This is a genomic window from Serratia sp. (in: enterobacteria), from assembly GCF_046715635.1.
Classification (GTDB): Bacteria; Pseudomonadota; Gammaproteobacteria; order Enterobacterales; family Enterobacteriaceae; genus Chania.
This window is the reverse complement of sequence record NZ_JBKJYW010000317.1, coordinates 1-56,444: the sequence shown is the minus strand read 5'-3', so window position 1 is coordinate 56,444 and position 56,444 is coordinate 1. Positions and strand designations below refer to the sequence as shown.

The following is a 56,444-nucleotide window of genomic DNA, read 5'->3' as shown; positions in this document are numbered from 1 at the left end:
CCCGGACAGTCTGTTGATCAGCACGCCGAACAGCACCACTTTTGATGACAATGGGCTTTGCGAAAATGTCTCCAGTACGCCCGGATTGTGTATTGAATTAGTCATGTTGCCCCTTCACATGCAGTGTGATTTTTGCTCTAACGTTTTTTTCCAATTGATCCAGTTCTGCCACGTTGCGCGCATCGATAAAAAACACCACCGCACGATCTTCTGACGAGCGTAGAGGTTCCAGGCGCTCGCCGCGCTGTTTATGCACAAACACGGCCCGCAACGTTGGCGCATCATCGCGGTTACCGGCGGAGAGGGTCGGCCAGGGATCGTTATCATTAAGCCAAGCGATTTCCGCTCCGGGCCAGTCCAACTGCACGTCCACCAGGATCCCAGGGGAATGTTCCAGATACACCTGCCGTGCGACGCGACCAGGGGCTGGCAGGCTCACCTGCTCACCCAGCATAATGCGTAAAATGGCCGGTTCGAGAGGTTGCCCGTAGGCCAGATTGTAGAGCGGCAAAATACCATCACCTGGCGTGCGCGAAGCGATCTCCATCAGCCAGGGGCGGCCATTGTGATCCACGCGCCATTCGGTATGTGCGATCCCGTCTTTGAAGCTCAAAGTGTTCAGAACTTGCTGGGTTGCTTCCAGCAGCAGCGCACTGTTTTGATCCTGATTGGGTACCGTATGCGCCAGTTCCACGAAGGTGTTGGCGTGGCTGTCCGTCGTGACTTTGTGGGTGGCGGAGGCAAATATAACTTCACCCTGCTGCGACAGGGTTTCTACGGAATATTCCTGCCCGACAATTTTTTGTTCCAGCAGCAGAGTTTCGTGCGCGGGATAATCCGCCAAAGCGCGGTGAGCTTGCTGTGGTGTTTCAATGCTGAGCACGCCGGAAGAAGAATGCCGAGTTGCCGGTTTCATGATCAGAGGATAAGCCAGCGCTGTTAGATCGATACGGCTGCGTTGCTCTGGCGGCACCATCACGGAATCCGGGCTGAATGCGTTAAGGTAAAAGCGCTGAAGATATTTGCTGCGGCACACGCGAGTTGCCCGTAGGCCGGGCGAACGAATGCCCAAGGCATCGGCGATAAGGCCCGTTGGCTCTACCAGCGTTTCCCCTACGGCGAATGTACCGATGATCTGATATAACGTGCGCCAGTTTTGCAGGGCGGCGATGACACTGGGGTTAAACGACGCTTCTTTATCCAACGATCCTTCGACATAGGCCACGCCGGCAATATGCGATATGGGGCTGAGCTTATTGCGGCGCGCTTCTTCTACTTGCTGGCGGTAGCTTCCCGGCGTTAGAACCAGAATTGTCAGGCCGCGCTCGGCGAGCTGTGTCAGGTAAAGCGAATTACGGCAAATGACCCAAAAAGCGCCTGTTAAAACGAAGGCGGCGGGCAATGGTGTTTTCGTGTTCATCCGGTGGCCTCAGTTAGTCTTGGAAAGCAAGAATTCAGGAATGCGGGCATTGCCCGAAGGCAGATAACGGCGCTGACGTAAATGGTGCTGCCAATCCGGCATGCATGCGTCCAGCGCCACGAGCATGCCGTGGGTAATGGCTTGAGCGATGTCGGTGCCAGGGCAACGATGGCGGCCACCGCTAAAGGAATAACAGGCCGCATGGTTCCGCGCAGGTTGGAAAGCATGAGGCTGTGGGAAGCGGACAGGATCGCGATTCGCCGCCGCCAGCAGCAGCAACACCGTGTCGCCTGGTGCAATCTGGTGCCCGCAAAGCGTTACGCTCTGGGTTGCGAAACGACGGGTGTTCTGTATCGGCGAGGCATAACGCACGGCTTCTTTGATGAACCTGTCAGCAGGCTCGCGTTGCCACTGATCGGGATAGCGCTGCGCCAGCAGCAATGCATTGCCGATGAGCCCGGCGGTTGCGTCATAGGTTTGCGACAAGAAACCAACGGCATTGGCAATCAAGGGGGCTTGTTGCGACCAGCCGCGCTCATTCGCGCAATGCAGCAGCTCTGCCAGCAGAGCACCTTTAGGCGCTTGAGCGATCTCCTTGGAAAACAGAGCTAGTAGTTTCCCGGCGGCGAGGCTGGCGCGCTGCTGGTGTTCCGGTGTGGCGCTGGCGGGAATGCACAATACGAATTCGGCGATCAGCGCGACAATATCCGGCACATTCTGCGGCATGAATCCGCACAAACTGGCGACGACAGCCGCAGGCACCGAGAACATCCAGCTATTGATTTCCTCACCATCTTCTAGCGCACGCCGCGCCTGCTGTTCGGCCAGTTGCCGCACATAGGCCAAGTCGGCGGTAGACAGAGCCTGGATGATGATGCTCTTCAACTGTTGCTGATATTCTCCTTCGCGCATGCGAACCAGTTGGCTAAAGACCTCGCCAGCGGGGGTGCCGACAATGCCCGGCGGTACAGGCTGAGAAGCGGGGCGTACCTGCAAGGTCGGATCGTTGAGTACCGCATCTGTCGATGCTGCATCGCTGACGACCCAGAGCTGAAGGGCGCTGTCAAAATACACCGGTTTTTCACGCGTTAATTGTGCATAATATTCCCATGGTGACTCATGCTCGATAGCGCTGAGTGGGTTAAGTGAGCTGCTCACGATAAATCCTCCCGGTTAATGGCCCGTTGTGTATCCAGGGATGAGGCGATATTCATCAGCAGCGCTTCGGAAGCACCTTCGTAAATGCGTAGTGGCCGGATTTGCCGATATAGGCATTCTAGTTGACTGCCAGCCACCATGCCCGCCGCCCCGAGAAGTTGCAGCGCGCTATCGACGATTTGGCAGGCTTGCTCGCTGGCGAAATATTTAGCGGCGGCTGAATCCCGTGCGAACGGTTTGCCCGCATCGAGTTGCCAGGCGGCCTTGGCGGTCAGCAGAGTTGCTGCGGAAAGTGAAATGTCCATCTTGGCCAGCGTAGCCTGGGTTAGCTGCAGATCCAGCAGGCGGCCCCGGTAGATTTTACGTTGCGCGGCATGGCGCAATGCGATATCTGCCGCACGACGAGCGAATCCCACCGCCGCGCTAGCTACCGTCATGCGGAAGCGGTCGAGAATGTCCAGAGCAATAATAAATCCTTGCCCCGGTTGGCCTAACAGGTTTTCCTGCGGCACCCAAACCTCGTTGAAACGCAGATGTGACCATGAACGCGGTGCGATAGCATCGACAGGTTGAGCGCTGACGCCACGCGCAGAAGCATCGACGATGAAGGCGCTCAGCCCCAGCGGGCCTGGCCCTTCACCGGTACGGGCAATAACGATGATATCGCTGGCAATATCCCCTTGGGCAATCCACGCCTTTTCTCCGTTTAATCGCCAGCCGCCTTCGCTGCGTTGTGCGTTCAGCGTCAACGCGGCGATATCGGTTCCGGCCTGTGGTTCGGATAACGCGAATGCCGCAATGCGCTCTCCGCGCGCTAACCCTGGCAGGTAGTGCTGGCGCTGCGCATCATTGCCGTAGCGCTGGATCACGCTGGCACTGAGAGATTGAATCGACCAGGCGAAGTCGAGCAGATCGTCGAAGTAGGCCAGCGTTTGGCGGGATAAACAGAGCGTGCGCGCATCGTTTAACGCCGCATTGTCATGATCCTCCAGGTGGTCAAGCCATCCGGCTTGCCCCAGCAGATGCAGCATCTGTCGGCCCTGTTCCGCTACCGGCAGGCGGCGCAACGACTGCAGAATTTCACTCTGTTGCTGGCACCACAGATCCAGTTTCTGCACATAATGCTGGTGCTCGGCGGTGAAGAACGGCATCGACAGTTGCGTCGGATCATGGCTAATACATTGATTCACTGTGCTTCCTTACATAAACGTTAAAAAGGTAATCAAATCAATACTTCGCTATATGTCTCAGTGGCAGACGCCCCATTTTTCAGGTCTGTCTCAAGGAACCATGAGAAAGAAGCATAACCTCGCCATATCCGCCGCCAGCGTTGCTGACGTTCATCCGGCGTCATATTTGGCGGCAGGTCTTCCATATAGGCGATAATCAAATCAACGGATTGCCGGGCGTGTCCGGCAGAAAAGTTGTCGATGGTCAGGTGGGCTTCCTCGTAAACGGTATCGAAACCGTAACGACGTAGCTTCTGGATCTCGTGCGTACGCATTTCACCTAGCCCCAGCATTTCAATCCCCAAGTTGTAGCCCAGTAGCTCTTCATAGAATGAATCCGGGAACAGGGACATGCCCAACTGGTGCAGGGAGAAGTCGTAGATATCCGGCAATTCCTGCTGGTGGCAGAATTCAGGGTCGCGGATATGTGGGAGCGTAATCCCCATGCTGTGCAACACACGCAGGATCAGGGTGATATGATTTTTTTCCACGTCGCCGCGCCCCATCTCATCCGCATAAATGGCCAGCATCATGCCGTCGCTGCGGCTCTGACTGCGCAACACGCTGCCGAAGCGATGAGCCCAGGCACCGTCAATCATGCTGCCCAGCGCCATCAGTTTCTGGTTGAAGATCACGCTTTCACGATCGGGTAGGGTCGCCAGCCGCTCCAGGGGATTAACCAGTTTTTGCCAGTAAATCTCATCCATCCGCGCCCGCAGTGCCTCTGGGCTGTAATCGAACTCACTGGCATCGGTGTAACGTCCCCGCTGACCGCAGGCAAACAGCGCCTGGGCTTGTTGCAGCGTGTCCATAGTCCGTTGTTTGAGCGCATTAAGATGGTTGGCATAATGCTCAATGTTCACGAGGCGGTAAAACAGCGTGCGGGCTTCCGGTAACAGTGGCACCGTTTCAAGGATGAGCAGCGACTCAATGCGGGCGCAACGGAAGTGCTCACACCAGACGGCCGCCTGCGCATCACCCGGCTCCTGGAACTGGCTCAATGTAATTTCGCGCTCATGCTGTTGGGCGTCGGCAATCCAACCAGCTATGATTTCAGCTTCACGCTGGTTGAAAATGCCAAACATGGCACCGCCAAAACGGATAGCATGCATGAAACGGCAACCCTTCGACTTTTCGTTGGTTTGCCGTAAGTACGGTGAGCGTTTAAAGGCGGTCAAGAACGCCGTCATCTCGGCCACGTCATCGACGCTCCATTGGCTCAGCGCTTTTTTCTCCAACATGATCAGTTGGTGCTGTTTCCCTGCGAAAGGAAAATGACGCACCATGACCTCGGCCATGCGATCGTCAAGCGTTCGGGCAGCAAGCTGCTCTTGTTGCGTCAGCAGCATGCTGGCATGGCTCAGTTCAAGCTCCGTCGCCAGGCTGGCCGCACGATAAAACCGTTGCAGATCCTCCTGGCCGTTCACCGAGTTATGGCAGGCGCTTATCCAGCCCTCCAGCAGCGTTACGCACTCACCGCAAGTTAACGACGGCGGCATTTCCAGTAGTGCGTCATCGAAACCGAGCGAGTAATAAGCAAAATGAATACCGGCGATTTCTGGCAGGTAGCTTGCGGGCAAGCGGGAAAAGGCCAGCCAAAATAGGGCCTGCCAGAGCGTCAGCTCAGTGCTTTGCAGCTGTACTGGCACACTAGGAACGCCACAAAAAGGAATGGTGATGCCTAACGCGGCAAAGCGGCGCTGGCGCTGCTGTTGCTGGCCGTGATCAAGTTCTCCGAAGCCCTTCACCATAAAGTTATGAGCATTTAGCAGGTTCACCACGGCGGCGGGTTCGGTGGCAGGTTGAGAAACCCGGTCAAGCCAGCATCCGGCCAGCATTGAAAGCAGTGCCCGCTGCTTCAGCAGTATGTTTTTGTCTTGTTCATCAGACCGGAGTAGCCTAGCTGCGGATTGCGCCAGTGTGGCTTTCGCCCCGTTGATATACGCCTCAAAAGCGGCACGTTCCCAGTGCGACGACAACGGTTGCGCGGCCAGGAATGTCTGGATCAACTGCAAGGCCAGAAGTTGTTGTGTTTCGCTTTCAAGGTCGCCGACCAGGTTGTTATAAAGCTCATTTACGTCCGTGCTGTTACGTAGCGCGATCAGCGCGGCATGGGCAGCGGGCGAAAAATGAAATTTTTCATCGGGCAACGAGGTGGTGTAATCGGTGAATGAGAAAGACATCAGGCGATTCCTTTTCGCAGTAACAATGAGGCTCTGGCTCCGGGGATGCTTACCGCCAACTGGCATAACGCAGTGTCACTTACGATCCCGTCATTGCAGGCATCAATAAAATTGATCAGCGGATCGGCGGCAAAGCAATGGCCGAAACGCGGAATATTGTCGGTATAAAGCTGCGTCTGTTGATAACCAGCCTGCATTTCATTCAATTGACACAGTGGGAGATAAACGTTGCTGTGAAACAGACGGGTGATATCACTGAGCGTGATGCCCGCAGACGAAAACAAGTCCTGATTTACTGCTTTTACCAACCCGGCGGACAGCCCCTGATGCAGTTGGCTATGGTTTTGCCGCCCGCCGCTGGCAATCAGCATGTTCCCCTGCAAAGGCGCGTCGTCGGCATGGCAAATCAGGCAACTGGCGGCACCATCGGAGAACAGTGCGAAGTTCTCCATCCGCAGTTGTTCATCGCTGATGGCGTCGCAGGTGATGATTAATATCCGTCTGGCTTGAGTGCTCTGGATCAGGCTGTGGGCCAGATGGATCCCTTTCAGCAAATTCGTGCAACGCCCGAGGGATACGCCGATGATCTCTGACTGTTCCAATTGCAGCATAGTGGCGAACTCGGCCAAAAAGCGTTGATGCGCCTCCGTACCGCTTTGTAACGAGGAACTGCAAACGATCGTCGTATCGATGTCCTGCCCTGTGTAACCCGCCTCGGCAAGCGTCATCCGGGCCGTTTTTATCGCCATCTCCGTGATGGAGCTGGTCGTTTGGTATATATTCCCCCAGCCCCATAAATCCGCCTGCAGCGGCATCGCAAACTGTTTTGCCCTGACCTGATGATCCGCCAGCTCATGCCAGGCAAGCTTTTGCTCACCCAGCACATAATGCGCAGCCAGTAACTTGCTCTGTGGGGTTACGTCAACGTTCAGCACGGGAGATCTCCGCTTTCAAGAAGCTTGGCTACGTCAAAATAGCCGACGGCGCGATCGAGGAACTGGCAGGTGCCATGCTGCTGTAATTCCTGAAGTGCCGTGACGAATCCGCCCAGAGCGGCGCGCGACAAAGCAGAACCCAGGCTGACGCGGGTCACCCCTAAGGCGAACAACTCCGTCACGGATAGACGATTACCCGCACCCAGCAGTACGTTCACCGGGGCGTCTATGGCCAGGCACACCGCCCTGATCGATTCGGCGTCCGGTAAGGCCGGGGCGTAAAGCACATCGGCACCGGCGTCACGGTATGCCTTGAGGCGCGCGATCGTGTCCTTAAGATCGTGGACGCCATAGAGGAAATTCTCCGCCCGCGCGGTCACGGTGAAGGGAAAAGGTAAGCGCTTTGCCGCTTCCACCGCCGCTTCTACGCGGGCCACCGATATCGCAAAATCCCGGATCGGGTGCGCCAAATCGCTACTGTAATCTTCAATCGATCCGCCGACGGCACCGCTATTCGCGGCGGCACGGATAGTCTGCATGATGGCGTCAGCGCTTTCGCCGAAGCCATCCTCCAGATCGATGGATACGGGAAGCTGCGTCGCTTCAACCAGATCACGAGCATTTTCCAGCGTTTCTTCAAGCGTTACGGACTGTGCCCGATCCAGTTTGCCGAGAGAAAATGCCAGCCCGGCACTGGTTGTCCCGATTGCCTTAAACCCGGCGTTCTGCATCAAAATCGCGGTTCCACGATCCCAAGGGTTCGGCATCACGAAGGACGAACCCGCGGTATGCAATTTTTTGAATCGTTCCGCCTTTTGATATTGGCCAGAATTATCGGGTGACGCATTCGCCGTAAACATAAATAACCTCAGCAAACGTATATCTATATAAAGATGGAATTATCATCGATTTTTTTTCGACTTTGTCGAATCATCTCATCGATGGCATTAATAATGATTTCTGGATAATCGTTAAAATAAAAATGATTGCCGGATACCTGCTTTGCGCCAAGGAAATACTGAGTGTGCGCTTGCCATTTCAATAGGCTCTCGAGCGGGACATGGGCATCATTTTCACCAACGATAGCCATGATTGGGGTACCGATCGGCGCAGAGTATTGATGGCGGTATCCACTGATCAGCTTGAAATCGCGCTTTAATTTTTCAGAGACAATGTCATTAATCAATGAATTATGCGCGAGATTCGCATCAATGCCGTTGAAATAGGCAACTTCCTGAATAAACGTATGGTTGTCCATTTCAGCCATTTTAACGATGCGAGGTGAGGGGATTTCCGTTGGGCTGAGGCTGGCGGAAATAAGTAATCCATTGGCTGAGGTGCGCAGTTTTTTTGCGACCTCCCAAGCGAGTATTGCCCCCATGCTGTGACCGAAGAGATAAAACGTCTTATCAGCTTCCTGCGCAATCGCAGCAGCAATAGTATCTGTCAGCGTATTGATATCCGCCGGATAATCCTCAGCGTAGCGGCGACCGGTTCCAGGCAATATAACCGCCTTCATAAGCAGATCGTTCGATAATCCAGACTGCCAGTGCAGGTAATCCTCTGCGTTGCCTCCTGCATGAGCCAGGCAATAGAGCACCGAATCATCTGGCCGTGCTTCTCTGGCCGTTGTAAACCAATGATTCTGTCCAAACCCGTGGTTCATTCTTGAAGCAACTCCTGTTGCAGGCATCCCGATTATCTCCATTGAAGCTAAATACGGAACAGGTTAATTAATGAATTTAACATTTAATTTACATTCGATATCCTAACGTTTTTCCTTAACTGATGTACATCAGTATTTAACTGATGCTGTCACCCCAAAAAAACCAACCAATAAAATAAATTATTTAATATCAATTGGTTATTGTGATTTTGTTTGAGGCGAGATGGCGCGGATGCAACGGGCGCATGAAAATGGGTTTCGCAATGGAGCGGTGGAGGAGCAACGTTATGAATATCTTAGCTCATTTATTCATCGCCGTATCATTTCTGAGCACCGGCATGGCTGAGGGTTTTTGACGCATCGTTATCTATCGCCATGCCGAATGTTTCATAATTGTTAAATGTAGTTATGGCGTTTGGGATAGACATCATTTAAATAGAACTGGCCGATGGCATTGACCTTCCAGCGTACCGGATCGTGCAGCGTATGCGTGCGGGCATTGCGCCAGTGGCGGTGTAAATTGAGTGATTCTCTGGTCGAGCCAGCGCCTGCAAACTCGAAAAGCTTATTACTGGCCAATATGGCAATTTCACTTGCCAGCACCTTGGCAATCCCCACGCGCACGGAAAGTTGGGCAAGCTCGCCATCGGTGTTGATGTCCGTTTCGTCCAGCTCTCCAGCCACCTGATCCAACATCGCGCAAGCGGCGGCATAGTGGATTTCGAGATCGCCGATCCCCGAAATAAGATAGGGGTCATCACTCGCCTGCGCGGTACCGCTGTCAATCCACGGGCGGGCTGTTTGCTTGATATATTTTATCGCCTCGTCGATGGATTCCCGCGCTATTCCGACATCAATGGATGCATGGATCAGCTGAGAGGCTGCACCTATCGGATAGTTGCCAAGAAACGCTTCGGTAAATGGAATAATATGTTCCTCGTTAACCACGACGTTATCCAGCAATACGGTGCCGCTCGCCGTCACTTTTTGGCCAAAGCCCGACCAGTCGGTTTTTATCTCCATTCCCGGTGCATCTTTTGGGACAAATGCATGCATGAATATGCCGAAATCACCTTTGGCGACAATCCCTATCCAATCTGCGTGTATGCAGCCCGTCGCGTAAAATTTTTTGCCATTCAGCCGCCAGCTCCCGCTTTCCTCAGTCAGCGTTGTCTGAATATTGGCTGCATTTTTACCACCGATTTCCGAAGCTGCCTGGGCAAACTTCTTGCCTGCCAGGATTTCACCAAAGAAAAACTTTTTCTGAGAAGGGGTGGCAACGGCATTGAGGAGATCAACTATATGAAAATGACTACGGGGAATTTGTGCAATCGAGGGATCGGCAGCTGCAATGAGACGCGTGATTTGGCTGAGGGCCTTATAGCCTAAGTCTAAACCACCATGCTCTCTGGGAACTGTCACCGCCCAAAGTCCGGAAGCTGCGTAGGCATCCACCTGTTCTGTGCTGAGATGACGGGTTTGATCCCTTTCAGATGCGCTGTTGCGTAACCATTGTGCAATATCATTAGCATCAGACAATGATTTGGAGAACTGTGGGCTGATCGTTGATTTCATAACACATGACTCCGAAGTTATCGCTTTTGGAGTAGGTATATTAGTCGTTAAAAAATGTTTTCACTAAATTATTTTCGCCGATCTCATCAGAAAACCCTTGGTTGAGCTATTTAAATTGAGTTACGCAGTCTCACGTATATCCCAAGAGATATTAAATCAGTTTTTTATTGATACACCCTCAGTTAAATACTCATGTACAGGATTTGCCGCTCTACTTAATATCCTTGTTGTCAGAGATGTAAATAATGATGCCATATAAGTAGAGGGTTAAAGTGATTGCGATTATATCCGTATTCCTACTGGCTGGGATTGTAAAAGGCGTTATAGGTCTGGGATTGCCGACGATATCAATGGGATTATTGACAGTCGTCATGCCACCTGTCAGCGCGGCTGGTTTGTTAATCATTCCTTCATTAGTGACAAACATATGGCAATTATTCATCGGCCCAGCATTTCTTATCCTGATAAAAAGGCTATGGGGATTTATTGCGGGCATCTTTATTGGCACGTTATTTAGTATCTTACCTGGATTAACGTCTACATCGTCATGGACAGAAGCAGCGCTGGGTATTGTTCTTATCATATATGGTTTTTGGGGGCTTGTTGCTAAAAAACTCCCGTCTCCGGGTAAGTCCGAAAAGTGGCTCTCACCGCTAGTGGGTTATATTACCGGTGCAATTACCGCAGCAACGGGTGTTTTTGTTATCCCGGCAGTACCTTACCTGCAATCACTCCAATTAAATAAAAATGACCTAGTTCAGGCTCTCGGTTTGGCCTTTACGGCATCGACTGTTGCATTGGCAATACATCTGTCACTGGATAATAAACTGGAACAGGTTGATTATTATTTGTCCTCCATTGCGTTAATTCCTGCAGTTATAGGGATGTATATTGGCCAATACTTGCGTAAGGTGTTCAGTGAAGTCACTTTCCGACGCTGTTTTTTTATCGGACTGATCGCGCTGGGAGCCTATATGGCGCTTAAATAATCAGCCGGATATTGCACAAGGAAATCAACAAACTCTTTTACATAGCCAGGTAGATCGGAAAAGTCCCGTGCGCAGATGATCAGCTTACGGTCAGCCCAACTTTCAGACAACCGGATAATTTTACTGCGATGGTTCGCTTCATAACGCATGGCGGCATGCCTTGGGATAATCGCGATACCGACACCACTATTGACCACTTGCATAACGGCATCAAACGTCACCATGCGAACTCGGTAGTTAAGGCGATGCCCCAGGTTTTTGGCATGTTCTTCGAGATGCTCCTGAAGTGCGCTACCTTCGGATAATCCGATAAATTCAGCCGTGATAATTTCTGCAAAACTCGTGCTTTCGATATCTCGCCAACGGTTATTGCAAGGTGCAAATACCACTAGTTCATCATCACGAAATGGTAACGAGACTAACCCGTTTAACTGTGCTGAATCAGCAACGATACCCAAATTGGCCGTTTGATTTTTAATGGCCGCGACAATGTCATAACTGAGCATCTCTTTAACGGAGACGGAAATATTTGGCTTGCTGAGCAAATAAGGGCCAATCAGCCTAGGCAGAAATTCGCTCTGTGCCGATGAATTGCACAGCAGATTGATGTGTCCACGTAGCCCTTTGCCATACTGATGCAATTCACTGCGCATGTGATCCACTTGTTGCAACACAATATTGGCGTGGCTAACCAGCACGTATCCCGCATCTGAAAGCACCACTCCTCTTCTTGAGCGGCTAAACAGTGGGACGCCGAGCTCACTTTCCATGCCACGAATACGTCCGCTGGCCGACTGTAAGGTAATATTTGACAACTCAGCACCGCCAGTAATGCTCCCTGCTTTATGAACATTCAGAAACAAACGTAAATCGATAATATCAAACCGCATAAGAAAACATACTCCGCTAGATTTGTAGCCTGTTATCTGGCCTTTCGTTGATGGTTAACTGAAATCTACAGCTTTTCCGTATATACGCGGTTAACTTGAAGTAGCTAAAGTGGTTACGGTACAGCCACTTGTTCATGCCGGGTACGGTGTAACGGATACCCCACCACTCATCAATCCTCCCAATCTCCCAATGATAGTCTGCGTAGGTAAGAAGATTATCCGTCAGATAGGAGATAAGTTCTGCTGTCTGTTCCTTGCTGAGATGGCTGTCAGAACCGCCATTTTCGGGCTTAAGTTTTTCTTCGTTAAGCCAGTCATTCACATGACTGCGAACCGTTGTTTCATCAATCAACTGTGATTTGGCGATTGTGGTTGTAGTCCAGCTATCAGCGGCAAGGTGAACGCATCGAATTCGGTCACGTACACGCGGGTCTCTGCTTCTCTTGTGCGGCATTTTCAGGGCGATCCGTTGTTCAGCCGTCAGTTCTATTTTCATGGCTCTGAGCATGATCCTCATCGGCTGGGAAATCAAGCACCTTCATTGATCACAGGCATAAAAGCATGTTAGCCAACTGATGAGACTAGCAGTTAAATCATTGAAAAAAAGTGATCTACACAGTTTCTCCTGAAGTTTGGCTGGTGGGGGCGACTCAATCTCGCACGATTCCTTCCATAAAAAACCGTCAAACGCTGGCTTCTTCGGAACGAGATCGTCAGTATCTAGATATTGCCACCGAATCAGTTATCAGTGTTCTCGCTGGAGCACTGAGTTGTTAGCAATAAAAATCAATGAGATAACAGGTTGTAGTTTGCACGCATCGACGGTTCGCCGGTGGCTTCCCTCGGCTGGATTGGTCTGGCGAAGAGCTACACCCACACTGCGTATTAGGGACCCACATAAAGAAGAGAAAATGGCAGTTATCGCTGAGACTCTTGCCCTGTGCAGCGCTGAGCATCCAGTATTTTACGAGGATGAAGTGGATATCCACCTCAATCCCAAAATTGGCGCTGATTCACAACTTCGTTGCCAACAAATACAAGTTGTTACGCCGGGGCGGAACGAAAAATACTATCTGGTCGGTGCATTACACAGTGGCACGGGAAAAATCAGTTACGTCGGTGGCAACAGCAAATACTCGGGGTTATTTATCAGCTTGTTGAATACCTTAAGAGCACGTACCCCGCAAGCTGACTTCGGTGGTGTAGATATGATCTTTGCAATATGGGCAGGTTTTTAATCCCACATAGTTCAGTTGACACTGCAGGCAGGAATAATACTCAAGAGAGGGCTTGCCAAGTTGAGCAATGACAGGTGGTCTTTGCGTTGTCGGTCGACAGGACGACAGCCAAGTGCACGATGTTAGGCGATAACAGCAATTTTGAGGAAGATCACTACGTGAATAGTGCAAGTTTCGCGCAGTTTTTTAAATTGCATAGTGTGCCTCCGTGTAGAGAGATGGACGTCACAGTGATCAATCAGTCAGAACTTCGATACTGTGCTCACTGGTATGGCAAATCAGGCAATAGCGCTCTCCGTGATACTCAGTGTTACAACCCGCGCAGCACCAGTTAGCTTTTTGGACGATAGGCCTTGCATCAGGTACATAGCGACGTAGTAGCTTGATACGCTTTATTTCTGAACGCTCAGGTTTGACGTAGGGGCAGTATTGGCCTCGGGCGGTTAACGCGTTCTGCCGATGTTCAAACCAGGGGCGTTCCGTGTGATATTCCGGATGGAACGTCATCGCGCTGTCGCAAACATGGCAACGGTAGCAGTCGTAAGGTGCAGACTGTGCGGTTCTGGCCCCGGTCATATGATCATTGCCGTCCAATGCCATAAAGGATTTTGCGTACATCATGTTGGTTCTCCGCACGAGCTTACGCGCCCCAAGGGTGGGCAGAAAGTCGTGCTATCGAAGGGGAATGAATGAAATCAGGTCAACGAGCGGGGTGACGCAGTTGGTTAATAATCGGTGGTTTATCGGGTAGTGCGTACAACGGAAGATAACTGCATCGCTTTGTTGCTAAGCGCAGCATACTGGGATGGGTAGGTATCGGGTTCACCACGGGCAACCTGGATGTAAATGGTTTCCGGCAGCAAAGTTTGTACCCACTCGTTAGACGGATCGGTAGCTGATGACCAGGCTTTGCTGATGAGTACATTCATGGTATCGATTTGCGTCTGTAACGAAGGGTCATGGCGGACGCTGTAGAACGTATCCTGGTTCAACAACAACAGTATCGGGATAACGCTATCGCTATCGCCCTCAACACCCCACAATAGGCTGATTTGTGTCGGCGGTGCTGTTTTACCTGCTGATTGGCGGCTGTCGATAAATACGTTGATCAACTGGAGTAAAGCAGCGTGAAACCGGGTTATCAGCGTGTTGAGGGGCTGAGTTGAAGGATCGGGTAAGCGTAGTGTGACCCGTAATGCGATCAGCCTCGGATAATGATCAATGGCAGCTTGAAGCGTGTGTTTGATGCCGTGTTTGTCGAGTTGAGTGGGGGGAAGAAGAGCTCTCATCAACATTGCCATCTGTTATCAGGCCTACTCTGGGAGCCAACGGGTACGCTGAATAGGGCGCTGTGGCAAAAAGAGCAGGGTTTGGCACCTGTGTATTGTCGATGGCATTGAGTACATATCCAGCGGGTGGCAGCGCTAACTGGATTGATGGCGTTGATCTTTTGCATGTGAGTTTCCTTGTCTGAGCAATGTGAAGCGCGGGCCCTACGACATGTTCAGAGAACATCGCATGAAGCAGGGATCGCGAGGCGGAATTGAGTAAGGCTTGGGGTCGTCGAATGTGAGTTTTTTCAGTTGGCTCTGTGTGGTACGGCCATTACGCGAAAGGGTGTTAGTGGTAGTTGTTGTTGCTCATATCATTGTGTCAATTTTTGTTATCTGTAGGCTGTAATCGGGGAATACGAACCTTCATGCTGAGCGTGGTTTCTCGATGTTGGGGCAAATCTCGATGGCTGCCTCAGTCAATTGCTCGAGATCGTGGATGAAATGCGCAGGCTGATCGCCCTGACCAAGTATCAGTTCCACCGGGCAACTGCAATGAAAACAGTAGAATGACCATAAGTAAGGGAACCTGATCTCATCGGTCGCATTTATCAGGTAACCATATTCGTTAATAGCCATTTTCGCGGGTATTTGTTTCATAAAGAGCCCTGTTGTTGAACTGAGAGAAGGTATGCCGTAGCAGACGCAATGGAACTTCTGCTCAAAGCATTGGCTTGCACTGTCATAAATTACTTTTGGCTGTACCCGATTGACCGATCCGATGCGCTGTAAACCTTGCTACGATCTTTGGCAAGATAACTGGCTCGGAATACGAATGCCTTGTAGTGATCATCGAAATCAGGCTTGCTACGATCCAGCACGTAAGTCGGATTGTCAGGGAAATGCACCAATGCACGGTATTCATCGTAACCATGTAACCCTAATGCGCTTAGCCATGCCTGCTGGATCATGGCGCTCAAATCCTGGCTTGCCGGATCAAAACGCCCCAATTGCCAGAAGAGATCTTTGTTGAAGAACAGGAGGGTGTGGTAATGCGGGTAATCTAACGTTTCAATTTCCCTTACCCAGTAATAACGTAACGTACAGGGATAAGTCCGTTTGCCCTGTTTTGTTAATCGCTGACGATAGCTTTCGATCTTAGCCATCAGCGATCGTATGAAACGGGTCATCAGGTCAGGAGATAGGTTAGGATTACAGGGGGGCATATCGTTGTTAAACCAAGTAGGGGAGAGCCGTAGATCAGCACGAACAGCGAATGTTCGAGGATGATCAGCCAGGGCATTGTTAATGATAAACTCTAATTTCTCCAGATAGTTATCGTTCAGAGGACCATGGCGATGATCGAGAAAGCTAGGGCTAAACATGATTAAGTTCCTTTCGGGGTGAATGAAGACTACAGCTCATCCTCAGAACAAGATCTGCTGTGTCATGATGGATGCGTGTTGTTTGGTTTTAATCGCTAGGAAGTGGGTATGCTGTAAGTCAATCGAGGTATCAGATGAACTAAGTGGAAGAGTATCTAACTACACGTAGGTCAAACTAACCAACTGATTGTATATATTACTATTACCGACATTACTTTTGTGTTTTTACACCGAAATCACACCTTGTAGATGATGATTCAATCAATATTTGAATGAAATATTACTCTCAAGTTAGCTCTCATAAGATAATAAAAAATCCCCTCGATTTATCTTCCCCCTTGAACTCTCAATACGCTCCAGCATCCAGGCTTCCACTTCGCTTTTAAGCCAGCGCGAACTTCGCCCGAGCTTAATCGGCTTGGGGAATGCTCCGTCCTTGATGAGCTTGTAGAACCATTTGTCACTTAACCCGGTAAATTCCGTGATGAAGGTCATATCGACCATTTTATCGCTCAACAAAGGAATGGCGTTTTTTTCATCGGTATCAGTCTCATTGGTTGGTGCTGAGTCAGTCTTGTGAGTCATGGTATTGCTCCCGTAAGTTTGGTGTTGGCTTGTTGCCTCGGGAGATCGATGTTGGTTGCCATTGGTTGGGGAACCGTTATCTACCTCATACCATGTCACTGAATGTAAAAAGATACTTATTATTTGAGAAGTTCCAGCTAAACGGGCACATATAAACTCTGGAATTGACTTATGGCTAGGCTACTTAGTTTCAGTCTGGCGCGGCCATCATTGCTCCATTGTGGCCAAAATACTCTTGCTATGAGGAGTAGGCACTCGACAGTGGTTAGGGGGCCAAACGGTTACTGAGTTTTGGTTCGGTGGGTGACACTGGCCCCAAACTAACGCGTGGGTTGTCGCTTTAACTCCCCCAAATCAAAGGTATCTATGCCTGGTACATGTCGCGGACACCAATCGTCGAGAGTGGGCTAATCAATCTTTGTTCGTCACTGTTGGCATGGCTGGACATTATGGTATCCAAGTGCAATCAACAAAACATTAAGTGTTAACGTACTTTTTTCATAAAAATAACGCTGCACAAGGTATGTTAAATACTAATTCACATGCCCTGTTTACGTAAAGTAAGTTATTTTACTATCTTCTGTTTTTAATCTTTTTAGATGCTTTTTTTCGTCTGTTTTTAATCTTGTTTAAATATTTGTTGACAATGCTTTGTTTTGTGTTAACTCTGTATTTGTCGTCTTTTGATATCCGTTGCTTCCGGTACCTATGGTGATACTATGAAAGATAATGATAATCATTTTTATGAGAAGGGTGTTCAAAGTACTTCATCTACCGATGGCTCTCTGAACCCCCAGCAAGGTGTGGGTACTGAGGGCGAGAATTCTGTACCATCACCTGATTTATCTGATGACAATGAGTTTGTTCGAAAACTCAACCGGGTCGCTGAATCTTCAACGTTTGAATACATCAACGAAAAAATGAAGAAAGACAGGCTGGTGCCTGCAGATTTCAAATGGCTAAAGGGAAATGCAAATGAACGCGCTATTTTTTGGGTTTGGTTACTCTTAAAAACCCTGCCTAAAAAAAACAATCTGACATTTATTTATATATCTCAGAGGAACTCATCGGAATGGGGGAGGGAATTATCAGATGGCGATATTCTCTACGAATATTTTCGACTTCCTAACGAGGCCTGTAGCACAGTAGAGAGAAGTCGTATTATTATAGATTTCTTTAATGCTCTGGAAAAACAAAGTGATTCTATAACTGCTCGTAATCTTCTTACAGCCACTCGCTCTATCTGGGCGAATGTTATATATCCGGTCAGGAGAGTCCAATGGCTGAATAAAAAGAGTGAGTCAGAACTTGATGGGATTTGGGACCATTTGCTTAAGAAAAATGGATTCGAAAACTGTATTCTTAATGAATTTAGACCGGTAGATAATAATGAGCGTCGCCTAGCTATTATTGGAGCGATAGATAACTATATTTCATATGGTGACTCACGTGACATTAATACCAAAAAAGCAATTATTGAAGAAGTCTATAAAAATTTCTTGCAAACTAAACGTAGAGAGAAAATTGCGGCCGGAAATAAAAAGGCTGGGCTGAATGCTGAAATATCGCAAAAAGCCAAAAAAGCGCTAGTGAAAATGACAGAGGAAAAAGATACTAGGATAAATAAGTTTCTTGAGAAACTAATATTAGACGAGTACTCAAGGTACAATAATAAAAATTAATACTCTGTGTGAACTAAGTGGGTATTAGATTGCAGTAATGAAGTGCCAAGCGAAAATCTGGCATTTTCTCGAGCAACTCAATGCTGAATTTAACTTCACTGTCAGTAGGGAAAAGCACGACTCATGGTTTTTTCTGCGCAGAACTGGCTCTTATTTTTCTCCGTTTATCCGAATCAAAGAGGAAATTATCATAGATGTTATTAATAAATTGATTGATAAAGACATACTGCTGAGCCCTCCATTTATCAACAACAGAGTTGGTGTTTGATTCTTTGTTACCAGGATTTTGTTTTATAGTTCTTGTTTTATAAAAGCCATTAAAGAAAGAAGAAAATAAATCCTCTTCGCCGCTTTGGTACAAAAGTGAGAAAAAAAGAGCATCACCCAACATCCTGAGTTGCTTATCGTCAGTAATTATTCTTAGCAGGTGACACAGCACATCGTACTGTTCTTTGTACCCAAGTCGATTACATTCCAGTAATAAAAGAGTGAACGAAGGGGCTCTACCTAATCCAATACTGCGATATACCATTGTATCCAAATTAGGATCGCGCTCCATTTCATTTCGTGTTAATGGAAATCTTGCGATCATTTCATCTGCACGTTTTTTTGTTTTATAGGATTGGGTCAGCGTAGAATATAAACTTTGTGTTTTACAAACGGGAATATCAGACCTTGTGGTAATAGTTTGCAGAAAAGCATGTGCTTTACGTCTGATGAGTTTAGGAACAATGATGTGTGAAGTCGGTAATGAAACCATCAGTGGAAAAGGTCTTTGAAGTTCGCAAATTTCTACCCAAGATGAAAAACCGTCAACGCTCTTTATTTGCCCCACCGCCAGTTGTAGGCAATAAAGATGGCGAACCGTATCAAAATCAAGTGTTGGCACCTCAATGTTTTTTTCATTATCTGCTTCGTCTGGAGATGCCGATATGCAAGAGTTAAGTTTACCCCTTCGTCTCAGCATTTCCTGAGTGTTAAGCCAGGCTCTGCTTCCCTTTACAGACCGGACTTTGGCTTCAGTTTTATCCTCTTGAAGATCTTGTTGTCGTTGACTTTCATTTTCTTTTTCCATTCTGACAACTACCCCGCATTCCAGAAAATCTCACACCCATATTACCTGTGTGAAGAACCGGATGAAAAGTCTCCGGCATCGTTTTTCACAGGAGTTAATTATGCCACAAACCCCCATCTCGCAAGTATCTGCCGAGACGCTACGTACCTGCCTCACGCTACTACCCCAACAGGCGACAGACCGCATCCTTACCCATTTGCAGCAGGTTATTCACTACGAACCCGTGATTGGCATCATGGGCAAAAGTGGAGCCGGTAAGAGCTCACTCTGCAATGCCCTGTTTCAACAGCCCGTTTGCCTGACCAGCGATCTGACCGCCTGCACCCGTGAACCCCAGCGCCTGGTGCTTTCCGTAGGCGATCGTAACATGACCCTAGTGGATTTACCCGGTGTGGGTGAAACTCCCGAATACGACGCAGAATACCTGACGCTTTACCGCGATCTGCTGGCAGAGCTGGATCTAATTATCTGGGTGCTGCGTGCAGATGAACGCGCTCGTGCCGTGGATATAGCAACTTACCGGGCTTTGCTCGATCACGGGGCTGATCCCTCACGCTTCTTGTTCGTGCTGAGTCAGGCGGATCGCATTCCCCCCGCACATGAATGGGATGAAGCGCAGGCAACTCCCTCTGCAACACAGTTATTGTCAATGGCGGTGGTCAGCACACAGGTTGCCAGCCAGTTGCCTTCTTCTTTCCCTGTGATGGCGGTTTCTGCACGTACCGGTTACAACCTGCCTGCGTTGGTCTCGCTTATGGTTCACGCTTTACCGTCACAAGCGAGTAGTGCGGTTTATCGCCAACTCAGAACGGAATACCAAAGCATCGATAACGAAACGGCGGTGCGTCAGGATTTCGGTGAAGCGGCAGGTAAGGTGTTTGATTCCGTGATTGACCCACTTTCTTTGCCATCGGGACTTACGGTGTTATTGAGGCGGTTACGGCGAAAACTGGTGCGGCTGGCGATACGTTTGTGGGATCGGTTGTTTGGTTGATACAGGGATTCGCATACGTAAATAAAAAAAGACACTTCATCATTTTTATAATCAAGTGTCTTTGGCTGATGCTCAGGTTGTTTCTGCTCCTCAGTTTTTTAACCACCGATACAGGCCATACCCGAGGGCGCCGCAGGCAAGCGGGGCAGCAGCAACGACTCCAATCCCTGCCGCCATACCACCGCCAACGATGCTGCCCACTGCCGCCAGACCAGAAGTGATACCCGTAGCCCCTAATCCAGCGGTACCCAATGCGGCAACGGCACCGACACCTCCCGTTGCACCAACAGCAGCTCCTGTACCTGTCGCTGCAATGGCTTTTGTCTCACGTTTCATTTTGATCCCTCGTTTATCAGTCATTAACTGCATGAAATAAATGATAGTTTCCCTGGTGCTTCACTTTTCCATGCTTACTACGCCACTGAGTCAGTGTTTTTTACCGCCTCTACGAACGGATTAGCAGCGTTCTCATGTAGCACCTGTTGCTCTCAATCATCACGGCCAATCTTGACCATCATGAGCTCATCTCAGCCCCTATTTCTGCATTGCTATGCCTGTCTATAACAGGGCTGGTAGCCGCCCTACAGATTAACATTGATCACTTTAATCGATCAATAATCAAATATCGATCGTTGAAATCGATCATAATGAGTGTGAATATTAAGAGAAGCCAGCAATGGCCAGGTCGATAGAGAAGGGGGAAATTCAATTAAAACAATGTGATTGTAAAAACAGGGCTGAGGGTGAAAGGCTGTAGGGAGATAAAACGCATGTGCGGGAAGTTCTAGACCTGTACTACCCCCCCTCGGTTTCGTCTCCCTGAAAAATACAGTGAAGGCATCAGCGCTCTCACTTCAGGACGTGCTATCGCCCTCCCATTGATGAACGACGTACTGCGTGCATTTACCTATTGATATTGCAGGCAATCCGATTGCCAGGATGTTGATTGCCCCTTATGGAGAAGAATATGAACATCAAAAATAGTGTCATTACCACCGCGTTACTGGTCACTTCCCTCGCGGCCCATGCAGGTCACTGGCAGATTGCTGATGGCTTTTGCCAGACCCAAAGTCAGGATGGCCAGTTTACGGTGCGCATCAAACCCGGCACCATTGGGGTCATTGAACATGCACCCAACTGTAACGGACGGGGCGAGTTCCCGATGACCGGCAGTAACGTGGTATTCAACCAGACGAGCTATCCCTCCAGTGCGTACTGCACAGGCCAAACCCAGTACCGTGCGATACAGATCATCCTGACCACCAAGGATATTGCGGCGGTTATTTCCATGCTGAAGAAGAACGACAGTGTGCCGATATCCACGTTCGGGACACAGTTTGAGATTGATACTTCAGGATTTGCTAGCACCTGCGCTTCGATTATTAATCAGAAAGTCGCTGATTTTGATCCACAGGAGGCCTACCGGCAGGATATGGCGAGAATGGGTTACAAACAGGATGAACACGGGCAGTGGCAAAAACAAAGTCGGTTCGTTCCGACAGAATCTACACCTTACGATATCAAGGCCAATGAAGAGATGAAGCGTTACCAAGAGGATATGAAGAGGGAAGCGCTAGAGGCCAAAGCCAAAGCAAAACGTGAGAATGACGAACGACAACAGTCTGCTTTGGCAGCAAGGCACACTGAAGAAGAAGTCAATGCCATCCACGAACAGCGTCGCCAGGCAGTCGAGAGTAGCAGGAAAAGTGCGGCCATCACGCCTTCTCTGGACACACTGACCCCGGAAATTTATGACCAGGCACTGGAGCGTGCTCAATCCACCTATCTTCTCTCCCATCCCGGCACCGACCTGAGTGACATGGCGTGGGAACAGATACACCGCCCAGATCAAGACGTAAACGGTCAGATGATGCGCATGCTGCGTTACACCACGTTCAATCCGGCTACTGGGGTCACTTCAGATGTTGATGTGGAAATTGCCTCAGACGGAACTGTCGGTTATGCCATTAATAATGACCGCACTTCGCCCTCAACGACTGTTACGACACCACCTCCGACCCGTACCCCGGTGGATCACACCGTCAATGCCTTCTGTACGTTGGGTAACGGTAAAACGGTGAGCGTGTATGCCGCTGAAGGGCAGGATTACCGCTACACCTATTCGGGTAAAAATGACCGGCAAGAACTGGAGTTGGTCGAAGGGTTGTTCGGCGTCAAGGCTTTTCATTATTACACCCCGCTGGGCATGGGGGCAGCCCATTATATTCGATTTAACAAAGGCACTTACGATTATGTGCTGTTAAGTAAAGATACCGGGAAAGAAGAGTTTTATGGCCTGCGGGTCTATAACAATGGCAACTTGATATCGTCACACGAATGCAAGACGGCCCTGATGCTTAATACAGACAGCTTTCCCCAGAATGACCATGCCGATAGCGACAAGATAGGTAACTATTTTATCCATTAATTAACTCAGTCAATAATTTTAATTAATTATAAGGAAAGAGGCGTTGGCAAAACACTCGATTATCCACGGTAAACCGTAGCCGACTGTAGGCTCAGAGCAGAAGTAAATCCCCCATGCCCTTCGAGGCAGATAACCCAGACCACCGTACAGACAGGCCATGTTTCCTTCGGGAAGCGTGGCCTGTTTGCTTTTATGCCATTGATTAAAGGAGTCAGACATGAGATTAGCTTCCCGCTTTGGTCGGGTGAATTCCATTCGCCGCGATCGCCCCTTGACCGTTGATGAACTTGCCCAGTACGTACCCAGCGTGTTGGGTAATGATAAGCATGCTTCCCGCAGCGAAAAATACACCTATATCCCGACCATCATCTTGCTGGATCGCCTGCGTGAAGAAGGCTTTGAGCCGTTTTTCGCCTGTCAGACCCGCGTTCGCGATCCGGGCAAACGTGAGCATACCAAGCACATGCTGCGGTTGCGCCGCTCGGGACAAATCCTCCAGAAGGAGGTGCAGGAGATCGTCCTGCTCAACAGCCACGATGGTTCCAGCAGCTACCAGATGATCCCAGGCTGGTTCCGCCAAATTTGCAGTAATGGCCTGGTTTGCGGCCAGAGTTTTGGCGAAATTCGCGTGCCACACAAAGGCGATATCGCGGGACAGGTGATTGAAGGGGCCTACGAAATACTGGGGGTATTTGACCGGATAGAAGAACAGCGTGAGGGGATGCAGGCATTAACGTTATCACCGGAGCACCAGCACGCTCTGGCGCACGCTGCATTGACCTACCGTTATGGCGAAGAACATCATCCCATCAGCGAAGCGCAAATCCTGATGCCCCGCCGTTGGGAGGATAAAAAAGATGACCTGTGGACCACGTTCCAAAGGCTGCAGGAGAACCTCATCAAAGGAGGACTGAATGGCCGTAATGCGCAAGGCAAGCAAGCCAGAACCCGCGCAGTGAACGGTATTGATGGTGATATCAAGCTCAACAGGGCGCTGTGGGTCATGGCTGAGCAACTCAAACAGGCGATAGCCTGACTCGCGTCCTAATTCACATTGCTAACCCACATCTGACACAGGCTCCCTGGTTTCCCGGTGGGGTCTGTTTTGTTATTGGCCTATGCCAAATAAGGATATTTAGATGAACACACCAACAAACGCAGAGATAAATACAATCACCGCTACTGAGGTCCAGGAGCGTCAGGGTTTCTGGTATCGACACTTCGGTAGCATCCCTCGTTGGATGTTGATTGAACCGCAGGTCTTCGGCTGGCTGGATCGCTTGTGTGCCGACTACCAAGGGGGCTTCTGGGATTTTCGTACCTTGAGCAACGGCGGAGCTTACCTCGTTCCATCAACCGACCAGGACTACGTACTGTTCAACACCCTCAATGGTAACGGAGCCACGGTGAGTCGCGAGGCGGCAGGTATTACGGCCTGCCTGATGGCCTACAGTCACCACGCCTGCCGGGCTGAAAGTGAGGCCATGACCGATCACTTCTACCGGTTACGAGAATACGCGCTGCACCATCCTGAAAGCCGTGCCATCTTCGCCCTAATCGACTGAACTTCCGGAGGTTTATCATGCTATCCCCCCAGATGCTTACATCCCCGCCGCACTTCACCGCCGATCAACAACAGGTTATCAGCCAGGCGCTAGCAATACTCGAAACCCAGTTGCAGCACCGGCCCTATACCTTTAGCTCACCAGAGGCGGTCAAGGCCTGGCTTCGACTCCATCTTCAATCCCAAAGTCGCGAATGCTTTATGGTGCTGTACCTGGACAATCGCCATAGGCTGAAGGCCAGTGAAACCGTCTCGGTCGGGACGTTCAATGCCACCATCGTCCATCCTCGTGAAATCGTGATCAGAGCATTACACCACCAGGCTGCTGCGGTGATACTGGCCCATAATCACCCGTCGGGAGATCCCACTCCCAGTGAGGCCGATCGTACGCTCACCGATAGGCTTATCAATGCGCTCGACATGGTTGATGTGCGCGTGCTGGATCACCTGATTGTGGGGGACGGAGATCTGATCTCACTGGCCGAACGAGGGTGGTTGCCATGTTAGTCACCACCCCCATGATACTTCGTGGTCTGCAATGCAGTTCGGCCCATATCAGTGAGGATGATAATGCGGTGCTATACCAGATCTCGCATTGTCAGGATGAGTTCAGCGATGGTGAATGGATCCACTTTTCGGGTACGGGCTATTTGATACGCCTAGATGCCTGGACCCATCCGGTGTTGCAACTCAAACGACTGGGGCTCTCCAAGACTTGCCGCCGTCTGGTCATCACGCTGATGAAACGCCACCAACTGACTTACCTGCATATTGATGCTCTGGGTGATGTGTTGCCCGACTTTGTCACCTTTGGCTGGTAATACGGCTCCACGGTCAACGTTCCGCTTTCGTATTGCCCCGTAATTTCCACAGGAAAATGCCCAATGAACACAAGCACAACGCCCGTGCCTGGCGTATTTCACTTTCTTCAGCATCACACCGTTCTCCCGCAAGACTGGAACACCCTATGCCAAGCCATCACTACCGCCTACCTGAAGATGCGAGAGCATCCCGACAGTCTGGGCTTAGTCACCGCTCCGGTTATTTGTGAGCATACCGGTAACCGTCCGCTACGTTACGACGATAGTGCGATTGGGTTGGGTGTGATCAGCTTCAATGGCGAGCGTGCAGCCCATCTGGCGGGTGATCCTTTTTTACTGTACCGGCGTCAAACACCCCATGCTCCCATCCGTTGTGATACACGGGGTTATCCCTACCAATGGCTGGTGATGGCTGTATTGCTATTGGCGAATACTCACAGCCCGAATACTTGGACAATCGAATCTGACGTGCCAGTGAAACAGTGGCGTTCCGTCGCCCGCTGGCTGACTCAGCACTGCAAGCTACCGGTCTCACCGCTTTATTAAGGTAAATCGTTCAATGAAGGCCATCGACAAAATACCCCGCACTACACCGAACGCCAATCAGGCGTTGGCCGAGTACCTGCAACTGCTTACCTGGTTGTTGAACCACTGTTATGGATTAGAACTCAACGATACGCCGTATCACAACCCACACGCTATCGTTCAACAGATTGAGTACGGAATGACGGTACGGGAAACCATCAATGAGATGGTGGAGAAATTCGACCTGGTACGCATCGACCGCCCCGGTTTCAGCCTGCTGGCACAGGACCCGACGCTGAGTGGTGGGGATATGCTACGCGCCCGCAGTGCGCTAGGGCTGCGAAACCCTATAAATCGCCGTCTCGCCTGATACTTCGGTTCACCCCAATGATCTACTGACACGCCAGCCTCACCGCTGGCGTTGTGCTATTTAAGGAAAACTCACAATTAAAAACCTCAAACCTGATACCCCGCCCATGACTCCTATCTGGGGTCTGCAATGTGCTATTACGCCACGTCTGGGAGCCCGACTGGTCCAACAGGGTCGCCGCTTACATTTTCTAGCAGCCCGTGCCGCTTTGGCAAAAAGGTGATCTTGTCCAATCTGGTCAGCCACAACCAGTGGGGGTTTACGCTGAACCACGGTTACCGACGGGATCAACTGGCTGATTTGGAAAGAATGCTGCATTTACTGGATGGCAAACCGCTGCCTGATAACCGTAGCGATATTACCACGCGGCTTTATGAGCATATTCGTGCCAATCCGCAGATGGCGAAGGTGTATGAAGATGAGTATTTTTCGATGAAATACTTCATGAAAGGCTCTGCGCATCTAACATTTAAGAAACCGGCGTTGGTGGATAAGATGAACGATATTATCGCCAAACATTACCCAAGCGTACTACCGGAACGGGTATAAGTCAGTGTGGTGTCAAGCTAAGAGGTAAAGCGGGTTACTCCGGGTTTACCCTGGCGAGCGACGCGCAACAGCCAGTTCTCAACGATGGCAATAGCCTCAGAGGCTGGGCGCTGATTGCTCTTAAGAAGGTGGTAAGACATCCCCTTGAGCGTAGGTTTGCCGACAATTTGTAGCACTCCCAGACGCAGCTCTTCCTCTATCAAGAGCAGGCTCAAGAGTGCAACCCCCTGACCGGCGATCGTCGCCTGAATAGCGTGGCTTTCCTCAGAATACCGACTACCTGCAGACAGATCGGATGGCTTGCGCCCGATCACGCGAGCCCACTCTCCCCATGTCAGGTCTACAGGCAATGGGCGATGCCAATCGAAATGGATCAAAGGCCATTTTGACACGTCTTGGTTTGTCGTCGTTTGAAGCATCTTGCTGGCGACAGGCGCGAAGTTATCCTCCAGAAGCAGCGTTGCAATTACGCCTCCATACTGGCCATTCCCGTACCGGATCGCCAAGTCTACTGTGCCCGCATTGAGATCGATCGGCGTGTTGGAAGCATGAATATGCAGATCAATATCGGGATGTGTTTCATGAAAGTCTGCCAGCCGAGGAACCAGCCATTTAGTGGCGAATGCAGGCGTCGTAGATAATGTCACCAATGAACGATATGGCTTGCGTATGCGTTCAATGGCCAGAGCAATGGTCTCAAAACTGCTATGTACCGCAGTGAACAGCGCCTCCCCGTCCCGGGTCAACTCAACCGCTCGTACCTTGCGCAAGAACAGAGGGTGTTCGAGATACTCCTCCAAAACACGAATACGGTGGCTGATCGCCGTGGCCGTGACGGCTAATTCTTCGGCAGCTTTCTTGAAACTCCCCAAACGTGCGGCAGCCTCAAAAGCCCGAAGAGAAGTCAGCGAAGGGAGTTTCATAGCCATAAACACGTGACCTTATATCATCTATTAGCTGAGATTATATCGTTTGTTGGTTATCCATATTACGTAGAAACTTGCTCAACTTGAATTAAAATCATCTGTAAGGATTCATATGACCACATTACTGCATATTGATGCCAGCGCACGTTTTGGACGCTCTGATGAGATTTCCCACGGATCGCACACTCGCCGCTTGACGGCTCGTTTCGTACAGCATTGGACTGCCATGCGTCCAGAGACAAATGTGATCTACCGTGACGTAGGTCAGGAACCACCACCGCATGTTACGGGGCAATGGATACATGCAGCCTTTACACCTGAAAACAGGCGTGAAGCCTGGATGCAGGATGTGCTTCGAGTCAGTGATGCTTTGGTCGATGAGATACTCCAGGCAGACCTCATCGTTGCTGGCGTACCGATGTATAACTTCGGGCCACCCGCACAGTTCAAGGCATACATTGACAATATCGTTCGAGTGGGGCGAACCTTCGGGTTTGACCGTAGCCGAGAGGGTGAACCTTATTGGCCCCTGCTGTCGGATTCTGGCAAACGTCTGGTGATCCTCTCTTCGCGGGGGGATTACGGGTATCAACCGGGCGGTCGCATCGGAACTCAAAACCATGTGGAGGCCTCAATTCGCACCGCTTTCGCCTATATCGGCGTAACCGATGTGCATGAGGCGGCTATTGAGTACGATGAATTTGCGGATCATCGGCTGGCTGGCTCAATCCGGCAGGCGGAAACAGCAGTAAAGAGCCTAGTGTCGCTGTTAGTCTAACCACTGGAAGACCATGATCGGCTCACCAATAAACGGTGGGCCTGTCGGTGTTGTTGACACGGCACAACTCATTGCATCGGAGCTCTGCAAATCTGCCTATTTATTCAAAAATGGTAATAGCTCAGCCATAAACGCCTCTGGACACTCTTCGCGGCAGGTTTCCAGCAACCCGTGAATATATTCACGCTGGCTGCCAGTTACCCCTTCCAGGGAGAGGATATCAGTTCGGTAGCCGATTTTTTCCATGGTAGGACAACGCAGGTCATTACGTAACTTTGGGTGCCCGCCAGGATCACCGACAAGCGGCCACCACCTTCTTCAACCGATTCCATCAGTCGCTTAATCAGTTCATTACAATTCCCTGCATATCGTAGGGTATTGTTTATACGCATAAATTTTTATAAAGTTGCCAAATTTCTTACGCAGAGTTAGGTCGCTTCTCGCTCATAACCACCCTAGGCCTTCTTGCATACGGCTTTCTGAAGGGCAAAAGTAGCCTGATGCTGTATGAACAATTTGGTGATCTGAAATTCAAGTACGGGAACAGGGAGTTTTGGTGCAGAGGGTATTATGTTGATACGGTGGGTAAAAGTACATCGAAGATCCAGGAATACATAAAGCACCAACTGGAGCAGGATAAACTGGGGGAACAGTTATCAATTCCGTATCCAGGTAGCCCGTTTACGGGCGGTAAGTAACGAATTTGGATGCAAATGTCAGATTGCTATGCACCTGTTAGGGCGCGGCTGGTAACAGAGCCTTACAGGCGCATATGAAAAACCTCCGGCTATGCCGGAGGAAATTCATTCCTGGCAGTCTGTCGGAACGGCAAGCCGTAACATTTTTGAACCGCCCCGGGAAGATTTTGGTTGCCACTTAATCTGAGCGGAAAATCACGTTGATTCCGAGCTTGAGGGATCCCGATTGCGAGCCGTTACTGCTAGCTGTAAGGTAACCGTGAAGTACTAGCGCCAAGTCGTTGATTGGGGCTAAGATAGCAACCATTGAGTTCTGCTGTGTTCACCTCGTTCGTATTAGTAACAAGTAGCCACAGCACTTCAATAATCACTGTTGAATTACGAGTTGAGTGGCTTATGTGAGAAGCTATTTGACTTGAGTATAGAAATGAGGATACATAGTGCGCGGACCTGATAAATACTCCTTAAATTACAATATAATGAGTGTGAGTTTCAAGTCCCGCCCCGGTACCAGGAAAATAAACTAAGAATAATCAAAGCAATATGTAGTAATGTCGTACCGCCGAGAGGCGGTTTTTTTGTGTCCAAAATCACGTTTCGGAAGATGTTCGGAAGATGCTTTCGGAAGATAAATACCGAAAGCAGCATATCTATTCACTTTTATTGATTACCCTCTACTAGTACTACTTTCACCTTTCTGTCGTAAATTGCCGTTTGGCTCGCGTTTTTGTGTCCGGAAATTGTTTGCTTATCTATCAGTGCACCTTCCAGATCTGAGATGCCTTTTGCTTTGAGGTCATGGAACGTAAACGAGTAATCCAATTCTCGCTGAGCCTCGATCGTTGCCAATCTTGCGTTGCGCCATTTGGAGTTAAACCCATTGCGCGTATACCGGTTTCCGTTCGCCTGGTGTAGCACGTAGATGCTTGCAATGCCGTTCTTGAGCGGTACCGCATCAGCCGATGCCAAGGCATCACGTAGCCTATCTGACCATGCCTTGATCTGCTTGGCCCCGGTTTTACCTCATAGCTGTAGACCAGGCGATGTTTATTGCCCCCTGAATCGGTCTTCACCCCATGCGAACAACCAACGCTGCAAGGCAACACCTGGAGCGACGCGCTCAGCTACACACTGGCGCTTCAGGCCTCACTACAAATCTGCGCCGGAAAGATAGGCACGCTGAATATTTGGCGTGTAGAATTACCCCACGAAAGTAGACTTCGCTGATCGCCTATTCGGAATCTGAAGGGCACAGCGTTTTGCAACTAGGTTGAATTTATAAAAGTTGTTCTCAATTTGAACTGTATAGGATTTCTACTACATTAATAGTTCCTGTCTTATCTGATGCAGAGGAACTTATGTCTAGTGAACCACTTTTCATGAATGTTGTTAATGGCTTTGCTGAAATGTCTCCTGTTGCAAAAACGCTTGGTTGGAAATTCATTAAATACAATAGTGAAGAGAAAGAGGTACATGTTGAATTTGAAGCAAGCGATTCACTAGCAAACCCTATAGGATGTATTCAAGGAGGGGTGCTCTCGGCAATGCTGGATGATTCAATGGGGCCAGCCATCTATATCACAATGCCTCAAGGGAAAGTTGCTATAACCATTGAGTCCAAGACTAACTTTGTAAATGCAGCTTACCCAGGGAAAATTTATGGTAGAGGACGCATTGCTCATGCAAAGAGTTCGATTATATTTACATCTGGTGAATTATTTAACGAGGCTGGGGATATTATCGCGACGGCTACTGCAACGTTCAAGATGTTTCCTTTTGAGGTTCCGGATTCGACGTGGAAGAAAATGTCATGACATGGAAAGGGATATTTACCTAATTATATTCATTTTGGCCGCCTCCGGGCGGTTTTTGATTACCCATCACAGAGAGCTTTGCGAGGCTGCTGCGTAATGTGCAAGCAAAGCCATCAGCAACCCAGACATACCGTAAGCTGATAGGTTAACTGAATATGTGGTGAATGCGCAGGGGCACACAACCAACACCCTCTATTTGGCGTTAATCACTCCTTTGGTGCCTGCATCATTATCCACCCAGACATCTTCCCCCTTGAGGCGACGATCTCCTTGAATGGTATAAGTGACGTGACCATTTCTGAACACCAGCGCGCCATCAGATTTTCTTGCTTTGACCTGCTGGCCGTTGAGTAATACACGATCCTTACCATCGATACTGATTGTCGCTACCGTGGCACCCGTCTCTGGGAAGGTGGCAACCCACTCACCGGCATATGGGCTGGCACTGTTGTCTGTAGTGGGAGCGGCTCCAAAACCGGCTTTAGCATTTTCGGCCTTGGTCTTGTGAATAACACAGCCTTGGGCCTCGGTCACTTGGGTGCAACCGGAACGCTCAAGCTGCTGGGCAAATTTGGTGTTGATGGCGTGGGTAGGGGTGATGCCAAGTAGAGAGAGCATCACCATAAGAGCAGCATTTTTTGACATTTGAGTTCCTCCAAAAGTGAGCCGAGCTATTGCCGTCGAGAAAGATAGCGCTGTGCTAAATCTAGCAGCCCACAGCCATTAACGCGATTCGACAATAAACTAAGCTAATACCTTCCCCCTCTGGTTATTTTGGTCAGACCAAAGCTGACAACCTCTATGACACCTCCTGCTCGATCACAAAACACAAAAGTAATGAGCACATTCATTTACATAAACCAACTTGCCACCGAAGCCAGGCTTTTTGATGAGGTTCATCATAACCGTATGATTTTAAATTAAATTAATAATATTGCTGTTGAGGGGTATCTGATTAATTTGTCTGTCTTCAAGTCGTTTGTGGTTGTCATTTTAGTCAATGCTATTTTTATTTTATTTTTCAATGTGCAATGGAGTTCAATTAATAATGTAATGATATTTCTATTGCATCTTATATTCTTTAAATCAATCACATTTATCTGGCGTGTAAGCTTACCAAGGACTGATTTTATCTTTATAAAATAATGGTTCTTAAAAATAAGAACGTTATTTCATATTTGTGCATTTTTGTGATTGGGCTCAACTTAAAAACCTGTGTGATAAGTTACGGTGCTTCTATTGTAACGATGTATTTCATTGCTGATTTTTCCAAAGTGCTCGCGGCAGGGAAGCAGCTTAACAACGTCAACCGCCACGTTATCCAGTCATAACAACAATCAATTAGAATTTTTTGCCCCAGGAGATATACCGATGAAATTATCCAAAATTCTACTCGGCATTTGCCTGACATCTGCCACGCTGTTGAGTCACCATTCGGCCTTGGCCCAAACGTTTAAGGCTGCCGATGTGCACCCGGAAGGCTATCCCAACGTTGTAGCTATTCAGCACATGGGGGAAAAATTAAAAGCCGCCACCAATGGCCGTCTGGAGATCAAAACCTTCCCTGGTGGGGTGTTGGGTGATGAAAAACAGATCATCGAACAGGCGCAGATCGGGGCCATTGATATTATCCGTGTCTCAATGACGCCGGTTGGGGCAATACTACCTGACGTCAATATGTTCACGCTGCCCTACATATTCCGTGATGAGGATCATATGCATAAAGTCCTAGATGGTGCGGTAGGCCAGGATATCGGCGACCGTCTGTCGAACAGCCCAAAATCGCGGATGGTCTTCCTGGGGTGGATGGATAGCGGCACGCGTAACCTCATCACCAAAAGCCCGGTGATTAAACCGGAAGATCTGCAAGGCATGAAGATCCGTGTTCAGCCAAGCCCGGTCGCCTTGGCCACGCTGAAAGCAATGGGGGCCAACGCGGTGGTGATGGGGGTTAGTGAAGTCTTCAGCGGTATGCAGACCGGCGTAGTTGACGGCACTGAGAATAACCCGCCTACTTTTGTTGCCCATAACTATTTGCCGGTAGCGAAAAATTATACCTACAGTCGCCACTCGATTATTCCTGAAGTGTTCCTGTTCTCGAAAACCAAGTGGGATAAGTTAAGCAAAGAAGATCAGACTTTGCTGATCCAGCTAGCCAAAGAAGCCCAGGTTGAGCAGCGCGAACTGTGGAAGGAGTATAACCAGAAATCCCTGGACGTAATGAAGGCGGGTGGGGTGCAATTCCATGATATCGATAACGATTTTTACTACAAAGCGACTCAATCCGTGCGTGATGAATTCGGTAAGGGCCACGAAGACCTGCTTCAACGTATTGCAGACGTACAGTAACTTTCTTTAGAGCGCCGCATCAAAGGCTAATCTCGGCGAGAGGGCGAGGGGAACAGCACGCTCCTCGCCCAGGGCGGTTGATAACACGGCGTTCAGGCAGGCGACCTCTTCATATAGGTAATATTATTATGGGACGATACTATTCGTTACTCATGGATGTTATTTATCGCATTTCTATGTGGGTTTCAGGGATAGCTCTGTTACTCATGGTATCGGTAATTCCTGTTGGCATCTTTGCGCGTTATATATTGAATAGCGCGTTATCCTGGCCTGAACCGGTCGCAATTATGTGTATGGTGACCTTTACCTTTATTGGGGCTGCGGTGAGTTACCGTGCTGGCTCCCATATTGCCGTCTCCATGGTAACAGACCGCCTCCCACCTCATTTACAAAAAGCCAGTGCCTTGTTGACCGACCTGATGATGTTGGCGATTAGCGTGTTTATTCTGGTTTACAGCTATGCATTGTGCCGGGAGTTGTGGGAACAGCCCGTGGCGGAATTCCCTCTGCTTACTGCTGGGGAAACCTACTTGCCACTGCCCATCGGATCGGCGGTAACGATACTCTTTATTGTTGAACGGATACTTTTTGGTTCTCAACAACAGCGCCCGGTTGTGATGTTGGGGTCAGCAGAGAGTTAATACAGCATTCTATCCAGGAGCCATTACATGGATGCTTTCATATTAGTTGCTTCGTTAGCCGTAATGTTGGCTATTGGCGTGCCCGTTGCTTATGCCGTAGGTATCAGCGCTATCGTGGGGGCTTTGTGGATCGATATCCCGCTTGAAGCGGTGATGATCCAGTTAACCAATGGCGTAAACAAGTTCTCCTTGCTCGCCATCCCTTTCTTTATCCTGGCGGGGGCGATCATGGCCGAAGGGGGGATAGCCCGGCGGTTGGTTAACTTCGCCTATATCTTTGTCGGGTTTATTCGTGGTGGCCTTTCGCTGGTCAATATTGTGGCGTCAACGTTCTTTGGGGCGATTTCTGGTTCCTCCGTTGCGGATACCGCCTCCATCGGTTCCGTGATGATCCCGGAAATGGACAAGAAAGGCTATCCACGCGATTTTGCCGCAGCGGTAACGGCCAGTGGTTCGGTGCAAGCCATTTTGACCCCACCTAGCCACAACTCGGTAATTTATTCACTGGCGACAGGGGGAACGGTCTCGATTGCAGCGCTGTTCATCGCCGGGATTTTGCCTGGGTTACTACTCAGCTTTAGCCTGATGGTGATGTGCGTTTGCTTTGCCCATAAACGGGGTTACCCGAAAGGCGAAAAAATTCCTTTCCGCCAGGCGGTGAAAATTTTCGTTGATACGCTGTGGGGATTAATGACCGTCGTCATTATCATGGGGGGGATCCTCTCCGGCATCTTTACCGCCACTGAATCAGCGGCAATCGCCTGCCTGTGGTCGTTCTTCGTCACCATGTTTATTTATCGCGACTATAAATGGTCGGAACTGCCGAAACTGATGTACCGCACGGTAAAAACCGTCACCATCGTGATGATCCTGATCGGTTTTGCGGCGGCGTTCGGCGGCATCATGACCTACATGCAGTTGCCTGCGCGTATTACCGAGATGTTCACCTCCATTTCGGACAACAAATATGTGATCCTGATGTGCATCAACATCATGTTGCTGTTGATTGGCACTCTGATGGACATGGCGCCGTTAATCCTGATCCTCACACCGGTCCTGTTGCCTGTCACCAATTCCTTGGGTATCGACCCGGTACACTTTGGCATGATCATGCTGGTTAACCTGGGGATTGGCCTAATCACGCCGCCGGTGGGATCGGTGCTGTTTGTGGCCAGTGCGGTGAGCAAGCAGAAAATCGAGCAGGTAGTGAAGGCGATGCTGCCATTCTATGCGGTGCTGTTCCTGGTGCTGATGGTGATCACCTACATTCCGGCCATCTCCCTGTTCCTGCCAAAATTGTTTGGGGTACATACCGGATAAGCATTCCTGTGTGCTGCTACAACGGTGCCCATCACTCACGTAATGGGCATTTTTTGGCTGGCCAACCGATGAGTGCCCGTTTTTTATAAATTGAATGGATTCAGCGTGATTTCGTTGTCGGCGGTAAATGGTATGCTGCCAAGCTCGGCTATTGAGTCAGGAGATAACGATGGAATTTGAAATTGAGATTATTAATCCGGCGAAACACCCAGAGCTAGCTGCCCAGCAGGTGGTTATCGAGTTGATTCGCGCGGGGAAAATTGATAACTCCTTTAATGGCATCAAGGCGTTAAATACGTATCAAAACCTGGTGGAAAAGTATAAGGCATTGGCTGCCGAACCCGCTGGCGTTGTGGCTAAGGACAAGGGTATTGAATCCCCAGCCGCGGAGGTGAAGGCGGTCACCACGCCGAGCAAACCCGCAGTGATTGCGGCCAAAGCAAAAAGCAATGCTGACAAGGCCCCCGTAGCGGTAAAAGCGAGAGCCAAGACGTCGGCTCCTGCAGTTAAAGAGTCAACCGTTACAGCAGAAGTCGTTGCCAAACCAAAGAAAGCCAAACCAAACCCTAGCACAGCCAAGAAAAAATAATCCTTCGATGCGCGGAGGTTCCAACTTCCGCGCAGCTTATTGAAGGTTGGACGCAGTATGCAGTACCCCTACGCCTTGAGCCGGTTGAAGTTTGCAGATCAAACGTCAAACGGCTATTTCGTCGAGACTATGCTGATGCCTTCTGCCGGTAGCGGCAGGGCCGTTTTATAGCGCACCTGCTTGAGGGCAAAGCTTGAGCGGATGTTGGCTACGCCCGGGATCTTGGTCAAATGGTCCAGAATGAAGCGTTCCAACGCACGGATATCTGGCACCAGTACCCGCAGCAGGTAGTCTGCATCGCCTGTCATCAGATAACACTCCATCACTTCTGGCCGCTGATCAATGGCTTGTTCAAAGTTGCTGAGCGCACCTTCCACCTGCTTTTCCAAACTCACCTGAATAAATACGTTCACATGGAGACCTAGCACTGCCGGTTCCAACAAGGTCACTTGTCCCCTGATGATGCCCAACTCCTCCATGGCTTTTACACGGTTGAAGCAAGGGGTTGGGGACAGATTGACCGAACGGGCAAGCTCGGCATTGGTGATCCGTGAGTTCGTCTGCATCGAATTCAGAATGGCGACGTCTGTGCGATCAAGCTTCTTCATATGAGAAAATTTACCCTTAAAATGTGATTTATGAGGTTAAAATTACTCATAAAAACCGATTTTATAAACATAATAAGAGAAATTTTCCCCGGTTATCCAGATAAAATTAGCATATTGAATAAATGGATGAGAAACCGCTGTGGCTACTGAGGGTAAATACTTAATCGGCTCGCCCAACGTGTCGAGCTACGCACCAGATAGGGTGAAAATCAAAGGTGTCATGCTGCTGGTTGGGGCCATTGTGATTTGGGGGGCGAACTGGCCGGTGATGAAGGCTGGGCTTTCGCATATGACGCCGATTTGGCTTTCTACCACCCGATTTGTCAGTGGTGCGCTGTGTTTGTTTGCCCTACAGATTTTGACCAAAAAGTTGCGATTCCCGCCACGTAAAGATTGGCCTTTGGTGTTGAGCGTAGGGCTGCTGCAAATGCTGACGTTTACCGTACTCGGTGCCTTTGCCATGACCGAAGTACCTGCTGGCCGTTCCGCTATCCTGGCTTACACCACGCCGCTCTGGGTTACGCCTATCGCAGTGTTATTTTTCCGGCAGTCGCTTTCACGTCGGCAACTGTTGGGATCGTTGCTCGGTGGTGTAGGGGTCATTGTGCTGTTCAACCCGTTCACGTTTAACTGGGGCGATAAGGTTCTCATCGTGGCGAACCTGATGTTGCTTACGGCCTCCTTTGCCTGGGCGATGTGCATTTTGCATCTGCGTTATCATAAAGGAGTGTGCAGTGCGTATGAGTTGGCTCCCTGGCAGATGCTGCTGGCCAGCGTGCCGTTGGTGTTGATGGCTCGAGTCTTCGAAGGGCCGTATACCGGCGATGGTTCTACATCGTTAATCGAAATACTGCTGTTTATGGGGCCGCTGGCGACCGCGTTCTGCTTTGTAGCGGTGAATGCCGCCAGCATGTGGTTGTCGAGCACCAGCATGTCGACGGCGATGCTCGGGGTGCCGGTGATAGGCTTACTGATGTCCGTTGTCTTCCTGGCGGAGCAATTGACTCTCACGCTGGGTATTGGTCTGCTGGTTATTATGTCGGGTATTTTTATTGTGACGGTAAAGCCATCGGCGAGGGGTATCAAGACTCCGTAGCGAATCTGCTTCGGGTTCGTAATCTGGCTAAGTTGAACGAATCAGCGGACAAAATCTGAACCGACTCAAACTGCACCTGTTGAGAGTAATAAAAAGGCCAGAGTCGTTATGCTAACGAGCTCTGGCCTGTTTGTTCACCGTGGAGCATTAATCCAGTTTTGGATGCTGGTCGATCAGCGTTTGCTTTTTCTTCTCCAAATCGGCGATTTGCTGGCTGATATCTTCCACTTTCTGCTCGATATTATCGTAAGTTTCCTGCAGCAGCTCTTTGGCTTCCGAGCGGTCAGAAGCGGCTGGGGCAGCACCACGCAACGGTTTGTTGGCCGTCTCTTTCATATACAGGCCGGTAACCAGACCAATCGCAGCCACCACCATCAGATAGTAGGCTGGCATATACAAGTTGCCGGTGGATTCAACCAGCCAGGCGACCAGCGTCGGCGTAGCACCCGCAATCAGTACCGAGATATTAAATGAAATGGCCAACGCACTGTAACGGATGTGGGTGGGGAACATCGCAGGAAGTATTGATGCCATCACCCCGATAAAGGAATTGAGCAACACCGCCAGTATCAGCAGGCCAACAAAAATCAGGCCAATAACGTTACTGTTGATCAAAATAAAGCTGGGGATGGCCAGCAACAGCAGGCCGACGCTACCGCCAATGATGAATGGCTTACGGCCAATGCGGTCGCTGGTCAGGCCAACCAACGGCTGAACGAACAGCATCCCGAGCATGATGGCAATGATGATCAGCACGCCGTGGTCTTCGGAATAGTGCAGGTTATGCGACAGGTAGCTTGGCATGTAGGTCAACAGCATGTAGTAGGTCACGTTGGTCGAGATTACAATACCTACGCACACCAGCAGGCTTCTCCAGTGCTTGGTAGCGATCTCTTTGAACGAGGTTTTCGGCGGGTTCTCAATTGCCGCACGGTCGTTCTGTTCCATTTTGTCCATATGCTGTTGGAACGCTGGCGTTTCTTCCAAGGCGTGGCGCAAATACAGGCCAATCACACCCAGCGGCGCAGCCAGGAAGAACGGAATACGCCAGCCCCAGTCGAGGAAGTTGGCCTCGCCCACGATGCTGGAGATGAGTACCACTACACCAGCCCCTAATACGAAGCCGGCGATGGAGCCAAAGTCGAGCCAACTGCCCATAAATCCGCGTTTACGGTCGGGTGAATACTCGGCCACAAAAATGGCTGCGCCAGAATACTCCCCACCAACGGAGAAGCCCTGTGCCAGTTTGGCCAGCAACAGCAGAATCGGTGCCCAGATACCAATAGAGGCGTGGGACGGGATCAGGCCGATACAGAAGGTGCTGATCGCCATAATAATGATGGTGATGGATAAGACTTTCTGGCGACCGAATTTATCGCCCATGGCGCCGAAGAAGACGCCGCCCAAAGGGCGTACCAGGAAAGGAACCGAGAAGGTGGCCAGTGCGGCGATCATTTGAACGCCAGGCGAGGCGCCAGGGAAGAACACCTGGCCCAGTGCGTAGGCGACAAAGCCGTAAACACCGAAGTCAAACCATTCCATGGCGTTGCCTAATGCGGCGGCGGTAATGGCTTTTTTTAACTTGCTGTCATCAATAATTGTGATGTCATTAATCTGTAGTGGTTTATGCTTTTTTTTTCTTAGCTTCATAAATCATCCCATGCAAAATTGATCGTCGGCGAGTTCGTCAGCCCGCTCATTTTTATTGGTCAAGATATCAGTCAGGCTAATGTCACCTCTTTTTTGAAGTTCGTCCTTGTGGTTTTTTTTCTGAGATTCTCATCACAATAAATAGGGTTTTAAACAAAAAATGTCATCCTTAGGATTAGTTTTTCTTGTCATATAGCTTAGCGTTATCTGGGGTTTGAATCAAATTGAGTAAAAAATGTTATGTTTTTCAGCGACTTTTGCGGCAGGGTGGTCTGAGGGATGGGTCGATTTTTATCAACACAGGGTGTTAAAAAGTGTTCACTATGTCCCCGAACACCTGTCTTCGATGTCCCCGAACCGTACAGGGATGATGCAGAGTTAAGGCCCCCTCACAGATGCAAGAGCTGGGGGCGGTGCTGCTAGCAGGTCGCTCGGTTAAGGCTTGCCGTCATAGCCATCCCAGTAAGTGGCAATAGCATTTTCGAGCAGGATCTCGCGCTGTTTTTTCGGCGAGTCAGCCGTATAGGATTGATTAAACATCGTCGCCTTTTGCTCTGACTCAGGTAAAAAATCAGGGCTGCGGAACCCATTCACCCTTTGCTGTGCCTGTTCGCGGGTCAGTCCATCCTGGCGATCTTTTTTGCCTATCTGATAAAACTGCTCAAAGAATGGGATGGCGGCTTTCGTCGATTTTGAGATATCGGTGCGCGTATCGGGGCCGAAATGCGCCTCCGCCAACTGGAAGGTGGCATGGCGGGCGTGTCTTTCAACGCTGTTTTGTGAGGCGGTGCAGGCGCAAAGCAACAGCGCGGCAAGCAACGGGATTGAACGATAACGTTTTGATGGCATGTGATGCTCCTTATTGTCGGTATTTAAGGTCCCAGAGGATGCCCCGCTATTCTATCCCAGTAGCAACATATTGAAACCCATCATGATAGCGCAACCCTTGCTACACTTATTACAGGCAGCGTTGCCTGGCTAGTGGAGGTGGATATGTCTGATACCGAACTGCTTCAAGTACTTTTGCAGCGTATAGAGGCATTAGAGGCCCGCGAACAGGCACTCACTGCGGCTTCCAATGCTTACCAGGCGATCATAACCACCTTATTGGGCAATATGGATAAAACCGCGTGCGACAAAGTGATCTCGATGATCGATCAGGCACATGAAATCGCCTATGTGCGTGCCGCGCAACGCTGTAACGAACCGCAGAAACGTAAAATCAAGCAGGCGGATGATGTGGCACAACGTATGTTTATGGTCGCGCAGGGACAGGGAAGGGCATCACAGTCACGCTGATTCAAGCTATAACAGTTTGCCACGATTAATGCAGGAATTGATCTACCTCAATAAACTGTCATTGTGATAGCTTGAGCTAAGATTGGTGATGGTAACGATGCGCTTAGGCATTAAGGTTAGGGCGATGGATACGATTAAGAACATCCTGGTTGCAGAGATAGAACGGATTAATCAGCGGGAAGGGCGTGATGGTAAGCCGCGTTTCAACAGCGAGTTTGCACGTACCCACCGTTGGCTGTGTTTTGCCATGTTTGCTGGCTATTTTGCGGTGATTGCGGTGATGTACCCGGTGCCCTACATGGGGCTGTATTCATTCCTGGGTTTTACTGCCTTTGTGCTGTTTATGTTTGCCATGTTGCTGATTGAAATCAAACCGGTTTACCGCTTCGAGGATATCGGCGTGCTGGATCTGCGAGTCTGTTACAATGGGGAATGGTACTTTACGCGCGCACTGTCGCCGCAGGCCATCCAGGCACTGTTGAACGAACCTACGGTGAGTTCGGTGTTGAAAACCCGTATGCAGGAAATTATCGCCAATAAGGGCGAGATTGATTTCTATGACGTTTATGATTTGGCCTATGCTAAAAGGTTAGCCACTCCGCCAGCGCCGCAGGCCGTACTGAGCTGAAGGGTTGCACCGGTGCTGATGTTGGCTATAATACCGCTTGGTGATAAGACTATTCTCAGGAAATAGCGATGAGTGATGATATTTTTGATTTTGACATTGATGCTGAATTAGCCAAAGCAGAAAAAAATGCGGCGCAGAAGGCTAGGGAAGTTCCTGAACTCCTTGAGGATGAGGAAGACTGCGAAGGCTGCAAAATCTGATCTGATTGCCAAAAAAAACTGCTACGGCGGTTTTTTTATGCTCGTTCGCCAGGCATTGCTTCAATCCAGCACAAAACCCCAGACCAACAGCCCAGCCACGGTGATGAGGCACAGGGCAGAAACGGTCAGCAGTACCTTTCCCAGTAAGTCTTTCTCTTGTTGTTTTTGCATCAGATTGCATCATCCAAGTAGTATTCGATGAACCAAATCGGCGATACCCAAATCCAGTAAGGCAACGCTCAAAGCGATGATGGCCAAGATTGAAAAGAATTTCGCTTTGTTGCTCAAAATATTATCCGGCGGTTGAGGTACCGCAAACGGCCCACCTCAACGCTGAGGTGGGCATTAATGATAATGACTGTCATTATGAGTTTTGCGGGCCGGATTAGTTCCCGCTACCGAGTGGTTAATCGCGATTAGCGGGTTAATCGGTAACGATCTTGACGCCTATTTTACTGATCTGATTAGCATCCATCTCCGCGATAGTCCAGGTCAAACCATCCCATTCCACCTGATCCCCCACCACGGCTTCGCCCCCGATTAACCGGGTGACGAACTGGCCGAGCGTTTGCTGATCGTCCACGCCGTCTTGCAGATTCAGGCCGTAGACCTGTGAGATATCACTCAGACGCGCATCGGATTGCAGAATGAAATCACCGAAGAACCGCTCATCCAGCGTAACCGTAGGCGCCTGGCTGAACAGTTTACCCAGCGCCGGCAGATCGTGTTCATGGCCAATAACGCACAGGGTATCGCCCGCAAGCAAGCGGGTACTACCGCTCGGATGTAACAGCTCTTTGCCACGGAACAGGGCGGCAATATGTGTTCCCTGCGGCATCTTGAGTTCACGCAGCGCTGCGCCAACGCACCAGTTCTCGGCGTTGAGCTGATAGACAAACTGCTCCCATTGGTTTTCCTGGTGGACATCCAGCCCCACGCGTGAAATCGGGGCTAATGCCGGTGGCACCACCACCTTGGCCTTTTTGGCGGCAAAGGACAGCGAGGTGCCCTGCAACAGCAGTGAAACCAACACGACAAAGAACGCTACGTTAAAGAACAGATTGGCATTGGGTAGCCCGGCCATCATCGGGAATACTGCCAGGATCACCGGCACCGCGCCGCGTAACCCCACCCAGGAGATAAACATGCGTTCGCGCAGGTTGAAGTTGCGAAACGGCAGCAGGCCGATAAACACCGAAATCGGGCGGGCAAACAGGATCATCCACAGCGAGAGCAGCAGGGCGGGGATGGCGATAGGCAATAGGTCGTGCGGGTTAAGTAACAGCCCCAGCACCAGGAACATGCCGATCTGGCTCAACCAGGCCAGGCCGTCGAAGGTTTGCACAATGCCGTGGTAGTTACGGATTGGGCGGTGACCCAGCAGCAGGCCGCACAGATAGACTGCCAGAATGCCGCTGCCATCCAGGGCGGTGGTCAGCGCAAAGATTAAAATGCCACCGCTCACGGCCAGCAGTGGATACAACCCTTCTGCCAGCTTGATGTGATTGATCAGCGTCAACAGCAACCAGCCGCCGCCCAGGCCGAGCACGATGCCCATGCCGAACTGCTGCAATAGATGGACGATGAACATCCAGCTTAACGAGGTTTCGCCAGCGGAAATCATGGCAATCAGGGTGATGGTTAAAAACACCGCCATGGGATCGTTGCTGCCGGACTCAATTTCCAGCGTAGCGCTGACACGCTCGTTCAACCCTTTGCCACCTAGCAGTGAAAATACCGCTGCCGCATCGGTCGAGCCAATAATGGCGCCGATCAACAGCCCTTGGATCAAATCGAGGTTAAATAGCCAGGCGGCAGCCATGCCAGTCAGACCCGCGGTGATCAGTACGCCGAGGGTGGCCAGAGACAATGCGGGCCATAGTGCGACACGGAAGGAGCTGACGCGGGTACGCATACCACCGTCGAGCAGGATCACGGCCAAAGCCAGGTTGCTGACCAGATAGGCGGCGGGATAGTTATCGAAGGCGATGCCACCAGGGCCGTCAACACCGGCCAGCATGCCTATCGCCAGGAAGATCACCAGAATGGGAATACCCAGGCGTGAAGAGAAAGAACTGAGCAGAATACTTGCTCCCACCAACACGGCACCGATGATGAACAAGCTATTGATCGTGCTGGCATCCAAAATAATGTTCTCCTGCGAGTTGAGCTAAATGGGGGGAGTAAAAGCATAGACACCAGGTCATAATAGCCTGTTTTTCCTGTGCAACGCCAAGGCTGATTGCCAAAAAATTGTGCCATTATGGCTACTTGTCGCAAAATTTGATGAAAAGACAAATGAAATGTGGGTATTTCGGATTTTGTGCCTATTTATCAGCTGATTGAGGATGGCGGGAAACAGATTATTGATGAAAAACCATTAATCCCCCAGCAGGAGGCTTAATGGTTTGCATGCGGGAGGTTAGTGATCGAGTGATTGCAGGGCACGCTTGATTAATTCGGCTGACAGTTTCCTTTCGGCCTCAGAGATCCCGTCCAGGTTGAGGCTGGAAAGCTCGGTTACCAATACGCTACGATCTTTGCCGCTGATGGAAGAATCCAGCGCGGACAGCAGTCTGCCCAAGATTTTCAGTAGTGTGGCGTTTTCTGCTACGGCTTCGGTTGCCGCGGTGGGTTTATCGGTCATTAAAATCCTCTCTGTCGTGACGGAAGGGAAATGTTACCGGCGCACGCGATGGTGATGCGCCATCCCTTAGGGTTCGTGAGCCCAATCGCTACCGTAAGGCAGGGATGTGGATTTTTTCTTATGCACTGTAGTTATAACAACTCACCGCAATATGCTCCAGCACAACTTTGCATCAGCGGGTCGCGATAGGCTGATCAACATGTGCGCTGAGCATCGCTCAATTATAGCTAAGCGGGCGCAGCATGCGGCGCCCGTGCACAGGAGGTTAGGCTTTGCCGGAGAACAGGAAGCGTAATAGGGGAATGCGCTTGTGCAGCTCATATAACAGGAAGGCGCAGGCAAAGACGAATACCAGACCCAACAGGAAACCCAGCAGATTATTGTCGATCAGCGGAGTCACGAAGGCCCCGTATATCAGCGTCAGGGGATGGTGAACCAGATAGATGAACAGTGAAGCGTTAACCAGATAGGTGATGCGGGGCGAATGGAAATCGAGCAGCGCATGGCCAAATGAGAACACCACGTTGGCCATCAGGACCCCGAGTACGGCTTTGATCATGATTTCCAGTTCAAACCCAAAGCTGCTGTGCGCCAGCAGTTTCTGGTTGAGCATGTAGGCAAGCAACAGCAGCAGCGAGCCCAGTACGGCTGGCCATGAGGGCTTGAGGAACACCGCTTTCAGCCATGGATATTTGAAGGCGTAAGCCCCCACAATGAAGAACGGCAGGTAGAACAGGGTTTCCATCACCACAAAGTTGAACAAACCGTTAGACAGTAAATGTGGGGCGGTGATTAAAACAACGCGATGAAATACGCCGTATATAAAGGCATACAATAACAACCACAATGAGATATTGCTGAGATTGGTCATTTTATTTATCGGCCGCGGTGCCATCGGCGTTTTTATCGCCTTAATTTTTTTAAACAGATAAAAACAGGCGCAGGTCAATAAGCATAAGGTTAATAAAAACCACAGATGGGAAACCAGCTCCCAAACCGCCACGTTTATTTTTTGATAGAGGGTAAAATCATCCCAGCCGGTTAATTTATCGGTGAAGTTCTTGAGTAAAAAGAACTGCGGCAAGGTAATCAACGGGATAGAACTCAGCAGCGGTATGGCAACCCGCTCCAGGCGTACCTTCAACCAGCGGTGGCTGTCATAGCGTTCGTACAGCATGTAGGAGAAGTAGCCGGAGATGATGAAGAACACCTGCATGCGAAAGGCGTGAATAAAGTCGTTGAGAACCGTCAGCGAAAACGACGGGGTCACGCTGTTAACCGCCCACGAATGGCTGGAGTAAATCAGAGAAAGATGAAAAGGAATGCCGAGTAGCATCAAATAGGCTCGAATCGAATCCAGGAAAAACTCGCGCTGGTTAGTGCCGTTAGTCATAGGTTACCGCTGGTGGTTGTATCTGGGGGGAGTGTAAACCCGCTTAATAAGTCGGCAATGGGGTAATCGTAAACACAAACCCTACTATAGCGACCGACATTTTTCCATAGCGTCTTGGAGCACAGCTTGCTACGCTGCACAACTGCTTAAACTCTAAGCCGTAAACATCAGCACACGTTTATCATGTTGTCGGCGAGCTGAATAATCCATTAATATGGATTTTGAATATTTTGAGCACACGAATAGGGGGGGATGTGCTAGTAAATCTATTATCAAAAAAACCACGCGCCACGAGCGTACGTTGGTTAGGTGCTACCGTTTTATGCACGTTGTTGAGTTCGCAGGCATGGGCTTTTTCTATCGACGATGTGGCCAAACAGGCCCAGGATCTGGCGGGAAAAGGCTTTGAAGCCCCGAAGAGCAACCTTCCTTCTCAGTTTCGCGATATGAAGTTCGCGGACTATCAGCAGATACAGTTCAACCACGACAAAGCCGTATGGAACAAGCTGAAAACCCCTTTCAAGCTTGAGTTCTACCATCAAGGGATGTACTTCGACACGCCGGTCACCATCAATGAGGTCACGGCCAGCACCGTCAAAGAGATCAAATACAGCCCGGACTATTTCAACTTTGGCCCCGTCAAGCACGATCCCGATTCGGTGAAGAAACTCGGTTTCGCCGGGTTTAAAGTGCTCTATCCGGTCAACAGTGCGGATAAGAACGACGAAATCATGAGTATGCTGGGTGCCAGCTATTTCCGTGTGGTGGGCAAAGGGCAGGTTTATGGGCTTTCTGCGCGTGGGTTGGCGATTGATACCGCCTTGCCATCTGGCGAAGAATTCCCGCGTTTCCGCGAGTTCTGGATCGAACGTCCCAAGCAGGGCGATAAGCATCTGGTGATTTATGCCTTGCTGGATTCTCCACGAGCCACCGGCGCATACCGTTTTGTGGTTTACCCCGGCCGCGATACCACGGTAGATGTCCAGTCCAAAGTGTTCCTGCGCGATAAAGTTGGCAAGCTGGGTATGGCGCCGTTGACCAGCATGTTCCTGTTTGGGCCGAGCAATCCTTCGCCAACGCTGAATTACCGCCCGGCGCTGCATGACTCCAACGGTCTGTCTATCCATGCTGGTAATGGCGAGTGGATCTGGCGTCCGCTGAACAATCCTAAGCACCTATCTGTCAGCACTTACAGCATCGAAAACCCGAAAGGTTTTGGTCTGCTGCAGCGTGGCCGTGATTTCCGTGACTACCAAGACTTGGACGATCGTTACGATCTGCGTCCAAGCGCCTGGGTTGAGCCGCGCGGCGATTGGGGCAAGGGCAAGGTTGAGCTGGTAGAGATCCCAACTGCGGATGAAACCAACGATAACATCGTGGCGTTCTGGACGCCGGACGTGTTGCCAGATGCGAAAACGCCGCTGGTATTGAACTACCGCCTGCACTTCACCCGCGATGAAGAGAAGCTGCATTCGCAGGATATCGGCTATGTGGGTAAAACCATGCGTTCAACCGGTGATGTGAAACAGTCAAACCTGATCCGCGAGCCGGACGGTAGCGTGGCGTTCCTGGTTGACTTCGTCGGCCCGGCACTGAAAGCGCTGGATGCCAATACGCCGGTAGCTGCTCAGATCAGCATTGGTGACAACGGCGAAATGGTGGAAAACAGCGTCCGCTATAACCCGGTAACCAAAGGCTGGCGTTTGACGGTGCGTTTGAAAGTGAAAGACGAGAAAAAGCCGGTAGAAATGCGTGCTGCGTTGGTCAACGGTGACAAGACCCTGTCGGAAACCTGGAGCTATCAGCTACCTGCCAATGAATAAGTTTACTGAAACTGCCCAGGAATATCTTGCGGCAATGCCCCTGACCGATGAGCGGTCAGGGGCGCTCAAACAACAATCGATGGACAGCGATATCCCGGCACTGGAGGCTTTGCATCGTCAGATGGGGGCCTCTGATGTCAATGCGGCGTCGCTGCCCGCCGATGACATTGCCCTGGCCTCGGTCAAGGCGCGCATCAGCCAGGCTTGGCCGGATGCCGTCGATGACGACGATTTTGATTGTGACCCGCAAGGGCGCACCATCCTGAAAGCCACGCCGCCGGTAAAACGTACCACCATGTTTCCCGAGGCCTGGCGCACCAACCCGGTGGGGCGTTTCTGGGATTCTCTGCTGGGCCGTAAGACGCACAATCGTCATGCCAGCAAAGAAGAAGCAGAGGCGGAAAACCGCTGGCGTATCGTCGGTTCAATGCGCCGTTACGTGCTGTTGATCCTGATGCTGGTGCAAACCGGCATCGCCACCTGGTACATGAAGACCATTCTGCCTTATCAGGGCTGGGCGCTGATCGATCCTATCGCCATGTGGGATCAGGATCTTATGCAGTCGATGTTGCAACTGTTACCTTATCTTTTGCAGACCGGCATTCTGATCCTGTTTGCTATTCTGTTCTGTTGGGTCTCTGCCGGTTTCTGGACGGCGCTGATGGGATTCCTGCAGCTGTTGATCGGCAAAGATAAATACAGTATTTCTTCGACCATCAAAGGCGATGAGCCGATCGATGCGGCGCACCGTACCGCGTTGATCATGCCGATCTGTAACGAAGACGTCGAACGGGTCTTTGCCGGGCTGCGGGCAACCTATGAGTCGGTGAAGGCGACCGGTCAGCTTGAGCATTTCGATATCTATGTGCTGAGCGACAGTTACGATCCCGATATCTGCGTCGCCGAACAGAAAGCCTGGATGGAGCTGTGCCGCGATGTTGAGGGGCACGGGCGCATCTTCTACCGTCGTCGCCGCCGCCGTGTGAAACGCAAGAGCGGCAACATCGACGATTTCTGCCGTCGTTGGGGCGGTGAGTATAGCTACATGGTGATCCTGGACGCGGACAGCGTGATGAGCGGCGAGTGCCTCACCGGCCTGGTACGCTTGATGGAAGCCAACCCGAACGCCGGTATCATCCAGTCTGCGCCAAAAGCCTCAGGCATGGATACGCTGTATGCACGTGTGCAGCAGTTCGCCACGCGCCTCTATGGCCCGTTGTTCACTGCTGGTCTGCACTTCTGGCAGTTGGGCGAATCCCACTACTGGGGTCATAACGCCATCATCCGGGTGAAACCCTTTATCGAGCACTGCGCGTTGGCACCGTTGCCAGGTGAAGGCTCGTTTGCCGGTTCCATCCTCTCCCATGACTTTGTAGAGGCCGCATTGATGCGTCGTGCTGGCTGGGGCGTGTGGATCGCCTATGATCTGCCGGGCAGTTATGAAGAGTTACCGCCTAACCTGCTTGACGAGCTGAAACGCGACCGCCGCTGGTGTCATGGTAACCTGATGAACTTCCGCCTGTTCCTGGTAAAAGGCATGCATCCGGTACACCGCGCGGTGTTCCTGACCGGGGTTATGTCCTACCTGTCGGCACCGTTGTGGTTTATGTTCCTGGCGCTGTCCACAGCGTTGCAGATAGTGCATACCCTGGTGGAGCCACAATACTTCCTGCAACCCCGGCAGTTGTTCCCGGTGTGGCCACAGTGGAAGCCAGAATTGGCTATTGCGCTATTCTCTACCACCATGGTGCTGCTGTTCTTGCCGAAGTTGCTGAGTATCGTGCTGGTCTGGGCGAAAGGGTCGAAGCAGTACGGCGGGCCGATCCGGCTGTTGATCTCCATGCTGATGGAAGTGATGTTCTCAGTGCTGTTGGCACCGGTGCGCATGCTGTTCCATACCGTGTTTGTGGTTAGCGCGTTCCTGGGCTGGGAAGTGGTGTGGAACTCGCCGCAGCGTGATGATGACGACACCCCGTGGGGCGAAGCCTTCAAACGTCACGGTTCGCAAATGCTGCTGGGGCTGGTTTGGGGCGGCGGCATGGCATTGCTGGATCTGAACTTCCTGTGGTGGCTGTCACCGATCGTCTTCTCGCTGATCCTGTCGCCGTTTGTTTCGGCGCTGTCGAGCCGGGCTACGCTCGGTCTCAAGAGCAAGCGAGCCAAGCTGTTCCTGATCCCGGAAGAGTACGATCCGCCGCGTGAGCTGGTTGCCACCGACACCTATCTGCACCTTAATCGCCAGCGTGCCTTGCGCAACGGCTTTATGCATGCAGCGGTGGACCCGTCTTACAACGCCTTGGCTGCCGCGCTGGCAACGGCTCGTCACCATCTGCGTACCATTATCGATCGGACGCGGGAAGAGCGGGTGAACGAGGCGCTGGAAGTAGGGCCAGAGAAGCTGGCGAAAGCCAAACGTCTTGAGCTGTTGAGCGATCCGGTAGCGTTGTCACGCCTGCATCAGCGTATTTGGCTGCTGCCGCAGGGCGAGGCTTGGCGTGAACATTATCGGCAGTTACCGCATAATGAACTGGCTCACCCCGTCGGCCAACGCTAACGGTTAGTATTCATTAAAGGGGAATGCGCACTGCGTGTTCCCCTTTTTCGTTTCACTCTCAACAAAGGCTTGGTTGTTGAAAATGGCTTCACTAGTCCGTCTGGCACTGTTGGCCACGATGATCACGGCATTATCTGGCTGCGGTAGTATTATCAGCCGTACGGTTCCTGGCGCAGGCCACGGACACCAATATTATCCAGGGGTGCAGTGGGATTTGCGTGATACCCCCTGGCGCAGCGTTATGGTGATTGATGTGCCGCTCTCGCTGGTGGTAGATACCTTTATGCTGCCGTTTGATGCGCAGCATGGGCCTTACGAATAGGTCTTAGTTGCCGGTGGCGAAGACTACTAACTGATAACTTTGGTTATTGCAGTCGAAAGTGGTCAACGCCGTCATCCCCAGGCCCGCAACATGGGCGGCCAGCGAGTGCGGGTTATCCTCGTTAACAAACAGCGCGCCAACGTCAAAATCCTGCTGAGTTCGCGCTTTGACCGCAGCAACCAACTGGCGTAGCACGCCTTTTCCCCGCCATTTGGCACTCAGGCATACCGGCCCATAGAGAAATACCCGCTGTTGATTCATTGCCCGGTCTTGAAACCGCTGCGTGGCCAATGTGTGCAGCATGGCATCCACTACCGGCGGTCGGGGTTGGGCGTTGGTTTGCATCAGGCAGACAAACCCAGCCAACTGCTCATCCTCAGTGGCGATCAAGATACCCAGGCCATTATTGATGCTTGCCAGCTGTTTTTCACTCATCTGCGAAACGATAAAACCTTGTTGCCGCTGCAGGGGGGTAAGTTGCTCTGGCGTGTTTTCCGCCTGGAGGGCCAAAATTGCGGGATAGTCACCGGGAACGGCCTGTCTGATGAGCATGATACCTGCCTGTTTAAATATGGGGAGGATGCAGCATGCAACGTGTAGTCATGGTCGTCAAGGCGAGGGTGGGCAACCAGGCACCCACCCAACTGGCTTAACGTTCATCCCATTCGTCGGCCGCGCTCTGGCCCTCTTCGGTATCCAGCGGAGGGTCGAGCTGAAAATCACCTTCCTCCCACTCATGCAGCGTATTTTCGTTGATCCATTCTGCACGGATCTCAATCTCGTCGTAGTCACCGTCAAAAACGGCTTGGGCGGCAGCTCCGCTGCGCATCGTCATGCATTCGACGGACTCACCTTCTTCTTGAAAAAATTCCGCCTGCCACATCGTGTCGCCATCCAACATGATGTATTTTTGCAGGTTAAACTGTTGGGGTACCGGCGGCTCGTCATCATCGCCGCCTTCCGCCGTTTCGATAAACTCTTCGCGAGCGGCTTCGATTGCTTCTTCCAGCGTGGCGTACAGGCTCATGCTCATCTCCTTTTCAATCATCTTGGGGAACATCAGCATTAATTGTTGTCGCATCGCCGCAGGATGCAAATTTTTTGTTGTCCGTTTTGCGACGATGGTTGTCCATCAGCCGGGAGACGCGTGACCACGGGCAGGAAATAATGGCTACACCCTTTGGTCTGTAGGAGAATCAGGATGTTAGCCAACCCAGCAAGCAAGTATCGGCCGTTCCCGGCCATCGATTTACCCGATCGTCAGTGGCCGGGCCGCACCCAGCAACAGGCACCGCGCTGGTGTTCCAGCGATCTGCGTGACGGCAATCAGGCGTTGGCCGAGCCGATGGATAACGCTCGCAAGCTACAGTTTTACCAGTTGTTACTGTCCTGCGGGTTCAAGGAAATCGAGGTGGCATTTCCTTCCGCATCCCAAACCGACTTTGACTTCGTTCGTCACTTGATCGAGCAACGGCTGATCCCGGATGACGTTTCAATCCAGGTGCTGACACAGTCGCGCGACGATCTGATCGACCGCACGATGGAGTCGTTACTAGGGGCACCACGCGCCATTGTGCATCTGTATAACGCCACCGCCCCGATGTTTCGCGATATCGTCTTCAAGCAGGACAAGGCAGCCACCGTAGCGCTGGCGGTGAACGGAGCACGCCGCATTCGCCAATGGTGCGATCGGCATCCGGAAACTGACTGGTGTTTCGAATATTCGCCGGAGACCTTCTGCTTTACCGAACTGGAGTTTGTCCTGCGAATCTGTGAGGCGGTGGCGGACGTATGGCAACCCGAACGCCAGCGGCCCATGATCATCAACCTGCCGGCCACCGTGGAGATGAGTACCCCGAACATTTATGCCGACCAGATCGAATGGTTCTGTCGCCACTTCAGCCAGCGGCAGCAAGTGACCATTAGCGTGCATCCGCATAACGATCGTGGTACCGGTGTCGCTTGTGCCGAGCTGGCCATGCTGGCGGGGGCTGACCGGGTTGAAGGCTGCCTGTTTGGTAACGGCGAACGCACCGGTAATGTCGATCTGGTGACGTTAGCGCTTAATTTGTACACCCAGGGGATCGCCCCAGGGTTGGACTTCAGCCGGCTGAAAGAAGTGGTTGAAGTGGTGGAGCAGTGTAACCAGTTACCGGTGCATCCGCGGCATCCTTACGCTGGGGAGTTGGTGTTTACCGCGTTCTCTGGCTCGCATCAGGACGCTATCAAGAAAGGCTTTGCCGCCCAGCAGCAGCGTGAAGATGGGTTATGGCAGGTGCCTTATCTGCCGCTTGACCCGGCAGACGTGGGTTGCAGCTATGAGGCGGTGATCCGTGTTAACAGCCAGTCTGGCAAGAGCGGTGCTGCCTGGCTGCTGGAGCAGAATCATGGATTACGCCTGCCGCGTGGCTTGCAGATCGACTTCAGCAAAGTGGTACAACAGGCCACGGATGAAAGCGGCAAGGAAATGACGGTGGCGGAAATCTGGCGGTTGTTCCGCAACAGCTACGGATTGGTGGAACAGCCGCGCTTACAACTGCTCAGCTATCAAACGCAAAGCCAGGGTGGGGCGGCATACAGCTTTACGGCACAGGTGGCTCTGGCGGGGGAGCCAATGCAGTTGCAAGGCAGCGGTAACGGGCTGTTATCCAGCGCGGTGGACGCGTTGTGCCAGCGCTTTGGCCTGGTGCTGGCTATCGACGATTACCATGAACACACCTTGGGCCATCAGAGCCATAGCCGGGCAGTAACCTATATCCGGTGTACTCCAGCAAGGGGAGAGGCAACTTACGGTGTGGGGATTGACACCGACTCGGCCAGCGCCTCGCTGCAGGCATTGTTCAACGTGGCTGGCCGCTGTTTGCCGTGATAGCTGGCTGAGCCTGGGTAAAATAGGTGCTGGGGGAAACGCCAAGCAGGCGGCGGAACATGGCGCTAAACGCGCTGGGGCTGTCATAGCCCAGATCCAAAGCCACTTCCAGCACCGATCTTCCGGCAGCCAGGGCGTTGAGCGCCGCCAGCAGGCGGGCACGACGTACCCAGTCACTAAAGCGTAGGCCGGTCTCACGTTGGAAACGACGGGATAGCGTACGGCCACTGACGTTGATGTGTTGCGCCGCCAGCTCCAACTCCCATGGTTGCGCCAATGATTGCTGAATATGCTGGCACAGGGCCAATAAGACACCATCGCGTGGCTCGGGAAGATGCAGGGGCAGGATCGGCAGCAGACGCAACTCATCAAGGATCAGTTCCATAATACGCTCTTCGCGTCCGCCGGGCCGGTAACCGGGCTGAATATTCATTGCGCTGATAATCAGTTCACGCAATAAGGGGGAAATTTGCACCACCTGGCACTGAGCGGGCAAATCGGCGCGAGCCAGGGGATCGACGAACAGCGTGCGCGCCGCCACGTTACCGCTAAAACGCAGGTTATGTTCCACTTTGGCCGGTAACCAGACGCCACGGCCTGGGGGGACGACCCAACTGCCTACGCGCGTATTCACCTGCACCACGCCGCTGAGGCCATGGATCAGTTGAGCGCAGCTGTGGCAGTGATCCGGTTCGCAATCACCATCCTGATAGTCCTTTGAAAATGGCACGATAGACTGATTCTCTGGGAGAACATCGACGTTAAACAGCATTGTTCCTCCTCTGGAGCCTGATGATGTGTCTGTTGCAGCATGCCATGTCTTGCGGCTACCGCAAAGCGCATTTCCGGTAGACGATGGATGCTGTAGGCAAGTTGCAACACGTTTGTTTCCCCTCACCCCAACCCTCTCCCAAAGGGCGAGGGGGCAGGCATGGAGTTGTGTTCAGGTGCAGACGTTAATCTGTACCGGTGGGATGTTGACGACGAAAATTGTAGCCAAGTGGTAGCACCATCGGTTCCCTCTCCTGGGGGAGAGGGTTAGGGTGAGGGGGCATTTTCTCATCATGGCAGGCATAAAAAAAGCCAGCGCTTGGCGCTGGCTTAAGGCTGATTACTTAGTGTCTATCAGGCGTGCGTGACCGGTTTGTCACCGCTTTTACCCTGGGTGTTTTCCAGCATGCGGCGGATCGGAACGATTAGCAGGATAAGCACGGCGGCACAGATCACCAGCGCAATAGAGCAGCGGGCGAACAGGGTTGGCAGCATATCCAACTGATCCGCTTTCACATGGCCACCGATCAAGCCGGCGGCCAGGTTGCCCAACGCGCTGGCACAGAACCACAGGCCCATCATCTGGCCACGCATTCTATCCGGTGCCAGTAGCGTCATGGTTGCCAGCCCAATCGGGCTGAGGCAAAGCTCACCCAGCGTCAGCATCAGGATACTGCCTACCAGCCACATCGGTGACACGCCAGCGCCGCCATTGCCCAACACTTGTTGCGCGGCCAGCATCATCAGGCCAAAGCCTGCGGCGGCAAACAGAATACCAATCACGAATTTGGTGATGCTGCTCAGGCGGATTTTGTTACGAGCCAGAGCCGGCCAGGCCCAACTGAAGATTGGCGCCAACAGGATAATGAACAGTGCGTTAATCGATTGGAACCATACCGCCGGGATCTCGAAGTCGCCGATCATGCGGTTGGTGTAATCGTTAGCGAACAGGTTGAACGAGGTCGGTTTCTGTTCGAAGGCCGACCAGAAGAAGGCGGCAGAAATCAGCAGGATAAAACAGACCAGCAGACGCGCACGCTCTTTGCGGCTCAGCCCGGCAAAGAAGAACAGATAGATAAAGTACAGCGTGACCGAGGCGGCGATGACGTAAACCAGCATGCTGGCAACGGCGACCGGGTTAATCACGATGATGCCTTGAGAGATCATAATCACGATCGCGGCAACGCCCACGGCCAGCGCAATCAGCCAGCCACCCACGCCATTTTTCTTGGCAACCGGGCTATTCCAGGTTGAATCAAGGCCCACTTCACTGTCATAGCGCTTCATGGCCGGTACGGCAAACACCCGGAAGATCACCAAAGCCACCAACATCCCGATACCACCGATGCCGAAGCCCCAGTGCCAACCGTGTGAACGGATCAGCCAGCCGGAGATCAGCGGGGCAATAAAGGAGCCCATGTTGATGCCCATGTAGAACAGCGAGAACCCACCGTCACGGCGCGCATCACCTTTCTTGTACAGGGTACCGACCATTACCGAGATACAGGTTTTGAACAGGCCGGAACCGAGCACGATAAACATCAGGCCGACGAAGAACAGGTCGTTGCCCATAAAAGCGGACAAGGCTATCGACAGATGGCCCAAAGCGATCAGGATCGAACCGTACCAAACGGCTTTTTGCTGGCCGAGCCAGTTATCGGCTAACCAGCCACCCGGCAGTGCCGCCAGGTACATACTGCCAGCAAAGATACCGACGATCGCCGAGGCGTTTTCGCGCGCCAACCCCATCCCGCCGTCATAAACCGTGGCGGCCATAAACAGGATCAGTAACGGACGAATGCCATAAAACGAGAAGCGCTCCCACATTTCAGTGAAGAACAGCGAGCCGAGAGGATATGGATGGCCGAGGAACGTCCGGCTTTCTTTCTGATTAACAGAGGATTGCATAAAGTCTTCCCAATATAATGTGCTGCGCGCAGGCAGCAGATACTGTGGTATGTCTGTGTCTGTAAGCGAGGAAATCCCGCTGATGCGGATTACCTGACAAAACCTCAGCCGCAGCGCCTATTAAGCTTAAAAACCCTGCAGGCCATTTTATTCACTTGGTCAGAATGTTACTTCTGGCGTGATATTATTTAACCATTTGATAACTGAATGGTGGCTTTGTCTAGTACCTGTATCCCATTTTTTAGACGAAAAGTCGACAAACATCTCCTTTATTGGTTTTTATGTTGGTTGAGACGTTATTTTCATTGACAGGTGGTTTATTGCTCTGCGTGTGATTTTTTTGTCTAAAAACAAGGTGTTAATAATATTATTCTTAGAGATTAGGGCAGCGTCGCAGCGGGAGGGTAACAATAATAAAAGTAAGGGAAACGGGGCTTGGGGGATATTTATCAGAACAACTGGCGATAAATAGCGCTATTACTCTTCCTGTAACGTATCTTCACGCATTCTCGCTGGACGCCGTTGCAGACACCACCAAGAATAGAACGCGTTAAATAGCACTACCAGCGCCGTCATGCAAAATACCGCGCGGAATCCATAGCTGGCGGAAACGGCAGCGCCTAGCAGTGGGCCGCTGACGTTGCCGATATCACGGAAAGATTGGTTATAGCTGAATATTCGCCCGGCAACCTGATTGGTACAGTTGTAGATCAGCAAGGTTTGCACCGCAGGCAGTAGTGCGCCATCGGCAGCGCCGAGCAGGAAGCGCAATACGCCGAGTTGCCAAGGCGTCTGGACAAAGGCCATCGGGATCAGCAACAGCACGGAAATCACCAGCATAAACACCAGAATACGCTCCGGACCGATCCTGTCGCCCAGCTTGCCCAGCCGTGGCGCACTCATCAAGGCGGCAACGCCGGGCACCGAGGCGATCAACCCACTGACAAACGCCAGGCTGCTGATGTTACCCGCCAGTTCACGCACGTAAAGCGTCAGGATAGGGGCAATCGAGCCGGTAGCGATTTGGAT

General features: G+C 51.1%; 55 protein-coding genes and 5 pseudogenes (1 of these 60 running past the window's edge). 28 read left to right on the top strand and 32 right to left on the bottom strand.

Annotation, left to right across the window (positions count from 1 at the left end; genetic code table 11):
* From ACLQ7H_RS16610 to ACLQ7H_RS16570, 9 genes are all read right to left on the bottom strand, one after another.
* Positions 1-105, bottom strand: the 5' portion of a protein-coding gene (locus ACLQ7H_RS16610; protein WP_411753618.1) for an MFS transporter. The gene continues 1,164 nt to the left of window position 1, outside the view; only the first 105 of its 1,269 coding nucleotides appear in the window; it begins with the start codon at positions 103-105; its stop codon lies beyond the left edge, outside the window.
* Positions 98-1,420 carry an ATP-grasp domain-containing protein gene (locus tag ACLQ7H_RS16605; protein ID WP_411753617.1) on the bottom strand — a complete coding sequence of 441 codons (1,323 nt, stop codon included), beginning with the start codon at positions 1,418-1,420 and terminating at the stop codon, positions 98-100. The genes ACLQ7H_RS16610 and ACLQ7H_RS16605 overlap by 8 nt, the downstream gene beginning before the upstream one ends.
* 9 nt (positions 1,421-1,429) lie before the next feature.
* Positions 1,430-2,578, bottom strand: coding sequence for a cytochrome P450 (locus ACLQ7H_RS16600; RefSeq protein ID WP_411753616.1), 1,149 nt, complete (start codon positions 2,576-2,578; stop codon positions 1,430-1,432).
* The gene (locus ACLQ7H_RS16595; protein ID WP_411753615.1) at positions 2,575-3,768 is read right to left on the bottom strand and encodes an acyl-CoA dehydrogenase family protein; all 1,194 of its coding nucleotides are present in this window, start codon (positions 3,766-3,768) and stop codon (positions 2,575-2,577) included. Before ACLQ7H_RS16595 ends, ACLQ7H_RS16600 begins: the two co-directional genes overlap by 4 nt.
* Positions 3,769-3,800: 32 nt before the next feature.
* Positions 3,801-5,990, bottom strand: a complete 2,190-nt coding sequence (locus ACLQ7H_RS16590) for an iron-containing redox enzyme family protein (RefSeq protein ID WP_411753614.1) — start codon at positions 5,988-5,990, stop codon at positions 3,801-3,803.
* The gene (locus tag ACLQ7H_RS16585) at positions 5,990-6,925 is read right to left on the bottom strand and encodes a hypothetical protein (protein ID WP_411753613.1); all 936 of its coding nucleotides are present in this window, start codon (positions 6,923-6,925) and stop codon (positions 5,990-5,992) included. Before ACLQ7H_RS16585 ends, ACLQ7H_RS16590 begins: the two co-directional genes overlap by 1 nt.
* Positions 6,919-7,785 carry an isocitrate lyase/phosphoenolpyruvate mutase family protein gene (locus tag ACLQ7H_RS16580; protein WP_127377362.1) on the bottom strand — a complete coding sequence of 289 codons (867 nt, stop codon included), beginning with the start codon at positions 7,783-7,785 and terminating at the stop codon, positions 6,919-6,921. Before ACLQ7H_RS16580 ends, ACLQ7H_RS16585 begins: the two co-directional genes overlap by 7 nt.
* A gap of 23 nt (positions 7,786-7,808) precedes the next feature.
* On the bottom strand, positions 7,809-8,618 hold the full coding sequence (locus ACLQ7H_RS16575) for a thioesterase II family protein (RefSeq protein WP_411753612.1): 810 nt from the start codon (positions 8,616-8,618) through the stop codon (positions 7,809-7,811).
* 369 nt (positions 8,619-8,987) lie between these two features.
* The gene (locus ACLQ7H_RS16570; RefSeq protein WP_411753611.1) at positions 8,988-10,166 is read right to left on the bottom strand and encodes an SfnB family sulfur acquisition oxidoreductase; all 1,179 of its coding nucleotides are present in this window, start codon (positions 10,164-10,166) and stop codon (positions 8,988-8,990) included.
* Positions 10,167-10,438: 272 nt separating this feature from the next.
* On the opposite strand from ACLQ7H_RS16570, the gene ACLQ7H_RS16565 reads away from it, so the two are divergent.
* Entirely contained in the window at positions 10,439-11,155 is a 717-nt protein-coding gene (locus ACLQ7H_RS16565; RefSeq protein WP_411753610.1) for a sulfite exporter TauE/SafE family protein, read from the top strand.
* Here ACLQ7H_RS16565 and ACLQ7H_RS16560 read toward each other — a convergent pair.
* Both ACLQ7H_RS16560 and ACLQ7H_RS16555 read right to left on the bottom strand, forming a co-directional pair.
* A complete protein-coding gene (locus tag ACLQ7H_RS16560) occupies positions 11,137-12,045 on the bottom strand; it encodes a LysR substrate-binding domain-containing protein (protein ID WP_411753609.1) in 909 nt (302 codons plus the stop codon). The two genes, ACLQ7H_RS16565 and ACLQ7H_RS16560, sit on opposite strands and share 19 nt — an antisense overlap.
* 16 nt (positions 12,046-12,061) lie before the next feature.
* Positions 12,062-12,541, bottom strand: coding sequence for a helix-turn-helix domain-containing protein (locus ACLQ7H_RS16555; RefSeq protein WP_411753608.1), 480 nt, complete (start codon positions 12,539-12,541; stop codon positions 12,062-12,064).
* Between the two features lie 247 nt (positions 12,542-12,788).
* On the opposite strand from ACLQ7H_RS16555, the pseudogene ACLQ7H_RS16550 reads away from it, so the two are divergent.
* A pseudogene (locus ACLQ7H_RS16550) lies at positions 12,789-13,220 on the top strand (winged helix-turn-helix domain-containing protein); the annotation flags it as partial.
* 297 nt (positions 13,221-13,517) lie between these two features.
* Here the strand turns inward: ACLQ7H_RS16550 and ACLQ7H_RS16545 are convergent.
* The 5 genes from ACLQ7H_RS16545 to ACLQ7H_RS16525 all read right to left on the bottom strand — a co-directional run bounded on the left by ACLQ7H_RS16545 (position 13,518) and on the right by ACLQ7H_RS16525 (position 16,443).
* Complete coding sequence (locus ACLQ7H_RS16545) at positions 13,518-13,901, bottom strand: putative zinc ribbon protein (RefSeq protein ID WP_411753665.1); 384 nt, start codon at positions 13,899-13,901, stop codon at positions 13,518-13,520.
* A gap of 122 nt (positions 13,902-14,023) precedes the next feature.
* Positions 14,024-14,572, bottom strand: a complete 549-nt coding sequence (locus ACLQ7H_RS16540) for an inovirus-type Gp2 protein (protein ID WP_411753607.1) — start codon at positions 14,570-14,572, stop codon at positions 14,024-14,026.
* Positions 14,573-14,980: 408 nt separating this feature from the next.
* Complete coding sequence (locus ACLQ7H_RS16535; protein ID WP_411753606.1) at positions 14,981-15,214, bottom strand: hypothetical protein; 234 nt, start codon at positions 15,212-15,214, stop codon at positions 14,981-14,983.
* An 89-nt stretch (positions 15,215-15,303) separates the two neighbouring features.
* Complete coding sequence (locus ACLQ7H_RS16530; RefSeq protein ID WP_411753605.1) at positions 15,304-15,939, bottom strand: inovirus Gp2 family protein; 636 nt, start codon at positions 15,937-15,939, stop codon at positions 15,304-15,306.
* Positions 15,940-16,230: 291 nt separating this feature from the next.
* Positions 16,231-16,443 carry a helix-turn-helix transcriptional regulator gene (locus ACLQ7H_RS16525; protein ID WP_411753664.1) on the bottom strand — a complete coding sequence of 71 codons (213 nt, stop codon included), beginning with the start codon at positions 16,441-16,443 and terminating at the stop codon, positions 16,231-16,233.
* An 800-nt stretch (positions 16,444-17,243) separates the two neighbouring features.
* On the opposite strand from ACLQ7H_RS16525, the gene ACLQ7H_RS16520 reads away from it, so the two are divergent.
* Positions 17,244-18,206, top strand: coding sequence for a hypothetical protein (locus tag ACLQ7H_RS16520; RefSeq protein ID WP_411753604.1), 963 nt, complete (start codon positions 17,244-17,246; stop codon positions 18,204-18,206).
* A 121-nt stretch (positions 18,207-18,327) separates the two neighbouring features.
* On the opposite strand, the gene ACLQ7H_RS16515 is transcribed toward ACLQ7H_RS16520, so the two are convergent.
* Entirely contained in the window at positions 18,328-19,281 is a 954-nt protein-coding gene (locus tag ACLQ7H_RS16515) for a hypothetical protein (RefSeq protein ID WP_411753603.1), read from the bottom strand.
* Positions 19,282-19,381: 100 nt separating this feature from the next.
* On the opposite strand from ACLQ7H_RS16515, the gene ACLQ7H_RS16510 reads away from it, so the two are divergent.
* Entirely contained in the window at positions 19,382-20,275 is an 894-nt protein-coding gene (locus tag ACLQ7H_RS16510) for a GTPase family protein (RefSeq protein ID WP_411753602.1), read from the top strand.
* Between the two features lie 90 nt (positions 20,276-20,365).
* Here ACLQ7H_RS16510 and ACLQ7H_RS16505 read toward each other — a convergent pair whose 3' ends face one another.
* A complete protein-coding gene (locus tag ACLQ7H_RS16505; protein WP_261161288.1) occupies positions 20,366-20,611 on the bottom strand; it encodes a hypothetical protein in 246 nt (81 codons plus the stop codon).
* A gap of 631 nt (positions 20,612-21,242) precedes the next feature.
* Between ACLQ7H_RS16505 and ACLQ7H_RS16500 the strand changes: the two genes are divergently transcribed.
* From ACLQ7H_RS16500 to ACLQ7H_RS16460, 9 genes and pseudogenes are all read left to right on the top strand, one after another.
* Positions 21,243-22,703, top strand: a complete 1,461-nt coding sequence (locus tag ACLQ7H_RS16500; protein ID WP_411753601.1) for a hypothetical protein — start codon at positions 21,243-21,245, stop codon at positions 22,701-22,703.
* Positions 22,704-22,920: 217 nt separating this feature from the next.
* Positions 22,921-23,739, top strand: a complete 819-nt coding sequence (locus ACLQ7H_RS16495) for a DUF932 domain-containing protein (protein WP_411753600.1) — start codon at positions 22,921-22,923, stop codon at positions 23,737-23,739.
* Between the two features lie 103 nt (positions 23,740-23,842).
* Positions 23,843-24,268, top strand: a complete 426-nt coding sequence (locus ACLQ7H_RS16490; RefSeq protein ID WP_411753599.1) for an antirestriction protein — start codon at positions 23,843-23,845, stop codon at positions 24,266-24,268.
* Between the two features lie 17 nt (positions 24,269-24,285).
* Positions 24,286-24,774, top strand: a complete 489-nt coding sequence (gene radC / locus ACLQ7H_RS16485; RefSeq protein WP_261459062.1) for a RadC family protein — start codon at positions 24,286-24,288, stop codon at positions 24,772-24,774.
* Positions 24,768-25,088: a DUF5983 family protein gene (locus tag ACLQ7H_RS16480; RefSeq protein ID WP_260513807.1), complete on the top strand. Its 321-nt coding sequence runs from the start codon at positions 24,768-24,770 to the stop codon at positions 25,086-25,088. The genes radC and ACLQ7H_RS16480 overlap by 7 nt, the downstream gene beginning before the upstream one ends.
* Before the next feature lie 63 nt (positions 25,089-25,151).
* A complete protein-coding gene (locus tag ACLQ7H_RS16475) occupies positions 25,152-25,634 on the top strand; it encodes a hypothetical protein (protein WP_411753598.1) in 483 nt (160 codons plus the stop codon).
* 13 nt (positions 25,635-25,647) lie between these two features.
* The gene (locus ACLQ7H_RS16470) at positions 25,648-25,983 is read left to right on the top strand and encodes a TA system toxin CbtA family protein (RefSeq protein WP_411753597.1); all 336 of its coding nucleotides are present in this window, start codon (positions 25,648-25,650) and stop codon (positions 25,981-25,983) included.
* A gap of 106 nt (positions 25,984-26,089) precedes the next feature.
* Positions 26,090-26,194 (top strand): annotated as a pseudogene (locus tag ACLQ7H_RS16465) (type IV toxin-antitoxin system YeeU family antitoxin); the annotation flags it as partial.
* A pseudogene (locus tag ACLQ7H_RS16460) lies at positions 26,173-26,532 on the top strand (DUF4942 domain-containing protein); the annotation flags it as partial. The pseudogenes ACLQ7H_RS16465 and ACLQ7H_RS16460, both read left to right, overlap by 22 nt.
* Before the next feature lie 17 nt (positions 26,533-26,549).
* On the opposite strand, the gene ACLQ7H_RS16455 reads toward ACLQ7H_RS16460, so the two are convergent.
* Positions 26,550-27,461 (bottom strand): LysR substrate-binding domain-containing protein, encoded by a 912-nt coding sequence (locus ACLQ7H_RS16455; RefSeq protein ID WP_411753596.1) that lies wholly within the window; start codon positions 27,459-27,461, stop codon positions 26,550-26,552.
* 109 nt (positions 27,462-27,570) lie between these two features.
* Between ACLQ7H_RS16455 and ACLQ7H_RS16450 the strand changes: the two genes are divergently transcribed.
* The gene (locus tag ACLQ7H_RS16450) at positions 27,571-28,236 is read left to right on the top strand and encodes an FMN-dependent NADH-azoreductase (protein WP_411753595.1); all 666 of its coding nucleotides are present in this window, start codon (positions 27,571-27,573) and stop codon (positions 28,234-28,236) included.
* A 156-nt stretch (positions 28,237-28,392) separates the two neighbouring features.
* On the opposite strand, the pseudogene ACLQ7H_RS16445 reads toward ACLQ7H_RS16450, so the two are convergent.
* A pseudogene (locus tag ACLQ7H_RS16445) lies at positions 28,393-28,580 on the bottom strand (AAA family ATPase); the annotation flags it as partial.
* Positions 28,581-28,709: 129 nt separating this feature from the next.
* Between ACLQ7H_RS16445 and ACLQ7H_RS16440 the strand changes: the two are divergent.
* Positions 28,710-28,934: pseudogene (locus ACLQ7H_RS16440) on the top strand (transposase); the annotation flags it as partial.
* A gap of 1,358 nt (positions 28,935-30,292) precedes the next feature.
* Positions 30,293-30,748 carry a PaaI family thioesterase gene (locus ACLQ7H_RS16435; protein ID WP_411753594.1) on the top strand — a complete coding sequence of 152 codons (456 nt, stop codon included), beginning with the start codon at positions 30,293-30,295 and terminating at the stop codon, positions 30,746-30,748.
* Between the two features lie 192 nt (positions 30,749-30,940).
* Here the strand turns inward: ACLQ7H_RS16435 and ACLQ7H_RS16430 are convergent, their stop codons facing one another.
* Positions 30,941-31,393, bottom strand: coding sequence for a hypothetical protein (locus tag ACLQ7H_RS16430; RefSeq protein ID WP_411753593.1), 453 nt, complete (start codon positions 31,391-31,393; stop codon positions 30,941-30,943).
* Between the two features lie 726 nt (positions 31,394-32,119).
* Between ACLQ7H_RS16430 and ACLQ7H_RS16425 the strand changes: the two genes are divergently transcribed.
* The 4 genes from ACLQ7H_RS16425 (at position 32,120) to ACLQ7H_RS16410 (ending at position 35,647) form a co-directional block, all read left to right on the top strand.
* Positions 32,120-33,097: a TRAP transporter substrate-binding protein gene (locus ACLQ7H_RS16425; RefSeq protein ID WP_411753592.1), complete on the top strand. Its 978-nt coding sequence runs from the start codon at positions 32,120-32,122 to the stop codon at positions 33,095-33,097.
* 128 nt (positions 33,098-33,225) lie between these two features.
* The gene (locus ACLQ7H_RS16420; RefSeq protein ID WP_411753591.1) at positions 33,226-33,738 is read left to right on the top strand and encodes a TRAP transporter small permease; all 513 of its coding nucleotides are present in this window, start codon (positions 33,226-33,228) and stop codon (positions 33,736-33,738) included.
* Positions 33,739-33,765: 27 nt separating this feature from the next.
* Positions 33,766-35,058: a TRAP transporter large permease gene (locus tag ACLQ7H_RS16415; RefSeq protein WP_071680536.1), complete on the top strand. Its 1,293-nt coding sequence runs from the start codon at positions 33,766-33,768 to the stop codon at positions 35,056-35,058.
* A gap of 169 nt (positions 35,059-35,227) precedes the next feature.
* Positions 35,228-35,647: a hypothetical protein gene (locus ACLQ7H_RS16410; RefSeq protein WP_411753590.1), complete on the top strand. Its 420-nt coding sequence runs from the start codon at positions 35,228-35,230 to the stop codon at positions 35,645-35,647.
* A gap of 113 nt (positions 35,648-35,760) precedes the next feature.
* On the opposite strand, the gene ACLQ7H_RS16405 is transcribed toward ACLQ7H_RS16410, so the two are convergent.
* Complete coding sequence (locus tag ACLQ7H_RS16405) at positions 35,761-36,255, bottom strand: Lrp/AsnC family transcriptional regulator (RefSeq protein ID WP_024485698.1); 495 nt, start codon at positions 36,253-36,255, stop codon at positions 35,761-35,763.
* 139 nt (positions 36,256-36,394) lie between these two features.
* On the opposite strand from ACLQ7H_RS16405, the gene ACLQ7H_RS16400 reads away from it, so the two are divergent.
* Positions 36,395-37,351, top strand: coding sequence for a DMT family transporter (locus tag ACLQ7H_RS16400; RefSeq protein WP_411753589.1), 957 nt, complete (start codon positions 36,395-36,397; stop codon positions 37,349-37,351).
* Between the two features lie 147 nt (positions 37,352-37,498).
* On the opposite strand, the gene proP is transcribed toward ACLQ7H_RS16400, so the two are convergent.
* Complete coding sequence (gene proP / locus ACLQ7H_RS16395; protein ID WP_411753588.1) at positions 37,499-39,001, bottom strand: glycine betaine/L-proline transporter ProP; 1,503 nt, start codon at positions 38,999-39,001, stop codon at positions 37,499-37,501.
* A gap of 435 nt (positions 39,002-39,436) precedes the next feature.
* Entirely contained in the window at positions 39,437-39,850 is a 414-nt protein-coding gene (locus ACLQ7H_RS16390) for an Exc2 family lipoprotein (RefSeq protein ID WP_411753587.1), read from the bottom strand.
* Between the two features lie 144 nt (positions 39,851-39,994).
* On the opposite strand from ACLQ7H_RS16390, the gene ACLQ7H_RS16385 reads away from it, so the two are divergent.
* From ACLQ7H_RS16385 to ACLQ7H_RS16375, 3 genes are all read left to right on the top strand, one after another.
* Positions 39,995-40,300 (top strand): hypothetical protein, encoded by a 306-nt coding sequence (locus tag ACLQ7H_RS16385; RefSeq protein ID WP_411753586.1) that lies wholly within the window; start codon positions 39,995-39,997, stop codon positions 40,298-40,300.
* 124 nt (positions 40,301-40,424) lie between these two features.
* Positions 40,425-40,928, top strand: coding sequence for a YlaC family protein (locus ACLQ7H_RS16380; protein ID WP_411753585.1), 504 nt, complete (start codon positions 40,425-40,427; stop codon positions 40,926-40,928).
* A 68-nt stretch (positions 40,929-40,996) separates the two neighbouring features.
* Positions 40,997-41,128: a hypothetical protein gene (locus ACLQ7H_RS16375; RefSeq protein WP_411753584.1), complete on the top strand. Its 132-nt coding sequence runs from the start codon at positions 40,997-40,999 to the stop codon at positions 41,126-41,128.
* 424 nt (positions 41,129-41,552) lie between these two features.
* On the opposite strand, the gene ACLQ7H_RS16370 is transcribed toward ACLQ7H_RS16375, so the two are convergent.
* The 3 genes from ACLQ7H_RS16370 to mdoC form a co-directional block, all read right to left on the bottom strand.
* Positions 41,553-43,274, bottom strand: a complete 1,722-nt coding sequence (locus ACLQ7H_RS16370) for a potassium/proton antiporter (protein WP_411753583.1) — start codon at positions 43,272-43,274, stop codon at positions 41,553-41,555.
* 276 nt (positions 43,275-43,550) lie between these two features.
* On the bottom strand, positions 43,551-43,775 hold the full coding sequence (locus ACLQ7H_RS16365) for a hypothetical protein (RefSeq protein ID WP_411753582.1): 225 nt from the start codon (positions 43,773-43,775) through the stop codon (positions 43,551-43,553).
* A 265-nt stretch (positions 43,776-44,040) separates the two neighbouring features.
* Complete coding sequence (gene mdoC, locus ACLQ7H_RS16360; RefSeq protein WP_411753581.1) at positions 44,041-45,168, bottom strand: glucans biosynthesis protein MdoC; 1,128 nt, start codon at positions 45,166-45,168, stop codon at positions 44,041-44,043.
* Positions 45,169-45,422: 254 nt separating this feature from the next.
* On the opposite strand from mdoC, the gene ACLQ7H_RS16355 reads away from it, so the two are divergent.
* The 3 genes from ACLQ7H_RS16355 (at position 45,423) to ACLQ7H_RS16345 (ending at position 49,867) form a co-directional block, all read left to right on the top strand.
* On the top strand, positions 45,423-46,991 hold the full coding sequence (locus tag ACLQ7H_RS16355) for a glucan biosynthesis protein G (RefSeq protein ID WP_411753580.1): 1,569 nt from the start codon (positions 45,423-45,425) through the stop codon (positions 46,989-46,991).
* The gene (mdoH, locus tag ACLQ7H_RS16350) at positions 46,984-49,545 is read left to right on the top strand and encodes a glucans biosynthesis glucosyltransferase MdoH (protein WP_411753579.1); all 2,562 of its coding nucleotides are present in this window, start codon (positions 46,984-46,986) and stop codon (positions 49,543-49,545) included. The genes ACLQ7H_RS16355 and mdoH overlap by 8 nt, the downstream gene beginning before the upstream one ends.
* An 82-nt stretch (positions 49,546-49,627) precedes the next feature.
* Entirely contained in the window at positions 49,628-49,867 is a 240-nt protein-coding gene (locus tag ACLQ7H_RS16345) for a YceK/YidQ family lipoprotein (RefSeq protein ID WP_411753578.1), read from the top strand.
* A 3-nt stretch (positions 49,868-49,870) separates the two neighbouring features.
* Here the strand turns inward: ACLQ7H_RS16345 and ACLQ7H_RS16340 are convergent, their stop codons facing one another.
* Positions 49,871-50,419: an N-acetyltransferase family protein gene (locus tag ACLQ7H_RS16340; protein ID WP_411753577.1), complete on the bottom strand. Its 549-nt coding sequence runs from the start codon at positions 50,417-50,419 to the stop codon at positions 49,871-49,873.
* A 97-nt stretch (positions 50,420-50,516) separates the two neighbouring features.
* Entirely contained in the window at positions 50,517-50,894 is a 378-nt protein-coding gene (locus ACLQ7H_RS16335; protein WP_411753663.1) for a MysB family protein, read from the bottom strand.
* A 174-nt stretch (positions 50,895-51,068) separates the two neighbouring features.
* Between ACLQ7H_RS16335 and leuA the strand changes: the two genes are divergently transcribed.
* On the top strand, positions 51,069-52,736 hold the full coding sequence (leuA, locus tag ACLQ7H_RS16330; protein ID WP_411753576.1) for a 2-isopropylmalate synthase: 1,668 nt from the start codon (positions 51,069-51,071) through the stop codon (positions 52,734-52,736).
* Here leuA and ACLQ7H_RS16325 read toward each other — a convergent pair.
* The 3 genes from ACLQ7H_RS16325 to ACLQ7H_RS16315 form a co-directional block, all read right to left on the bottom strand.
* Entirely contained in the window at positions 52,708-53,508 is an 801-nt protein-coding gene (locus ACLQ7H_RS16325) for an AraC family transcriptional regulator (protein WP_411753575.1), read from the bottom strand. The genes leuA and ACLQ7H_RS16325 overlap by 29 nt on opposite strands.
* 353 nt (positions 53,509-53,861) lie before the next feature.
* Positions 53,862-55,415, bottom strand: coding sequence for a peptide MFS transporter (locus ACLQ7H_RS16320; protein ID WP_411753574.1), 1,554 nt, complete (start codon positions 55,413-55,415; stop codon positions 53,862-53,864).
* Positions 55,416-55,892: 477 nt separating this feature from the next.
* Positions 55,893-56,444, bottom strand: a 552-nt coding sequence (locus ACLQ7H_RS16315; protein WP_411753573.1) for an MFS transporter, incomplete at its 5' end; no start/stop codon positions are given.

Bases quoted from the DNA above. Each gene is read 5' to 3' on its own strand.
- ACLQ7H_RS16380 (WP_411753585.1), top strand. From the start codon at position 40,425: ATGGATACGATTAAGAACATCCTGGTTGCAGAGATAGAACGGATTAAT.
- ACLQ7H_RS16390 (WP_411753587.1), bottom strand. From the start codon at position 39,850: ATGCCATCAAAACGTTATCGTTCAATCCCGTTGCTTGCCGCGCTGTTG.
- ACLQ7H_RS16415 (WP_071680536.1), top strand. From the start codon at position 33,766: ATGGATGCTTTCATATTAGTTGCTTCGTTAGCCGTAATGTTGGCTATT.
- ACLQ7H_RS16345 (WP_411753578.1), top strand. From the start codon at position 49,628: ATGGCTTCACTAGTCCGTCTGGCACTGTTGGCCACGATGATCACGGCA.
- ACLQ7H_RS16500 (WP_411753601.1), top strand. From the start codon at position 21,243: ATGAACATCAAAAATAGTGTCATTACCACCGCGTTACTGGTCACTTCC.
- ACLQ7H_RS16555 (WP_411753608.1), bottom strand. From the start codon at position 12,541: ATGAAAATAGAACTGACGGCTGAACAACGGATCGCCCTGAAAATGCCG.
- ACLQ7H_RS16570 (WP_411753611.1), bottom strand. From the start codon at position 10,166: ATGAAATCAACGATCAGCCCACAGTTCTCCAAATCATTGTCTGATGCT.
- ACLQ7H_RS16365 (WP_411753582.1), bottom strand. From the start codon at position 43,775: ATGACCGATAAACCCACCGCGGCAACCGAAGCCGTAGCAGAAAACGCC.
- ACLQ7H_RS16535 (WP_411753606.1), bottom strand. From the start codon at position 15,214: ATGAAACAAATACCCGCGAAAATGGCTATTAACGAATATGGTTACCTG.
- ACLQ7H_RS16430 (WP_411753593.1), bottom strand. From the start codon at position 31,393: ATGTCAAAAAATGCTGCTCTTATGGTGATGCTCTCTCTACTTGGCATC.
- ACLQ7H_RS16475 (WP_411753598.1), top strand. From the start codon at position 25,152: ATGAACACAAGCACAACGCCCGTGCCTGGCGTATTTCACTTTCTTCAG.
- proP (WP_411753588.1), bottom strand. From the start codon at position 39,001: ATGAAGCTAAGAAAAAAAAAGCATAAACCACTACAGATTAATGACATC.
- ACLQ7H_RS16455 (WP_411753596.1), bottom strand. From the start codon at position 27,461: ATGGCTATGAAACTCCCTTCGCTGACTTCTCTTCGGGCTTTTGAGGCT.
- ACLQ7H_RS16540 (WP_411753607.1), bottom strand. From the start codon at position 14,572: ATGAGAGCTCTTCTTCCCCCCACTCAACTCGACAAACACGGCATCAAA.
- ACLQ7H_RS16510 (WP_411753602.1), top strand. From the start codon at position 19,382: ATGCCACAAACCCCCATCTCGCAAGTATCTGCCGAGACGCTACGTACC.
- ACLQ7H_RS16545 (WP_411753665.1), bottom strand. From the start codon at position 13,901: ATGTACGCAAAATCCTTTATGGCATTGGACGGCAATGATCATATGACC.
- ACLQ7H_RS16580 (WP_127377362.1), bottom strand. From the start codon at position 7,785: ATGTTTACGGCGAATGCGTCACCCGATAATTCTGGCCAATATCAAAAG.
- ACLQ7H_RS16385 (WP_411753586.1), top strand. From the start codon at position 39,995: ATGTCTGATACCGAACTGCTTCAAGTACTTTTGCAGCGTATAGAGGCA.
- ACLQ7H_RS16490 (WP_411753599.1), top strand. From the start codon at position 23,843: ATGAACACACCAACAAACGCAGAGATAAATACAATCACCGCTACTGAG.
- ACLQ7H_RS16520 (WP_411753604.1), top strand. From the start codon at position 17,244: ATGAAAGATAATGATAATCATTTTTATGAGAAGGGTGTTCAAAGTACT.
- ACLQ7H_RS16335 (WP_411753663.1), bottom strand. From the start codon at position 50,894: ATGAGCCTGTACGCCACGCTGGAAGAAGCAATCGAAGCCGCTCGCGAA.
- ACLQ7H_RS16605 (WP_411753617.1), bottom strand. From the start codon at position 1,420: ATGAACACGAAAACACCATTGCCCGCCGCCTTCGTTTTAACAGGCGCT.
- ACLQ7H_RS16495 (WP_411753600.1), top strand. From the start codon at position 22,921: ATGAGATTAGCTTCCCGCTTTGGTCGGGTGAATTCCATTCGCCGCGAT.
- ACLQ7H_RS16575 (WP_411753612.1), bottom strand. From the start codon at position 8,618: ATGCCTGCAACAGGAGTTGCTTCAAGAATGAACCACGGGTTTGGACAG.
- ACLQ7H_RS16480 (WP_260513807.1), top strand. From the start codon at position 24,768: ATGTTAGTCACCACCCCCATGATACTTCGTGGTCTGCAATGCAGTTCG.
- ACLQ7H_RS16375 (WP_411753584.1), top strand. From the start codon at position 40,997: ATGAGTGATGATATTTTTGATTTTGACATTGATGCTGAATTAGCCAAA.
- ACLQ7H_RS16515 (WP_411753603.1), bottom strand. From the start codon at position 19,281: ATGGAAAAAGAAAATGAAAGTCAACGACAACAAGATCTTCAAGAGGAT.
- ACLQ7H_RS16530 (WP_411753605.1), bottom strand. From the start codon at position 15,939: ATGTTTAGCCCTAGCTTTCTCGATCATCGCCATGGTCCTCTGAACGAT.
- mdoC (WP_411753581.1), bottom strand. From the start codon at position 45,168: ATGACTAACGGCACTAACCAGCGCGAGTTTTTCCTGGATTCGATTCGA.
- ACLQ7H_RS16340 (WP_411753577.1), bottom strand. From the start codon at position 50,419: ATGCTCATCAGACAGGCCGTTCCCGGTGACTATCCCGCAATTTTGGCC.
- ACLQ7H_RS16590 (WP_411753614.1), bottom strand. From the start codon at position 5,990: ATGTCTTTCTCATTCACCGATTACACCACCTCGTTGCCCGATGAAAAA.
- ACLQ7H_RS16505 (WP_261161288.1), bottom strand. From the start codon at position 20,611: ATGAAACGTGAGACAAAAGCCATTGCAGCGACAGGTACAGGAGCTGCT.
- ACLQ7H_RS16420 (WP_411753591.1), top strand. From the start codon at position 33,226: ATGGGACGATACTATTCGTTACTCATGGATGTTATTTATCGCATTTCT.
- ACLQ7H_RS16435 (WP_411753594.1), top strand. From the start codon at position 30,293: ATGTCTAGTGAACCACTTTTCATGAATGTTGTTAATGGCTTTGCTGAA.
- ACLQ7H_RS16405 (WP_024485698.1), bottom strand. From the start codon at position 36,255: ATGAAGAAGCTTGATCGCACAGACGTCGCCATTCTGAATTCGATGCAG.
- ACLQ7H_RS16525 (WP_411753664.1), bottom strand. From the start codon at position 16,443: ATGGTCGATATGACCTTCATCACGGAATTTACCGGGTTAAGTGACAAA.
- leuA (WP_411753576.1), top strand. From the start codon at position 51,069: ATGTTAGCCAACCCAGCAAGCAAGTATCGGCCGTTCCCGGCCATCGAT.
- ACLQ7H_RS16450 (WP_411753595.1), top strand. From the start codon at position 27,571: ATGACCACATTACTGCATATTGATGCCAGCGCACGTTTTGGACGCTCT.
- ACLQ7H_RS16470 (WP_411753597.1), top strand. From the start codon at position 25,648: ATGAAGGCCATCGACAAAATACCCCGCACTACACCGAACGCCAATCAG.
- ACLQ7H_RS16320 (WP_411753574.1), bottom strand. From the start codon at position 55,415: ATGCAATCCTCTGTTAATCAGAAAGAAAGCCGGACGTTCCTCGGCCAT.
- ACLQ7H_RS16425 (WP_411753592.1), top strand. From the start codon at position 32,120: ATGAAATTATCCAAAATTCTACTCGGCATTTGCCTGACATCTGCCACG.
- radC (WP_261459062.1), top strand. From the start codon at position 24,286: ATGCTATCCCCCCAGATGCTTACATCCCCGCCGCACTTCACCGCCGAT.
- ACLQ7H_RS16560 (WP_411753609.1), bottom strand. From the start codon at position 12,045: ATGCGGTTTGATATTATCGATTTACGTTTGTTTCTGAATGTTCATAAA.
- ACLQ7H_RS16410 (WP_411753590.1), top strand. From the start codon at position 35,228: ATGGAATTTGAAATTGAGATTATTAATCCGGCGAAACACCCAGAGCTA.
- ACLQ7H_RS16325 (WP_411753575.1), bottom strand. From the start codon at position 53,508: ATGCTGTTTAACGTCGATGTTCTCCCAGAGAATCAGTCTATCGTGCCA.
- mdoH (WP_411753579.1), top strand. From the start codon at position 46,984: ATGAATAAGTTTACTGAAACTGCCCAGGAATATCTTGCGGCAATGCCC.